This window comes from Trueperaceae bacterium, assembly GCA_036381595.1.
In the GTDB taxonomy this organism is placed as follows: domain Bacteria; phylum Deinococcota; class Deinococci; order Deinococcales; family Trueperaceae; genus DASVCN01.
This window is the reverse complement of sequence record DASVCN010000032.1, coordinates 1-57671: the sequence shown is the minus strand read 5'-3', so window position 1 is coordinate 57671 and position 57671 is coordinate 1. Positions and strand designations below refer to the sequence as shown.

49 protein-coding genes and 1 tRNA gene (1 of these 50 running past the window's edge) are annotated in these 57671 nt (G+C 66.4%); 12 read left to right on the top strand and 38 right to left on the bottom strand.

What is annotated here, in order from left to right; all coding sequences use genetic code 11:
- A protein-coding gene (gene mfd / locus VF168_11760) for a transcription-repair coupling factor (GenBank protein HEX7004849.1) crosses the window boundary here: on the top strand, positions 1–1680 show its 3' portion. The gene continues 1356 nt to the left of window position 1, outside the view; 1680 of the gene's 3036 nt are visible here — the last part of the coding sequence; its start codon lies beyond the left edge, outside the window; the stop codon is at positions 1678–1680.
- Between the two features lie 72 nt (positions 1681–1752).
- Here mfd and VF168_11755 read toward each other — a convergent pair whose 3' ends face one another.
- From VF168_11755 to VF168_11735, 5 genes are all read right to left on the bottom strand, one after another.
- On the bottom strand, positions 1753–2265 hold the full coding sequence (locus VF168_11755; GenBank protein ID HEX7004848.1) for a hypothetical protein: 513 nt from the start codon (positions 2263–2265) through the stop codon (positions 1753–1755).
- 168 nt (positions 2266–2433) lie between these two features.
- Entirely contained in the window at positions 2434–2784 is a 351-nt protein-coding gene (locus tag VF168_11750; GenBank protein ID HEX7004847.1) for a GIY-YIG nuclease family protein, read from the bottom strand.
- A gap of 16 nt (positions 2785–2800) precedes the next feature.
- The gene (gene era, locus VF168_11745; GenBank protein HEX7004846.1) at positions 2801–3748 is read right to left on the bottom strand and encodes a GTPase Era; all 948 of its coding nucleotides are present in this window, start codon (positions 3746–3748) and stop codon (positions 2801–2803) included.
- Between the two features lie 71 nt (positions 3749–3819).
- Positions 3820–3896 (bottom strand) — tRNA-Met (locus tag VF168_11740).
- A gap of 82 nt (positions 3897–3978) precedes the next feature.
- Positions 3979–5379, bottom strand: coding sequence for a helix-turn-helix domain-containing protein (locus VF168_11735; protein HEX7004845.1), 1401 nt, complete (start codon positions 5377–5379; stop codon positions 3979–3981).
- 528 nt (positions 5380–5907) lie between these two features.
- On the opposite strand from VF168_11735, the gene VF168_11730 reads away from it, so the two are divergent.
- The 3 genes from VF168_11730 (at position 5908) to VF168_11720 (ending at position 7826) form a co-directional block, all read left to right on the top strand.
- Positions 5908–6387: a hypothetical protein gene (locus VF168_11730; GenBank protein ID HEX7004844.1), complete on the top strand. Its 480-nt coding sequence runs from the start codon at positions 5908–5910 to the stop codon at positions 6385–6387.
- A 440-nt stretch (positions 6388–6827) separates the two neighbouring features.
- Positions 6828–7001, top strand: coding sequence for a hypothetical protein (locus VF168_11725; GenBank protein HEX7004843.1), 174 nt, complete (start codon positions 6828–6830; stop codon positions 6999–7001).
- A 21-nt stretch (positions 7002–7022) separates the two neighbouring features.
- Positions 7023–7826 (top strand): EAL domain-containing protein, encoded by an 804-nt coding sequence (locus VF168_11720; protein HEX7004842.1) that lies wholly within the window; start codon positions 7023–7025, stop codon positions 7824–7826.
- Between the two features lie 30 nt (positions 7827–7856).
- Here VF168_11720 and VF168_11715 read toward each other — a convergent pair whose 3' ends face one another.
- From VF168_11715 to VF168_11700, 4 genes are read right to left on the bottom strand one after another with little or no spacing between them, the layout of a single operon-like run.
- Positions 7857–9140: a thymidine phosphorylase gene (locus VF168_11715; protein ID HEX7004841.1), complete on the bottom strand. Its 1284-nt coding sequence runs from the start codon at positions 9138–9140 to the stop codon at positions 7857–7859.
- A 35-nt stretch (positions 9141–9175) separates the two neighbouring features.
- Complete coding sequence (locus tag VF168_11710; protein ID HEX7004840.1) at positions 9176–10645, bottom strand: UDP-N-acetylmuramoyl-L-alanyl-D-glutamate--2,6-diaminopimelate ligase; 1470 nt, start codon at positions 10643–10645, stop codon at positions 9176–9178.
- Positions 10646–10652: 7 nt separating this feature from the next.
- Positions 10653–11303 (bottom strand): deoxynucleoside kinase, encoded by a 651-nt coding sequence (locus VF168_11705; protein ID HEX7004839.1) that lies wholly within the window; start codon positions 11301–11303, stop codon positions 10653–10655.
- Position 11304: 1 nt separating this feature from the next.
- Complete coding sequence (locus VF168_11700; protein ID HEX7004838.1) at positions 11305–11907, bottom strand: deoxynucleoside kinase; 603 nt, start codon at positions 11905–11907, stop codon at positions 11305–11307.
- Between the two features lie 103 nt (positions 11908–12010).
- Between VF168_11700 and VF168_11695 the strand changes: the two genes are divergently transcribed.
- Positions 12011–13450, top strand: a complete 1440-nt coding sequence (locus VF168_11695) for a hemolysin family protein (protein ID HEX7004837.1) — start codon at positions 12011–12013, stop codon at positions 13448–13450.
- A 117-nt stretch (positions 13451–13567) separates the two neighbouring features.
- Here VF168_11695 and alr read toward each other — a convergent pair whose 3' ends face one another.
- The 4 genes from alr to VF168_11675 form a co-directional block, all read right to left on the bottom strand.
- Positions 13568–14653 (bottom strand): alanine racemase, encoded by a 1086-nt coding sequence (alr, locus tag VF168_11690; protein ID HEX7004836.1) that lies wholly within the window; start codon positions 14651–14653, stop codon positions 13568–13570.
- A 227-nt stretch (positions 14654–14880) separates the two neighbouring features.
- Positions 14881–16041, bottom strand: coding sequence for an amino acid ABC transporter permease (locus VF168_11685; GenBank protein HEX7004835.1), 1161 nt, complete (start codon positions 16039–16041; stop codon positions 14881–14883).
- A 171-nt stretch (positions 16042–16212) separates the two neighbouring features.
- Positions 16213–16965, bottom strand: coding sequence for a basic amino acid ABC transporter substrate-binding protein (locus tag VF168_11680; GenBank protein ID HEX7004834.1), 753 nt, complete (start codon positions 16963–16965; stop codon positions 16213–16215).
- A 70-nt stretch (positions 16966–17035) separates the two neighbouring features.
- Positions 17036–18604, bottom strand: coding sequence for an MFS transporter (locus VF168_11675; GenBank protein ID HEX7004833.1), 1569 nt, complete (start codon positions 18602–18604; stop codon positions 17036–17038).
- Positions 18605–18729: 125 nt separating this feature from the next.
- On the opposite strand from VF168_11675, the gene recG reads away from it, so the two are divergent.
- From recG to VF168_11655, 4 genes are all read left to right on the top strand, one after another.
- The gene (gene recG / locus VF168_11670; protein ID HEX7004832.1) at positions 18730–21192 is read left to right on the top strand and encodes an ATP-dependent DNA helicase RecG; all 2463 of its coding nucleotides are present in this window, start codon (positions 18730–18732) and stop codon (positions 21190–21192) included.
- A 148-nt stretch (positions 21193–21340) separates the two neighbouring features.
- Positions 21341–22270, top strand: coding sequence for an LEA type 2 family protein (locus VF168_11665; protein HEX7004831.1), 930 nt, complete (start codon positions 21341–21343; stop codon positions 22268–22270).
- Positions 22271–22348: 78 nt separating this feature from the next.
- Positions 22349–23920 carry a phosphoglycerate dehydrogenase gene (gene serA, locus VF168_11660; GenBank protein ID HEX7004830.1) on the top strand — a complete coding sequence of 524 codons (1572 nt, stop codon included), beginning with the start codon at positions 22349–22351 and terminating at the stop codon, positions 23918–23920.
- The gene (locus tag VF168_11655) at positions 23920–25059 is read left to right on the top strand and encodes an alanine--glyoxylate aminotransferase family protein (GenBank protein ID HEX7004829.1); all 1140 of its coding nucleotides are present in this window, start codon (positions 23920–23922) and stop codon (positions 25057–25059) included. Before serA ends, VF168_11655 begins: the two co-directional genes overlap by 1 nt.
- Before the next feature lie 66 nt (positions 25060–25125).
- Here VF168_11655 and VF168_11650 read toward each other — a convergent pair whose 3' ends face one another.
- The 18 genes from VF168_11650 to VF168_11565 form a co-directional block, all read right to left on the bottom strand.
- Positions 25126–25860, bottom strand: a complete 735-nt coding sequence (locus VF168_11650) for a class I SAM-dependent methyltransferase (GenBank protein HEX7004828.1) — start codon at positions 25858–25860, stop codon at positions 25126–25128.
- Positions 25857–27527 carry an ABC transporter ATP-binding protein gene (locus tag VF168_11645; GenBank protein ID HEX7004827.1) on the bottom strand — a complete coding sequence of 557 codons (1671 nt, stop codon included), beginning with the start codon at positions 27525–27527 and terminating at the stop codon, positions 25857–25859. The genes VF168_11650 and VF168_11645 overlap by 4 nt, the downstream gene beginning before the upstream one ends.
- On the bottom strand, positions 27524–28774 hold the full coding sequence (locus VF168_11640; protein ID HEX7004826.1) for a hypothetical protein: 1251 nt from the start codon (positions 28772–28774) through the stop codon (positions 27524–27526). Before VF168_11640 ends, VF168_11645 begins: the two co-directional genes overlap by 4 nt.
- Positions 28775–28776: 2 nt before the next feature.
- Positions 28777–29556: an acyl-ACP--UDP-N-acetylglucosamine O-acyltransferase gene (gene lpxA, locus VF168_11635; protein ID HEX7004825.1), complete on the bottom strand. Its 780-nt coding sequence runs from the start codon at positions 29554–29556 to the stop codon at positions 28777–28779.
- Positions 29553–29972, bottom strand: coding sequence for a 3-hydroxyacyl-ACP dehydratase FabZ (gene fabZ, locus VF168_11630; protein HEX7004824.1), 420 nt, complete (start codon positions 29970–29972; stop codon positions 29553–29555). The genes lpxA and fabZ overlap by 4 nt, the downstream gene beginning before the upstream one ends.
- An 18-nt stretch (positions 29973–29990) precedes the next feature.
- Positions 29991–30947, bottom strand: coding sequence for a Gfo/Idh/MocA family oxidoreductase (locus tag VF168_11625; protein HEX7004823.1), 957 nt, complete (start codon positions 30945–30947; stop codon positions 29991–29993).
- On the bottom strand, positions 30944–31714 hold the full coding sequence (locus VF168_11620) for a UDP-3-O-acyl-N-acetylglucosamine deacetylase (GenBank protein HEX7004822.1): 771 nt from the start codon (positions 31712–31714) through the stop codon (positions 30944–30946). Before VF168_11620 ends, VF168_11625 begins: the two co-directional genes overlap by 4 nt.
- Positions 31711–32736 carry a UDP-3-O-(3-hydroxymyristoyl)glucosamine N-acyltransferase gene (gene lpxD, locus VF168_11615; GenBank protein ID HEX7004821.1) on the bottom strand — a complete coding sequence of 342 codons (1026 nt, stop codon included), beginning with the start codon at positions 32734–32736 and terminating at the stop codon, positions 31711–31713. Before lpxD ends, VF168_11620 begins: the two co-directional genes overlap by 4 nt.
- Positions 32737–32740: 4 nt before the next feature.
- Positions 32741–33775 carry a rod shape-determining protein gene (locus VF168_11610; protein HEX7004820.1) on the bottom strand — a complete coding sequence of 345 codons (1035 nt, stop codon included), beginning with the start codon at positions 33773–33775 and terminating at the stop codon, positions 32741–32743.
- A 163-nt stretch (positions 33776–33938) separates the two neighbouring features.
- The gene (gene tsaB / locus VF168_11605; GenBank protein HEX7004819.1) at positions 33939–34496 is read right to left on the bottom strand and encodes a tRNA (adenosine(37)-N6)-threonylcarbamoyltransferase complex dimerization subunit type 1 TsaB; all 558 of its coding nucleotides are present in this window, start codon (positions 34494–34496) and stop codon (positions 33939–33941) included.
- Between the two features lie 71 nt (positions 34497–34567).
- Positions 34568–34984 (bottom strand): tRNA (adenosine(37)-N6)-threonylcarbamoyltransferase complex ATPase subunit type 1 TsaE, encoded by a 417-nt coding sequence (gene tsaE, locus VF168_11600; GenBank protein ID HEX7004818.1) that lies wholly within the window; start codon positions 34982–34984, stop codon positions 34568–34570.
- Positions 34962–37727, bottom strand: coding sequence for a hypothetical protein (locus tag VF168_11595; GenBank protein HEX7004817.1), 2766 nt, complete (start codon positions 37725–37727; stop codon positions 34962–34964). The genes tsaE and VF168_11595 overlap by 23 nt, the downstream gene beginning before the upstream one ends.
- A gap of 187 nt (positions 37728–37914) precedes the next feature.
- Positions 37915–39882, bottom strand: a complete 1968-nt coding sequence (locus tag VF168_11590) for a hypothetical protein (GenBank protein ID HEX7004816.1) — start codon at positions 39880–39882, stop codon at positions 37915–37917.
- Complete coding sequence (locus VF168_11585) at positions 39879–40778, bottom strand: hypothetical protein (GenBank protein ID HEX7004815.1); 900 nt, start codon at positions 40776–40778, stop codon at positions 39879–39881. Before VF168_11585 ends, VF168_11590 begins: the two co-directional genes overlap by 4 nt.
- Positions 40779–40944: 166 nt before the next feature.
- Complete coding sequence (locus VF168_11580; GenBank protein ID HEX7004814.1) at positions 40945–41901, bottom strand: hypothetical protein; 957 nt, start codon at positions 41899–41901, stop codon at positions 40945–40947.
- 138 nt (positions 41902–42039) lie between these two features.
- Positions 42040–42522: an EVE domain-containing protein gene (locus tag VF168_11575; GenBank protein HEX7004813.1), complete on the bottom strand. Its 483-nt coding sequence runs from the start codon at positions 42520–42522 to the stop codon at positions 42040–42042.
- A gap of 19 nt (positions 42523–42541) precedes the next feature.
- Positions 42542–44071 (bottom strand): glutamine-hydrolyzing GMP synthase, encoded by a 1530-nt coding sequence (gene guaA, locus VF168_11570; GenBank protein ID HEX7004812.1) that lies wholly within the window; start codon positions 44069–44071, stop codon positions 42542–42544.
- Between the two features lie 22 nt (positions 44072–44093).
- Complete coding sequence (locus VF168_11565) at positions 44094–45359, bottom strand: hypothetical protein (protein HEX7004811.1); 1266 nt, start codon at positions 45357–45359, stop codon at positions 44094–44096.
- A 227-nt stretch (positions 45360–45586) separates the two neighbouring features.
- On the opposite strand from VF168_11565, the gene VF168_11560 reads away from it, so the two are divergent.
- The 3 genes from VF168_11560 to VF168_11550 all read left to right on the top strand — a co-directional run bounded on the left by VF168_11560 (position 45587) and on the right by VF168_11550 (position 51181).
- Positions 45587–46642, top strand: a complete 1056-nt coding sequence (locus tag VF168_11560; GenBank protein ID HEX7004810.1) for an Mrp/NBP35 family ATP-binding protein — start codon at positions 45587–45589, stop codon at positions 46640–46642.
- A 687-nt stretch (positions 46643–47329) separates the two neighbouring features.
- Positions 47330–49960, top strand: coding sequence for a valine--tRNA ligase (locus VF168_11555; protein ID HEX7004809.1), 2631 nt, complete (start codon positions 47330–47332; stop codon positions 49958–49960).
- Positions 49961–50056: 96 nt separating this feature from the next.
- Positions 50057–51181, top strand: a complete 1125-nt coding sequence (locus VF168_11550; GenBank protein ID HEX7004808.1) for a substrate-binding domain-containing protein — start codon at positions 50057–50059, stop codon at positions 51179–51181.
- Here VF168_11550 and pth read toward each other — a convergent pair.
- From pth to VF168_11515, 7 genes are all read right to left on the bottom strand, one after another.
- Entirely contained in the window at positions 51065–51631 is a 567-nt protein-coding gene (gene pth / locus VF168_11545) for an aminoacyl-tRNA hydrolase (GenBank protein HEX7004807.1), read from the bottom strand. The two genes, VF168_11550 and pth, sit on opposite strands and share 117 nt — an antisense overlap.
- Before the next feature lie 94 nt (positions 51632–51725).
- Positions 51726–52358, bottom strand: a complete 633-nt coding sequence (locus VF168_11540) for a 50S ribosomal protein L25 (protein HEX7004806.1) — start codon at positions 52356–52358, stop codon at positions 51726–51728.
- Between the two features lie 156 nt (positions 52359–52514).
- Positions 52515–53456 carry a ribose-phosphate pyrophosphokinase gene (locus tag VF168_11535; GenBank protein HEX7004805.1) on the bottom strand — a complete coding sequence of 314 codons (942 nt, stop codon included), beginning with the start codon at positions 53454–53456 and terminating at the stop codon, positions 52515–52517.
- Positions 53457–53584: 128 nt separating this feature from the next.
- Positions 53585–54436, bottom strand: coding sequence for an ABC transporter permease (locus VF168_11530; GenBank protein HEX7004804.1), 852 nt, complete (start codon positions 54434–54436; stop codon positions 53585–53587).
- On the bottom strand, positions 54420–55406 hold the full coding sequence (locus tag VF168_11525; GenBank protein ID HEX7004803.1) for an ATP-binding cassette domain-containing protein: 987 nt from the start codon (positions 55404–55406) through the stop codon (positions 54420–54422). Before VF168_11525 ends, VF168_11530 begins: the two co-directional genes overlap by 17 nt.
- 140 nt (positions 55407–55546) lie before the next feature.
- On the bottom strand, positions 55547–57217 hold the full coding sequence (gene rny / locus VF168_11520) for a ribonuclease Y (GenBank protein HEX7004802.1): 1671 nt from the start codon (positions 57215–57217) through the stop codon (positions 55547–55549).
- The coding region (locus tag VF168_11515; GenBank protein HEX7004801.1) for a DNA recombination/repair protein RecA at positions 57214–57671 on the bottom strand (458 nt) is incomplete at its 5' end. The genes rny and VF168_11515, both read right to left, overlap by 4 nt.

The window sequence follows — 57671 nt, the reverse complement described above, 5'->3', positions numbered from 1 at the left end:
GTGACTCCCGGAGTGGCGTTGCCCGAACTGCCCGACTGGGACCGGCTCATCGCCGAGAACTTCCCGTTCACCCTCACCGGCGACCAGGCCCAGGCGATCGAGGCGACGCTGGCAGACATGGCCCGGCCCGTACCGATGGATCGGCTGATCTCGGGCGACGTGGGCTTCGGCAAGACCGAGGTGGCTATCAGGGCGGCTCACAGGGCTGTGGGTCACAGCCGCCAGGCCGTGATGCTGGTACCCACCACCGTGCTTGCCAAGCAGCACTACGAAACCATCGCGGAGCGCTTCCGCGAACTGCCGGTCGAGGTGCGGATGCTCTCCCGGTTCACGAGCGACCGGGAGGCGGCCGAAACACTTAGAGGGCTAGCCGACGGCTCCGTCGACATCGTCGTGGGTACTCACCGACTCCTCTCGGAGTCGGTGGTGTTCAAGCAGCTGGGTCTGCTGGTCATCGACGAGGAGCATCGCTTCGGGGTTGGACAGAAGGAGCGGCTCAAGTCGCTCAGGGCGAACCTCGACGTGCTCTCGCTGTCGGCCACCCCGATCCCTCGGACCCTCTACATGAGCCTCGTCGGCCTCCGCGACGTGTCCCAGATAATGACTCCACCCGAGGGCCGCAAGCCCATCCAGACGGTGCTGCAACCGTACGATCCGGTTGCGGTGCGGGAAGCGATCCTGTTCGAACTGGAGCGAGGCGGCAAGACCTACTACATCCACGACCGAGTCGGTTCCATGGGCATGCGCGCGAGGACGCTCCAGCAGCTGGTGCCCGAAGCGCGCATCGGAGTGGCACACGGGCAGATGGATGGCGACGACCTCGAGGAGGTGATGCTCGCGTTCGAAGATGGCGCCTATGACGTGCTACTGGCCACCACCATCGTCGAATCGGGCCTCGACATCAGCGGTGCCAACACGCTCATCATCGAGCGGGCCGACCGCCTTGGCCTGGCCCAGCTCTACCAACTTAGAGGACGGGTGGGCAGGCGCGAGACCGAAGCCTGGGCCCACCTCTTCTACCCGGGACGGCTAACCGAGCAGGCCCAGCGCCGCCTCTACGCCATCGCCGAGCTGAACGACCTGGGGAGTGGTCACCTGCTCGCCGAGAAGGACATGGAGATCCGTGGCGTGGGCAATCTGCTGGGCCCAGAACAGCACGGCCAGATAAACGCGGTCTCCCTCGAGGTCTACACGGAGATGTTGGCCGAGGAGATCGCCAAACTGAAGGGCGAGAAGAAGTCCGAGGAGCGTCCAGCCGTTGCCGTGGACCTCAACCTCGACGCGCGCCTGAGCCCCAGCTATATCCAGGACGACGACCAACGGATCGCCTTCTACGGACGCTTCGCCGAGACCGACAGTCTGGCAGAGGTGGGCCGCATCGCCCGTGAGATGCGCGAGTCGTATGGACCGTTGCCGCCTGGGGTCAAGGCGTTCGTCGAACTGGTCAAGCTGAGGCTCCTGGCTGCCGAGCGCGGTGTCGTTTCGATCAAAGAACACATGACGGATATCGAGATCGCCTTCGGGGACGACTCGGTAGACTACGACTCGCGGGCGATAAGGGAGTTGCCGTTCAGCGTCGAACCTACTCGTTACCCGCCCGGCTTCTCTCTGAAGAAGCGAGGGCTGGCGGCCGAGGACACGCCCGCTGCCGTCAGCAGGGTCCTATACGCCTGCGCCTGAACAGGGGCCCCTGGCAATATGCAAAAGGAAGCGCCCGGACCGGAATCCGGGCGCTGCTGTCTACCGATTCGTTCAGAAGTGGTAGTTGAAGCCGATCTTGGCGTTCACGCCGAAAGGATCACCGGCGCCGAAGTTGAGGGCCGGACCTACCTCGGCGAAGACGCCGCCCTCGGGGAAGCCGGCGTCGAAGAGACGGTACTCGCCACCGAACATCAGGCCCACGCCGAATCCGGTGTCCATTCCGTCGACAGCGTCAAGCTCGCCGAACCGAACCGCTACCCCGCCTCCGGCGTAGACGTCGACCGGAGTAGCACCGGTGTCCACGGGCAGGTCGAAGAGTACGTCGGCACCGACGCCGAAGGCGCCGCCGAAGCCGGCCGTGATGTTACCCCGCAGGTCCATGCCCTCGGAGAAGAGGTCCTCGGCTCCGAAGTGGAAGTTCACGCCGAAGGGATAGCCGAAGGAGGCGCCTGCCCAGTACTGGTCGCCCAAGTCGACATCGGCGTCGGTCGTCACGATCTGTGCGAAAGCAGCGCCGAATCCCAGTACGGAGATGGCCAGCAGTGAAACGATGAACTTACGCATTTAGTCCCTCCAAGGTCTGGTGAGAAGAGAAGCCTGCTCCTCCCTCGTCTCGAAGGTTTATAGCACAATGTAACAACTGCCACAAGTAGGGTTGTTCACAAACTTTCCCGATATTCATCGGCTTTTCGGGGCACGCTACAATTTCTCTACCGGCTCCTCCGAGCGTTCTCACTCGTCGCTGCTCCGCTCCGCGTAGCGCCTCCGGGCATCCCTTTCGAGTGGCTTGGCACGGTTGCACCGGGGCAACTCCCCGTACGCTTCCTGGTGCTGCGACAGCAGCCGCGCCTCCTCTGCTCGTGGGATGCGGCTGTAGGAGTAACGCCAGTAACGACCCGCGTCCGAGACGCAGGGGCTGCGCGCCAGATGCTGACGCAATCGGTTAGGCACGTCCCGTGCCGATTGGCCGATGTAGATCGTCCGTTTCTCCCCGTCGGCGATCTCGTAGACGCCGGGCATGGCCTCCCGGCCCCGTGGTGCGGGAAGGTCGGAGAGCGAACGCCAGCGGGCGGCTATCGGCACGACCGCCGACTTTCCATCAGTTCTCCAGGCCCAGCTCCCGAAGGGCTTCGGGATCTTCGCGCCAGTTCCTGCGGACGACCACCTCGAGGTCTAGGTAGAGACGGCGGTTGACGAAGATCTCGAGTTGCTTCCGGGCGGTCCGGCCGATCTCCTTGATCATCGAACCCTGCTTGCCGATAACCATCCCTCGGTGGTTCTGCTTCTCCACCCATATCTCGGCAGTGATCACATCGGGTCCCTCGCCTTCCGCGTCCTCCCAGCTCGTCACGTTCACCGCGACGGCGTAGGGAAGCTCGTCCCGCAGGTGAGTCATGGCGCTCTCGCGGATGAGCTCCGCCGCCCACGCCTCACGTGACTGGTCGCTGCGGATGTTCTCGGGGAAGAAGAAGGGGGCCTCTGGAAGGAGTTCGAAGAGGTCGTGTCGCAGCTCGTATACCGCCTCTGGATCGTTGAGCGCCGAGAGCTTGTAGACCCTGTCTGTCCTGGTCAGATCGCTGTAGAGGTCGAGGGCTTCATCCGGGTACCGGGCCGCGTCCAGCTTGTTGCCCACCAGCCAGATGGGCGTTTCCGGATCGATGCCGTTCAGTAGCCGGGCGACGTCGCGGTCTTCATCCCCCGGCGGGCGCCGCAGGTCGACCACCCAGAGGACCACCTCTACGTCCACGAGGGCGCCGCGCACCTCTCTGCCCATGTACTCGTCGAGTGCCGTGGGGCCCTTCGTGCGGTGCAGGCCCGGGGTGTCGACGAAGACCAGCTGCCGATCCTCCTCGGTGTAGATCCCCCGCACGCCCCTCCGCGTCGTCTGGGGCTTCGGCGTTATGGGAGCGACCTTCACGCCGAGGATGGTGTTCAGCAGCGTCGACTTGCCCACGTTGGGCTTGCCGAGGATAGCCACGAAACCGGAGTGGGTGACGCGAGGGGTGTCGTTGGCCGGGGTGGGATCGGTGGGCAGGTGATCAGACATCTCGTCTCCATAGTCGTTCAGCAGTCGTTACAAAATCGAACGGGCCCCGAACTTCGGGGCCCGCTGCGCTTTGGTTGCGGGGGCTGGATTTGAACCAGCGACCTTCGGGTTATGAGCCCGACGAGCTACCAGACTGCTCCACCCCGCGGCGGCGCAGACACAAGGGTAACGCGGCCCCCGGGGAGCGTCAATAGCCGGTGAGGCAGTGTTGCCGACCGGCAGCAATCAGCTTAGACGGCACCGTACTCCCGCTGCAACGTCTGCACTCGCGCCTTGATCAGCGGGGCCCTGGGGTCGCGCTCGTGCAGGGCCGCCAGGCTCGCCTCCCACACCTCCAGGTCGTCGGGCCACAGGCCGGTCGCCGAATAGAGCACTTCCGAGTCATCGCTCGTGAGCACGCTCTCGCGCAGCGCCTGGTCGAGGTGCTCCCCCAGCTCCCTGATGCCGGGGAGGGTGCTGCGCGGCAGGACGATGCCGTTGGCAAGGGCCACGGCCTCCCGCACCCGCCCCTCTGCGATGTGCTCCTCTACCTGGCGGATGTCGATCGTGTAGGGAACCTCTATTCGGTAGGGGTTGTCACTGATGGGCACCCGTCCGCGGAGGTGACTTACGTGGGAGCGAAGGGTGCCAGGGCTCACCCGGTTGTCGTCGCGCAGCAGGAACGCGTGCAGGCTCTCGTAATCGAGACCCTCGGGATGAAGCGCCAACGCCACGAGGATCTCCCACTGCCGCTTGGTGAGCTCGATCTCGTTCCCTTCGAGCCGTGCGCTCGTACGACCCAGTACCTTCAACTCGAGGACCGATTGTCCCGTGGACCCCAACTGCTTCCATACCTTGTGGAACGCGTCCTGGGGTCCGCTGAAAACGCGAAGAGCGGTCTCGGTGAGTCCCTTGAGCTTCTCGAGGAGGTCGTCTGGGATGTCGTCTATCCCATCAGGTTTAGCGAGCAGGTAGTGGAGCGCGGCGATAGCGCGCTGTTCGAACTCGATCTGGGCTTGCATTAGTGGCCTTAGTGTTTTGCATGCAGACTCTGCATTGTCGAAAGCTTGTGACATGCCAAGTGCGAGTCGAGCTCGCATATCATGCTGCCTTACGATTCCAGCACTCAGAGCCACCGCCTCGGCCGCCACCGACTCCGCCTCTCGAATCTTTCCTAGTTCCAACAAACTGCGAACATGCTCGTAGGCGCGCAGCCCCTTCTGGCTCCGTGAGGCCGTGGCGAGGTTGGCATACGTGTATTCGGCCGCGAGTTCGGCGTTTCCTCTGAGCCTCTCCAGTTCGGCCAGTAGTGTTCGGTAGATGGCTGCTACGCCGGGCAGAAGATTTTCGATGGTCCCGTGCACGTCCTGGACCTGTTCAACGAGGTTCGCGGTGTCTCCAAGCAGGACGCGCGATGCAGCCAGCTCGCCGAACAGTGCAAGTCGCCGCATACCGTCCTTGAGGCCATTCTCGTCGAAGACCTGAAGTCCCCAGCTCGCCCAGGTTCGCATCGCGTGGTAATCGCCTAGATCGTGGAATCGGATAGCCAGGGCATTGGCCGCCCGAGCGCATCCGTAATGGTCACCTTCGAGTTCCGCTTGACTTACGCTTCGCGTAAGGTGATCGATCCCCTCGCCCGGATCGAGATGCATGCGGCCGTATTGCCAGAGAGTAAGTGGTGAGGGCAAAGTGTCGACCGCCCGACGTGCTTCTTCGAGCCCGTCTTGCACAGGGACGAAGGTGGCGTAGCGTGCACGGAGCTCTGGGGCCTCGTTCGTCTGAAGAAATCTTCGGACCGCCGGTAATACGTCAGAAGCAGCGCCGACTTGATGAGCAGCAAGCAACCGCCACTCAAGCGTACGCCCACGCTCGAGTAAATCGTCGGGCAACAAGGACAGCAGTACGTGAAGGCGAGGCAACAGCCCTTTCTGCTGAAACTGAGGACCTGCGAAGTGTAGCAGCTCTTCCACCCGCTCGGGAACGTGTTCAGCGGCGACCTCGAGAGCATCGGTCCAACGTCCGAGGCGCGCGAGGGCCTCCACCACGTCCTCCGGTGCCTCGAAGCGAGATTCGGATTCGGGATAGACCCACTCTCCGGCAAGCGGGATGAGGATCTCGGGCAAGCCTGCGCAGCGATGAACCTCGGCCAGAAAGCTGGTGTACGCTCCGCGCGAGGATGAGTGCAGTCTGGCTACCACCTCGTCGCCGAGTCCATGAGGAGCCAGGGCTCTGGCTTCTCCCAGGCTCAATCGCAGTTCCTCAGTGCCGATCCTCACTGCACCTGGGAGCTCGAATCTGCCGCCTACCAAAAGCCAAACGCCCAGTCCTGGTCGACATGCTTCGCCAACCGCTCTGGCGAAATCCTGGGCCAGGTCCGCATTGGAGGCCACGAGGACGAACGGCGGCAACTGCTCACGCCGCAACGCCAGTGTCCGCAGATGAACCTGATAAGGAAGGGCGTGCTGAAGGAGGTTGCCGGCCAGTGCCTCGTTTACCGCCTCGGCCAGTTGGTTCCCGAGTGCGATGGGGTCCGATGCTTCCGCTGGTCCTACCGCCAGCCAGGCTACAGGGCTGTCCCGCTTCAGTCGCTCTACGAGGAACGGTGCCCCGAAATCCTCGCCCCCGAACAGGATCAGCGCCCGATCAGACGTCGGACATAGTTGGAAGCGATTCTCGAGCCACACGCACCCCTAGTCTATTTCAACGCCTACTCCTTAACGGGATCGGGGTAACTCGAACGTGTTCGTTATCCGAACAGTGGGCGCGACAGCAGCCACCGAGTCAGTTGCTAACGGCGGTTCCCCGGGTGGGTCCGAATGCCGGTCGCCGTTCGGCCCTCACAGCGGCGATCATGGCGGCTACTTCCGCGTCACGTACGATGATGCGGCCTCTGCTGACTTGGAATCGGCGGCTGCCGGCGATGATGCTGCTTGCCTGTTCTCGGGTCATTATTCCCCTTCCATTCCTCTCGATTCGAGTGATCCGAGTTTGGCTCAGGGGTCGTCAAAAAGCCGTTGAAAGGTAGGGGTCCATAAGTTCAACGGGAATTCAACGGGGGTGGTCGTAAGCTCCGATGGACGCAAGCCCCCGGAGGAATACCATGAAGACCATCAGCAGAATGACCCTCGCCAGCATCCGCAACAACGGCCTCAAGCTCGTGCTCGCGCTCATGCTCGCCGGCGGCCCACTGGTCACGCTCGGTCTCGCCCTGACCGACACCGCCACCGTGAACCTGGCTGCTGGCGGACACTCTGACGACGTCGACCCTGGTTGAGCTCGAAGGCCGCCCCCGACCGTGCCTGTCGACAACCCGCATGACGACGATCCCTTCATAGGCCTGACTTTCCAGTACCAGCCGATCCTGGGCGCCGATGGCGCGCGACTACTCGCCTACGAAACGTTGGTGAGACGCTCGCGGAGAGACGGCACTATCGACGGCCCCGATGTGCTCCTTCCGGTCCTGACCGGGCCCGATTGGATCTCGGCGTTCACGCGCTTATCGCTCGAGTTCGCGCTCGCTCGCCTCGACGCCGAGCCCTACCTGCCGGCGCTGTCGGTCAACCTGAGCCCCCGCCAGATGGAACTGGACGTAGTAGGAGAGGTGATCTCCAGGGCGCCGGTATCGATACGGCGAAGGTTGATGATCGAACTCACCGAGGATCCGATAGTCGACCATCCCGGTGTAGCAAACATGTTGCACGGGCTCGCCGTCCTGGGCGTGCGGGTGTTCCTCGACGACGTCACGCTCTGCTCCGCGATGCGCCTGAGCACCCTGCGGCGTGCCGTCCACGGCCTCAAGCTGGACCGCAGTCTCGTTGGCGAGTTCAGCGCGACCAAGCTGTCGGACGAAGCCCGTGCGCTGATCGATATGGCCGACGACAGCGGCCTCCTGCTGGTAGCCGAAGGCATCGAGGACGCGAAACTGCTCCCCCGCCTCGCAGCCAGAGGGATCCCGTTCTTCCAGGGGTTCGCGCTCGGCGAGCCTTGGACCGAACCCAAGGTCGCACGCCGGCGCATCGTCTCACCCGGAAACGTCGCCCTGCTACCCGAACCGGAACTGCTCAGGTCTCTCAGCAGACCCATCAGCAAACTCAACTGAAGCCGACCGAAACTCGGGCGGCCAGGCTGCTCAACCCGGCCCAACTACCTCGATTATCAGAGGTTGCGGTTCGACAGCGTCCCCGACCTCGTAGGCGTTCTTGACGAGTTCGCGTGCTTCGTCCAGCCCGCGTCCGCCCCGGTGGTGCAGTGTCGCCACACGCTCACCCGCTTCTACGCGGTCTCCTACCTTGACGTGCAGCGACACGCCCACACCGGGATCGATCGCTTCGCCTTTGCGGCTTCTGCCACCTCCGAGCAGACCGGCTGCACGGCCGATAGCCAACGCGTCCAGACGGCTCACTATGCCGCCCACCGGCGACTCGACCTCTGCTTCCCCCGGTGCCAGTTCCAGAGCGTCCAGAGAATTTTCATCTCCGCCCTGCGCTTCTATCCAGGAGACGAACCGGTCGTAGGCCCGGCCGTCCTCCAACAAGCCGGCCAACTCCTGCCTGGAGCGTTGCAGTCCCGCCGCCGTCACAACCTGCTCGGCGAGGGTGAGACAGAGTTCGGTGAGATCGGCCGGCCCCTGCCCCCGCAGGCAGCCGATCGCTTCGCGAACCTCTAGCGAGTTCCCGACGGCGTACCCCAGCGGTTGCTCCATCCCCGTCAATACCGCTCGCACGTTCCGGCCGGCATGCTCGCCTATCGAGATCATCATCCGTGCCAACTTCCGGGCGTCCTCGAGAGTGCGGAGGAACGCGCCCTTGCCGACCTTCACGTCGAGAACGATGGCGCCCGCGCCGCCGGCCAGCTTCTTGCTCATGATCGACGACGCGATCAGCGGGAGCGATTCGACAGTACCGGTCGCGTCCCGCAGCGAGTAGAGGAGACCGTCCAGGGGGGCCATCTCCTTCGACTGTCCACTGACGACGACTCCGATGGCGGCTGCCTGGGAGAGGAACTCCTCGTCGCTGAGTTCACTCCGGAAACCGGGGATGCTCTCCAATTTGTCGACCGTGCCGCCAGTGTGCCCCAGACCGCGCCCGCTCATCTTCGCGACGGTCGCGCCGGCCTCGGCCAACAGGGGTGCGAGCACGAGGCTCGTCTTGTCGCCGACCCCGCCGGTCGAGTGCTTGTCGACGGTGTAGGGCAGGGAAGAGAGATCGAGGACGTCGCCGGATTTCGCCATGATCTCGGTGAGGTCCGCGGTTTCCCGCGCGCTCATCCCCTGGAAGCAGACGGCCATGAGCCACGCTGCAACCTGGTAGTCCGCGACGGAGCCGTTCAGGTAACCGTTCAGGAACTCGCTCAGTACGTCTCTGGGGTGACTCTGGCCGCTCCGCTTGGCAAGGATGACGTCTGCAGGGCGCATGCGCGCATCTTAGCCGATGCACCTTCGTCCTCGATTCAGCCCGCCCCGCTCAGATGCCGGCTCGCCTCGGCTGCTTCGTCCCAGGGAAGGACCTCGTTCGCTCGTTCGAGCGAGCTCTCGTGCCCCTTGCCGGCGAGCAGCACCAGGTCCCCCTCCCGGGCTGCGGCTATCGCCGCGGCTATAGCCTCACGCCGGTCGGGCACCCTCTCGAACGAGTGCGGAGTTGCCCCCGCCTCGAGTGCTCCCGCCTCGAGCTCGTCGAGTATCGCCTCGAGGCTCTCGCTCCGATGATCCTCCTCAGTGAAGAAGGTGAAGTCGGAGCCGCGGGCGGCCGCCCTGCCCAACGGACGGCGTTTGCCCGGATCACGCTCACCCGCCGCGCCCACAACCAGGAGGATCCGTCCAGCTACGGCAGGCCGCAGGGCCGCCAGTGCCTTCTCGAGAGCGGGTCCGGTGTGAGCGAAGTCGACGACGACCGCGAACGGCTCCCGTTGGATGATCTGCATGCGCCCGGGCACTCCTCCGAAGTCGGCGAGCCGACGGACGATCGAGTCGAGCGGAACGCCCAAGTGCGAGGCAGCAGCCGCAGCGGCGAGCGCATTATGGACATTGAAACCACCCACCATGGGGAGCAGGGCATGGCAGCGTCCGGCCGGCGAGACGATGGTGAAAGAGAGGCCCATGGACACCTCCTCTATCTCCTCTGCCCGCCAGTCCGCGAGAGGATCGACGCCGTAGGAGATGATCAGCTTCGCCGCCTCGGCGAAAGCTTCGAACTGCTCGTCATCGCGGTTCAGAACGGCGACCGGGGACCGCCGGATCAGGGTCAGCTTGGCCTCGCGGTACGCCTCGAGAGAACCGTGGTAATCGAGGTGTTCCGGACTCAGGTTGGTCCACACCGCCAGGTCGTACTCGACGCCATCGAGACGGTGCATCGCCAGAGCGTGGGAGCTCGACTCGACGACCGCGTGGGTGCAGCCCCGGTCGCGGAAGGCAGCGAGGATGGCCTGAACCTCGCTCGCTTCAGGAGTGGTGAAGTGCCCCTCGAGCGGGAGCAGTTCGGAGCCGGCTCGGATTCCGGCCGTGCTCATCAGGCCACTTCGGAACTCTCCTGCCAGCAGATGATGGAGCAGCGTAGAAACGGTCGTCTTGCCATCGGTACCGGTTACCCCGACGACCTGCAGCGAACGTGATGGGAACCGCTGGAAGGTAGCGGCCAGGCGCGCCAGCGCGACCCGGTCGTCGTCGACCTGCAGGTAGGGGGTGGAGTTCCAGGGGAGGACGGGGCCTGCCTCCTTCATCCCGACGACGGCGATCGCCCCCTGTTCGATCGCCAGCCGGACGTAGCGATGTCCGTCGAACTTCGCGCCTACCCGGGCGACGAAGACGTGGCCAGGCTGTACCTTCCGGTGATCCTGCGACACTCCGGTCACTTTCGTACGCCCTGGAGCCGAGGGTCCCAGCTCGATCCCGAGACCTTCGCGGGCGAGTTCGGCGAGTGTCATCGGCCCATCATCCTCTGCCCACTTGCCCCCTGATCGCCGACACCAGAGGACGGCTGAGCCCGCGTCGCTCCACCAGCTCTATCACGGCCTCGCGATCCGCGTCGCTCCTCACGAAGTCGAGATCGTCGGCGGGCAGCACGAGTAGCTCGGAGAGCTCATAGCCGTCAATCCAACCGCGGTACAGCTCGTTCAGACGCTCCAGGTAGTCGTCTTCGATCCCCGCCTCGTACGCGCGCCCTCGCTGGGCGATGTGGCGTCTGAGGGTCGGAAGCGATGCCTCGAGGTAGATGAGCAGGTCGGGCGGGCGGAGCGCCCTGCTGATGGCCTCGTACATCTGGCGGTAGGAGCGGTAGTCCCGTTCGGAGAGAACCCCATCGGCGTAGAGGTTGTAGGCGAAGATCGCCGCGTCCTCGTAGATCGTGCGGTCCTGGATCACCCGCTGTCCCGGGTTCACCTGGGAGAGGTGTTGCTCCAGCCTCTTCCCCAGGAAGAACATCTGCGAGTGGAACGCGTATCGCTCCATGTCCCGGTAGAAGTCCTCGAGGTAAGGGTTCTCCTCGACCGCCTCGTAGACCGGCGCCAGATCGAAGGTGGACGAAAGCAGCCGGGTGAGCGTCGACTTGCCGGCACCGATGTTGCCGGCTACGGCAACGTACACCTCAGGCAGCCTTCGCGTTCTGCAGGATCGTGTCGAGGAGCAACCGTCGATCGCGTTCACTCGTCACGAAGTCGACCGACTCGGCCTCGACCACCGTGTACGGCCCCATGTATTGGGAGAAGAACTGGTCGTACGCTTCGCCCAGTCGGCGCAGGTAGCTCGCCTCGATCTCCCTCTCGAAGGGACGGCCCCGCAGGGCGATGCGCTCGAGCAGCAGTTCGGGGTCGGCCCGCAGGTAAACGACCAGGTCGGGCGTGGTGAGTCTGGGCCGTAGGTGGGAGTAGAGCTCCCGATAGAGCTCCCATTCGGCGCCCTGGAGGTTGAGAGACGCGAAAATGAAGTCCTTGTCGAAAAGATAGTCGGCGACAGTGTGTCGCTCGAAGAGCGGCTGCTGATCGAGTTGCTGCAACTGACGGAAGCGGGAGAGCAGGAAGAAGGTCTGCGCCTGGAAGGCGTAGCGCTCTGGGGATTCGTAGAAACTCGCGAGGAAGGGGTTCTCTTCTACCACCTCGAGCACCAGCCTGGCGCCCAGGGTCTCGGCCAGAAGCTTGCTGAGGCTGGTCTTGCCGACGCCGATGACCCCCTCGATGACGATGTACGACATTCGGACCTCCACAACCTCGCAAGAGTATAAACCCGCCCGGGGGAACCTCCTCCGGCTCCCGGTCCGAAGCCGAAGAGGCCTTGTGCTACAATCCCTGCAACCGATGGATGACAGCCGAACCGGCCGACAGCGACGCCACTTCTCTGCCTATTACAGGCTGCTTCCGATCCTCTTCCTGATCCCCCTCTTCAGCTTGGTCGTAGCCCAGGACGCCACTGTTCGCAGTTTCGGCATGGGTCAGGTCCTCCTGCTAGTCGTGCTGCTCCTGCTCTCTGCCTTCATGTCAGGGTCGGAGACGGCGCTGACCGCGCTTGGTGAGTGGAAGATCCGGCAGATCCGCGAGGAGGGCAGAGATCCGACGGGGGTCTTCGGACTGCTGGAGCGCGATCCGACCCGCTTCATCACCACCCTGCTCATCGGCAACAACATAGTGAACATCGCCGCTACCGCCCTGGTGACGCAGATAAGCATCGGCCTGTCGCGCTCGCTCGGTTTCTCCGAATCGCTGGCCGTCGGCTACGCAACCGGCGTGATGACTCTGCTGGTGCTGATCTTCGGTGAGATCACGCCGAAGTCGATCGCCGTGCACCACGCCGTGCCGGTCTCCCGGGCGGTGATCCGGCCGGTCTACCTCCTGTCGATCGTGCTCTACCCGATCGGGCTCTTCTTCACCTTCGTCGTCAACGGTATCCTGCGTCTGCTGAGGCTCGAGCCCACCTCGGCGGCATTGATCACCGAGAATGAGCTTCGCCTGATGCTCCGCAGCGCCGAGGAGTCGGGCGTCATCGAGGCCCAGGAGCAGGAGATGATCCGCGGCATCATCGACCTGGAGGAGACGGTCGTTCGCGAGGTGATGACGCCGCGAGTCGACGTGATCGCCATCCCCGAAGGCGCGACCCTGCGGGAACTGCTACAGCTGACGACCGAGCATCGGGTGAGCCGCCTGCCCGTCTACGCCGATACCGTCGACAACATCCGCGGGATCGTCTACGCCCGCGACCTGCTGCCCTACCTGGGTCGTCCCGAAGAGCTCGAGTCGACGACCGTGAGCGACCTGATGACGTCGCCTCACTACGTACCGGAGACGCTCTCGATACTCTCGCTGCTGCGCGACATGCGTATCCGCAAGAACCACATCTCGGTGGTGGTGGATGAGTTCGGTGGCACCGCCGGCGTGGTGACGCTCGAGGACATCATCGAGGAGATCACGGGCGAGATCTACGACGAGACCGACATCGAGGAGGATGAAGACATCGTCGATATGGGCGCGGGACACTACCGGATCCTGGGTTCGGCGCATCTCGAAGAGGTGGCCGGCGAGCTGAAGATAGTGTTCGACGACGACGGCGAGTACGACACTCTGGCCGGCTTCCTCATCTCGGAGTTCGGTTACATCCCGCGGGTCGGCGAATCGCTCGATTACGGCGGAGTCCACTTCACCGTGGACGAGGCCGACGAGCGGCGGGTGCAGCGGGTGCTCGCCCAGGTAGAACCCCCTCAGTCGGACGGGGACGTTCAGGGGCCGGAGGATGGCCCGGAGTAAGAGCGGTTCGCCACGCGCCGCAGTCCCAGCAGAGGGGCGAACGGGTCGCGGACAGCCGGTGGTCCGACCGCTCCGAGGGGCTCCTCGTACGAACAGAGCCGCGGCGTGCAGCTTCCGTCAGCGGTTGTACTCCCGCTTCACCCTCGGGCCTACCGAGGTGAGGATCTCGTACGATACGGTACCGGCCAGGCTTCCCAGCTCAGCTGCAGTGGGCCCCTCTGGCCCGAACAGGGTCACCCGCTCTCCCGGCTGCAGGTCCAGGTCGCCCACGTCGATCATCAGTTGATCCATGCATACCCTGCCGGCCACCTTCACCAGCTCGCCCCTGATCGAGGCCGACGCCCGGTTCCCGACCACTCGCGGGTACCCGTCCGCGTAGCCGATCCGGACCGTCGCGATCGTGGTTTCCCGCTCCGCGGTCCAGCTGCCCCCGTAGGAGAGGCTGGTACCGGCCGGCACGCGCTTGACGAACGTCACCGGTGCCGTCACCGTCATCACCGGCTTCAGGGTCGGTGCGAGGTCGGTCATGACCTCATCGGGAGGGTAACCGTAGAGGGAGATACCGGGCCGACCCATCTCGAAGTGAGCTTCAGGGTAGGCGAGCAAGCCGGCCGAGTTGCAGGCGTGGGCGAGTTCCGGTCGCAAGCCCTCGCGCTGGAGTTCGTCGAGGAACGATGCGAACAGTTCGATCTGCGTGCCGGTGAACGTCCGGTCGAGCTCATCGGCCCGGGCGAAGTGAGTCCACACCCCCTCGAGGATCACGCCCGGCTCACGATCCAGCTGCCGGGCGAGTTCCAGCGCCTCTGCCGGCGGGTGACCGAGCCGGCCCATCCCGGTGTCCACCTTGAGGTGCAGCCTCGCGCCGGATACGCCACTCGCCCGCACCGCCTCGAGCGCCTCGAAGCCGGGAACGGTGAGTGCGACGTCGGCCGCCACCAGTTCCGGGATGCGGTTGAAAACGGGACCGAACAGCAGGATCCGGCCCTCGACCCCGCCCTGGCGCAGCTCGAGCGCCTCTTCGGTCGTCGCCACACCGAACCAGTCGCAGCCGGCTGCCTCCAGCTCCCTGGCGACGGCCACCGCTCCATGCCCGTAGCCGTCGGCCTTGACCGCGGCGAGAACCCGGCATGCCGGCGAGAGGCGACCCCGTAAGAGGTCGAAATTGCTGCGTAGGGCATCGAGGTCGACGTGCGCGACGGGCATGAGCGAGGGTAACGCGCCGGCGGGCCTCAGGTAATCAGTGCGCGCGACCCCCTCCGGAATGTCGCTACAGTTCGATCGCTCCTTCGAGCTCCCACATCGGTCCTTTCGCGATGCGTCGCCCGAACTCGTGGGTCAGTAGACATCGGGCTCCTCTCGCCCGGGGCCAGGCGCTGCAGGTCGTTGGACAGGCGTCTGAGGGAGTGACGTAGATGAGAGCTCAACTCGAGTCAGCGAGCCGCCGACCGGTCGGCACGGCGTTCGATCGTCTTGAGCAGGCTCGATGCCGCGAGGGTGAGGCCGATGTAGAGGAGTGCGACCGAGTTGAAGGCCGGGAAGTACTCGAACGTCTCGGCGGCGAACTCGCGGGTGCGCTGCGTGATCTCGCGCAGCGAGAGGAGCGAGAGCAGTGAAGTGTCCTTGAGCATCGCGATGAACTCGTTACCGAGTGGCGGGATGACTATCCGCAGCGCCTGGGGCAGGACGACGAACCGGGCCGTCTGCCAACCGCTCAGGCCCAACGAGCGCGCCGCCTCGACCTGGCCGCGTGGAACCGCCTGGATGCCCGCTCGGAAGATCTCGGCCATGTAGGCCGCGTAGCCGAGTCCGATGGCGATGATGCCTCGGGTGAGCCGCGATGGCTCGAGAACGCCGTTGCTGATGTCCCTGACCGCACCCTGCACCGGGAATCCTATATAGAGGATGATCACCAGCATCGGGATACCCCGGATCATGTCCACGTACAGTTCGGCGAAGATCGCGAGCGGATGCTTCCCGCTCTGCCAACCCGCGAAGGTGAGCATGACGATTATCGCTGTGAGCACGCTCAGGGCGACGCCGGGGCCCTTGGCCGAAGGTGGAAGGAAACCGGTCTCCCAGAGCACAGGCGCTCCAGCCGGAACCTCCTCCGCCGGCAGGAATGCAGCCCCCACGGTGCCCGATTCGAGCCGGTCGAGAGCCGACTCGGCGTCCAGCACGGCTCTGATGTTGCGCCGCGGGGCTCCCTCTGCATAATCGCCGCGCTGGATGATCTCGCTCTGCTCCTGGGGCGTCCCCTGGATGATCGCGACCAGCCCCTCGTCCTGGCCGACCAGCACGTACTCCACTTGAGGGCGCGTGAGGTAGTAGCTGGCCAGGCCCGCGAGGATGAGGGCGATGAGCAGGTACGTGGGCAGGGTCCAGCGGCCGGACCGGAGGAGCAGCAGGCCAGCGAGACCGAGCCCCAGGACCGCCGCCAGGATGTAGGCGATGACGGTGACCTCTACCGTCGTCCAGATGCCCGGCGCCAGGAACGCGAACGCGGCGCTGTAGTCGTCGACCGTTGCGAAGAGATAGACCGTGAGGGGAAGGGCGATGAGCAGGATCAGGTAGCTGGGGCGGACTTGCCGCAACACACGCCAGCCGTTTTTCCCGGGTGAAGGGGGGTGTGACAACGGTGATCGGCTCCTTCGTTCTGGCGAGTCTAACGCACCACTGCCCCTCCGGTCCCCGACGGCCCAAATGAAGAGGCCCGGGGATCGCCGGGCCTCACTCGTCCAGTAGACTCTCGTCCGGTCAGTCGGTCAGTTGCCGCTCTGGAACCACTCGGCGATCAGTTCATCCAGCGTCCCGTTCGCCTTTATCTCCTCTATCCCGGCGTTGAGGGCATCCACCAGCGGATCCCCCTCCTGCACCGCGAAGCCCAGCTTGTCGCCAGACTCGACCTCACGGATGTTGACCACCAGTTCACCGGCGTACTGCTGCACGAACGCGTCCGCGGTGACATCGTCGATCATCACACCGTCGACGTCGCCGTTGAGGAGCCCCTGGATGGCGGAGTTGAAGTCGTCGTAGAGGCGCACGCGGTCGCGGCCGATGAGGTCCTCGGCGGTAGCGGCGTTGGTGGTACCTGTCTGGGCTCCCAGGAGCAGGTCGCTTCCGTCGGCGGTGAACTCCTCGAGTGTGAGGTCGGCGTCACCAACTCGCACGGTGATCGCCTGGTCCACTTCGAAGTAGGGGATGGTGAAGTCGACTACCCGATCGCGTTCCTCGGTGATGGTCACGCCGGACGCGACCATGTCGAACTCGCCTGCCGCCAGGGCCGGGAAGATCCCGTCCCAGGCGGTGGTCTGGAACTCGGCGACGCAGTTGACGACCTCGCACACGGCGTTCACGACATCGACGTCGAACCCGACGATCTCACCCTGTTCGTTGACCGTTTCGAACGGGGGATAAGTGGTGTCCGAGCCGACGCTCAGTACGCGGCCCTCGAGGTCTGGCGTCTGAGCTACGGCCAGGCCGGCCAGCAGCAGCAGGGCTAGGGTGACTCTCTTCATAGCGGCCTCCAGAGTGAAATGAATTACGGCAAGCTTAGCCGATACCGTGCCAGACGACAAGGTGAACGCCTTAATCGACGGCTCGATGGTCGCTCCCGGGTTCTCCCTCGTCGGTCTCCGAGCCGGCCGGGCGAAGGTCCGCCGATCGCGCGTGATCCGGGCCAGACGCACTGGTGGGCTCCACTCCCGCCTGGTTCCGGCGCCGCCACAGATCCCAGAGGCAGAGGAGGAGCGCTACCGCGATCCCCACCTGGATGACGAGGAGCATGTCGTGGAGGCCTGCGACCTGCAGTTCGGGCGGGGCCGACGTGGCAGCGACGTCATCCGCCGCCAGCGGCATGCCGCCGCCGCGTTCTTGGGGAGCTGCCCGAGCCGCCACCCTACCCGCCCAGATGCTGCCGAGCAGCGCGATGCCGGCAGTCTGCCCTAGTGCCCGGGTGAGCGCCAGCAATCCTCCGGCGACCCCCGACTGCCCCTTGGGCGCTGAACCCATGATCGCGCTGTTGTTGGGCGTCTGGAACGTGCCCATGCCCAGGCCGAGGGGAAGGAACCGCAGCACGAAGCCCAGGGCGGTGCTCTCCTGCGTGAGGGTTCCCACCAGGAGGTAGCCCACCAGGATGAAGGCGAGGCCGATGACGGTGATGGGCCGCTCGCCGAATCGGTCTGCCAGCCAGCCGGCCACCGGGGCCGTGATGACGAGCAGGATCGGTGTCACCGACATCAACAGACCCACTCGAGCGGGCGCGTAACCGAGGACGTTCTCCAGGTAGAAGGGCATGAGGAATATCGTCCCGGCGATCGAGACGAAGGTGATGAAGCCCGAGGTGAGTCCGACCGTGAGGGTGGCGTTGGCGAAGAGTTCGAGGGTGAGAAGTGGTTGCCTGACGTGCCGCTCGAGCCACAGGAAGGCGACGAGAGTGGCCGTGCAGAGGCCGAAGAGGCCGAGGACGAGGGGGTCCGCGAAGCCCAGGGACTGGCCCAGGGTCAGCCCCAGGGAGAGTGCCAGGAGGCAGACGAACAGGAGGGCGGCTCCACCCAGATCGAAGCGCTGCCTTTCACCACGCGGGTAGGAAGGCACGTAGTGCGCCGCCAACGCGACCCCGACCAGTCCGACGGGAACGCCGGCGAAGAACACCCATGGCCAGCCGAAGGCGTCCACGAGGAATCCGCCTAGGGTAGGGCCGATTACGATACCGCTGGACAGAACCGCGCCGGTTACGCCGATCGCCCGGCCCCGTTCGCTCGCCGGGAAGATATCGGTGACGATAGCCAGACCTATCGAGGTGAGGATCGCCGAGCCCACCCCCTGCAGCGCCCGCAGGAGGATCAGCATCCCGATCGAGCCAGCGAGTCCGCAGAGCAGGGAGCCCAAGAGGTAGACGAAGAAGCCGACGATGAAGATCGCCTTCTTGCCGAGCATGTCGGCGAGCCGACCGATGATGGGCAAGAGGGCGCTGGTAGAGAGCAGGTAGGCGAGTACCACCCACTGCACCACCGGGAAGGTGGTGTCGAAGGTGACTACCAGGGTGGGCAAGGCGACGTTCACTCCGGTCGCCATCACCGTTGAGGCGAAGGCCCCGAGCGCCGCCGCGACGAGCACGAACCAGCGCCGGGCGTCCGTCTCCAGGCCCAGGCTCACGACCTTCTCTTCCGAAGCGGAACGGCTGGGAAGCGCGGCGCCACCCGTCCATGAGACCACAACTGGTCGCGTCGCAGGTTCGAGCGCCGACCGCCGCGCCGCTGCCGCAGGCGGTAGACTCACCTGTGGCCAGCGTCGGCGAACTGCGCGAGCGGCTGCGCAGGCCGCTCCTCGTGGAACTGCGCAACGGCTGCGAAGACTCCACCGTCGTGGGTGGGCTCGAGAAGTTGGTGGCCACGGTAGGCAAGCCGTTCGCCGACATCAACGAGGTGATCCGCGGCTACTCCGAGCTAGAACCGGCGGAACGGCAGCAACGAGTGACACGCGCTCTCGAGCTCCTCGAGGAGAGGGGGAGACAGTCTGCGGCGAACGGCTCCGGGCCTCAACGGTCGCGCTCGGGCGGCGCAGGTTCATCTCGGCCGCGACAACCCCGGGTAGCGGATCGTTCACCAGGCGGCGCGGGCGCTCGCGCCACCGGCCTTGAACCAGCGCTCGCAGCCGCGCCAAAGGCTCAGGCTCCGGCAAGCGGGTTCCCCGCCGACCGACTCGACAGCGAGCTCGATCGCTCCGTACTCGATCTGGGGGCGCAGGCGGCCAAGAAACTTGGCGCCCTGGGCATCACTACCTACCGGAACCTGCTCTTCCACCTCCCCAGACGCTACGAGGACCGCCGCTCCCTCCCCGGCTTCTCAGCCCTGACGGACGAGTCGCAGGCCACCGTCACAGGTACCGTACTGAGCCGGAAGGGGAGCCGCAGCCGCCGAGGCATGGCGCTGCTGCGCGCCTCGCTCGAGGACGCGACCGGCGAGAAGTTGACTGCCGTCTGGTTCAACCAGCCGTGGCTCGAGAAGCAGATCTTCCCGGGCCAGCGCCTCATCGTTACCGGCAAGGTCAAGGTGCGGGGCCGCCAACGAGAACTCGCAGTTCAACACATGGAGATCGACGACGACAGCGAGTCGCTTTCGAGCGGGCGAATCGTGGCGATCTACCCCTCCACCCAGGGGTTGTCACAGGCTTACATCCGGCGAGCCGAGTACCGCCTGCTCTCGGCCCTCGCTACCGTTCCCGACCACTTGCCGCGCAGCATCCTCGAGCGCTTCGACCTGGTGCCTTTCGACACTGCCCTGCGCGAGATCCACTTCCCCTCCTCCGAAGCGGAGCTCGGACGGGCAACCCGGAGACTGAAGTTCGATGAGTTCCTCTTCCTCGAACTACGGGTACTGCTCAACCGGGATGCCGATGTCGAGGGGAAACGGATAGGCGCCGGCGAAGCGGTCGAGGCGTTCGAGAAGGCGCTGCCGTTCGACTTCACGACGGCACAGAGGAGCGCTCTCGACGAGATCCTGGCCGACATGGGCAGCGGCAGGCAGATGGCCCGCTTGCTTCAGGGTGACGTAGGGTCGGGGAAGACAGCGGTGGCGGCAGCTGCGATAGCAGCGACCGCGGCCGCCGGCTACCAGGCCGCGCTGATGGCCCCCACCGAGATCCTCGCGCGGCAACACTTCATCAACCTGCGCCAATACCTCTTCCCCCTGGGGATAAGCTGCGAGCTCCTGCTGGGAACGATGACGGCTTCGCAGAGGCGTGGCGCCAGAGAGCGGCTAGCCTCGGGCGCGGCCGTGCTGGCCGTTGGAACCCACGCGCTCATCCAGGAGGGGGTCGAGTTCCGGCGGCTGGGACTTGCCGTCATCGACGAGGAGCACCGGTTCGGGGTGGAACAGCGTCGAAAGCTGCTGAGGAGCGAACCGCACGTGCTCGTGATGAGCGCAACTCCCATTCCGCGATCGCTCGCGCTCACCTACTACGGCGATCTCGAGCTCTCGGTCATCGACCAGCTCCCGCCGGGAAGGAAGCCGGTAACCACGAGGCTGTTCGACGCGAAGCGGCGCCGCGAGGTCTACCACATGGTCACCGACGAGATCCGCAAGGGGCGCCAAGCGTTCCTGGTGACGCCACTCATCGAGGAGAGCGACGCGCTCGAGGAGATCGTCTCGACCACGCAGATGTTCGAGGAACTGCAGCAACTGCTACCGGAAGACGTCCGGCTCGAGATGCTCCACGGGCGAATGTCCGGCCAGGAGAAGGACGAGGTCATGGAGCGGTTCCGGCGGCACGAGTTCGATCTGCTCGTGTCCACCACCGTGATCGAAGTTGGTGTCGACATCCCGAACGCGACCCTCATGGTCATCGAGAACGCCGAACGGTTCGGCCTCTCACAGCTACACCAGTTGCGAGGTCGCGTGGGACGTGGTGAGCACGAGAGCCTGTGCATCCTGGTAGCGGGCGATCGCTCCCGTAAGACCCAGAAACGCCTCGAGGTGGTGGTCAGGAGCAGCGACGGTTTCGTGATCGCCGAGAAAGACCTCGAGCTGCGCGGACCCGGCGAGCTGCGCGGCACCCGCCAGTCCGGCCTTCCCGACCTGATGCTGGGCGACCTCGTCAACGACGTGGATCTCATCGAGAGCTCGCGCGACCTGGCTAAACGGATGCTCGAGGCCGATCCGCACCTAAACGCACCCTGGGCGAAGCGACTGAAGGAGGAGCTGCAGCGTCGCACCCGGGCGATCGGCTTCCGACAGGTCATCTGAGGCAGCCCCCGGGCGATCGGGGCAGGCCGTCCGACGCGGCGCCCCCGAGACAGGTTCCGGTAGATCAACGGACGCTTCGCACCCGGGTCCGCCCGGACGCGCCCGACCGAACGAATCTCCCGCACCGGCCTTCTGCTATGCTCGGAGCGTGCACAGCAGGACCGGAATCGCCGTCTGTCTCGCTCTGCTCTTGCTTCTCGCCGGTTGCGTGCCCAGGAGTGAAATCCGCAGCGCCGAGCGCATCGGTGAGATATCGATGCCGGAGTTCAGGCTGGTCCAGGGCCAGACGAGCATCGAGCGCTTCGACCCGCCGGGTGCCGGTGGCGTCGTGGCCCTGACCGTAGGAACCAGCGTCTTCAACCCCAACCCCTTCCCGGTGAAGGTCACTTACATCGATTACACGATCTCGCTCGAAGGGCGCCAGGTCACCCGCGGCTCCCTCGAACCCGAGATGTTCCTCTCTGCCGGTGGTACCGCGCCGCTCCGTTTCGACATCGAGTCGGCTCTGCAGAACAGGCCCGAGCTCCTGCGCGAAGTCGTCACCGCCTTCACCGGCGAACCGCTCGAGTTCGCTATCGAGGGGCGGTTGATCTTCAACTCTCTGGCCTACGAGTTCCGCACCAACAACAGGTTGCTCGTCGAAGGCGGTCTGCTTCCCAACGAGACTGTGGAGGCGCCCAGTCTCCGTCTCGACGAAGCCGAGAGCCAGGCCTACCTGCTCAGTCCCGACGTTCCCGTCGTACGCCTCGTTCTGAACGTGACCAACCCTGGCGACATCGGCTACTTCCTCTATGGGAAGGATCTTCAGCTTTCCCTGGGCGGTCACCCGGTCGCGACCGATGACCTCCCGCTGGTGCCGCTCCCTGGCGGCGGCTCCTCCCGGGTAGACGTCATCTTCTACCCCGAGCGGGACGAGCTATCGGCAGAGGCGAGAGCTGCCCTCGAAGCCGCTCTTGCCGGGATTCCCACCTCGGTCGAGGTCACGGGAAGACTCTCGATGGACGTATTGGGAGTCGATGCGTTCAACGTGCCGGATGGTTGGAGCGTCACCGGGTTCGTCCACTCGAACCAGGGCTGAGGCAACTCGGGCGAACGGACGCGCTGCGTTTCGCCGCGCCCCAGAAGCTGCGCCAGGGCCGTGATATCGTCCGCTGGTATGTTCAGGATCCTGGTCACCGATACCATCCAGCTGGGCGCTTACGAGTACCCCGACATCGAAGTCGACTACCGCGAGGGGATCGAACGCTCCGAGCTGCTGGAGATAGTGGCCACCTACGACGGCCTGATCACCCGCTCGAGAACTCAGGTCGATGCGGAGCTGCTCGATAGGGCGACGAAGCTCAGGGTGGTGGGCCGGGGCGGCGTAGGTGTCGACAACATCGACCTCGACGCCGCCAGCCGCAAGGGGATCCTCGTCCTCAACGCCCCCGAAGCCAACAACGTTTCGGCCGCCGAGCTCGCCATCGCCCTCATGCTGGCCGCCGCGCGCGGGGTGACGAGGTCCGACAGGCTCATCCGTTCGGGCACCTGGGACCGCAAGTTCCTGGGCCGCGAGGTGAAAGACGCCCGCCTTGGGATCGTTGGCCTGGGCCGCATCGGCTCGCTGGTGAGCAAACGGGCCCAGGGCCTTGGGATGCACGTGGCGGCCTACGATCCATACGTGTCGAGGCGGCGGGCCGAGGAGCTCAAGGTCGAGCTGTACGACGACCTGCCGAAGATGCTCGAGCGCTCCGACTTCCTGACCGTTCACACCCCGCTCACGGAGGAGACTGACGGGATGATCGGGGAGGCCGAACTCGGCCTGCTCCCCGACGGCGCGATCGTGGTGAACGCAGCCCGGGGCGGGATCATCCAGGAGGAGGCGCTGGTGGGTGCCCTCGCCAGTGGCAAACTGTTCGCTGCCGGCCTCGATGTCTACACCCTCGAGCCGCCGCGGACGGACCATCCTCTGCTGCAACACGAGAACGTCGTGCTGACCGCGCACTTAGGAGCCAACACCGCCGAGGCGCAGGCGCGAGTGGGCGTGGAGATCCTGGAGCGCACCGCGATGGCGCTGCGTGGCGACTACTCCCGCGGAGTCGTGAACGCGCCCGCGCTCGCTCCCGAGGTGATGGAAGCGCTGGGTAGCTACCTAGAGCTGGGGGAGGCGCTCGGGCGCATGGTCTCACAGCTCGCACACGGGAGAGTCAGGGGCCTCGAGATCGAGTTCTCGGGAACCTTCCCCCGCGATCCCGATCCGATCGCGGTGGCCGTGACCAAGGGCTTCCTCGAACCCATCCTCGACGAGCCGCCGAACTACGTGAACGCGCCGTCGATCGCGAAGGACCGAGACATCCGGGTGTCGCGGGTGACCGCGGCACGAGGTCGGGGCTACACCAGCCACGTGATGGTATCGGCGGTCACCGACGAGGGGCGGCCCTCGGTCGGAGGCACCATCCTCGGTGACAGGCCGAGGATCGTCAGCATCGAGAACTATCCGATCGAGATCAGGCCCGAAGGAACGATGCTCATCTGCACCAACTACGACCGGCCCGGCGCCGTCGGCCGCGTGGGCACGGTGCTGGGCGAGGCGGGCGTCAACATCTCGGGCATGCAGCTCTCCAGGGTGAACGGCAACGGCCTCGCCATGTTCGCTCTCACCCTCGACGACGCCCCGCCTGAGAACGTCCTCGACGTGCTGCGGAACATGACCGACGTGATCAGGAGCCTGCGGATGGTGCGCCTGTGATGAAGGAGCGGCTCCTCGCCCCGGGCCCCGTGGCGGTACCGCCGCCGGTTCTCGAAGCCATGGCGCAGCCGGTCTTCATGCACCGCGGCGAGCGCTTCCGCTCGCTGCTGCTCCGCGTCCGCGAGCGGCTGGCCGAGCTCGCCTGCGTGCCCGGAGAGGAGGTGCTGGTCATCACGGGTTCCGGCACCGCCGCGTTCGAAGCGGTGCTGCTGGCGACCGTGCCCGCCGGCTCGAAGATAGTGAGCGTGCAGGCAGGCAAGTTCGGCGAGCGCTGGGGCCAGATGGCCGAGCGTTTCGGCTACCTCGTGGTGCCCCTCCGCTTCCCCTGGGGCCGGGCCGCAGACCCGGAGGTGCTCGCCCGCGAACTCGAGCGCCACCCCGACGCGGCTGCCGTCACGACGACCCACTCCGAGACGTCGACCGGAGTGCTTCACGACGTCGAGGCGCTCGCGATTACGGTCAGGCGCGCTGCGCCCGATGCGCTCGTGCTGGTCGATGCGGTGACCTCGCTCGCGGCAAGTGAACTGCGACCGCTCGATTGGGGGCTCGACGCGATCGTTTCCGGTTCGCAGAAGGGGTTGATGACCCCGCCAGGACTCGGTGTCGCCTGGCTGTCCGAACGCGCCTGGCGCTCAGGCGAGCGTTCCCGCCCACCGAGCTACTACCTCGATCTCCACAAGGAGCGACGCAGCCAGGCCAGAGGGGAGACGGCCTACACCCCCGCGGTGAACCTGGTGGCCGGCCTCGACGCTGCCCTGGGGATGTTGCTCGACGAGGGCGTGGAGCAGGTATGGAGCCGGCGAACGAGACTGAACGAGGCGGTGCTCGCCGGCGGGGAGGCGATCGGCCTCATCCCCTACGCCCAGAGGGTGAGCCCGGCGGTCGCCGCGCTGGCCGTGCCGACCGGCATCGCCGCGCCCGACGTCGTCGCCGCGCTTCGCCACCGCGGGATAACGATCTCCGGCGGGCAGGACGAGGCGAAACCGGTCCTGCTGCGCCCTTCTGTGTTGGGCTGGGCCGACGAGTTCGACGCGATCACGATCGTCGCCGCTCTGGAGCAGGCGTTGCGCGAGCTCGGCCGCCAGGTACCACCGGGTGCAGGTGTCGGTGCGGCGATGAGGGTGCTCGAGGCAGCCTGACCAGCCGGCCCGGATTCGACCAGTTGCACGCACGACGGGGCCCACGGCAACCGAAGGTCACCGGGGTCAGATGCGTGCCACCCCTACCAGGTGCCTGGAGTCGGGCCGAAGTGGGGTACGGTCGAACCCCCCGAACAGCTCGAGGCGCGTGAAGCCCGCATGGCGCAGAGCGCGGGTGATCTCGAAGCGGGTGTAGTAACGCTGGCTAAGTGTGGCAGTTCGGCGCCGCAACAACCCGTCCTCGCCCACTGTGTCGAGCAGGTATCGGGATTGGATCGTCTGGGAGAGAGGGTCGTGCTCCTGCACCAGTAGCAGCTCCGCCTGCTCCCCGGCCACATCGGCCCATTCCGCTTCGCTCCTCAACACTCCGAGTTGCCCGAAGTCGGGGAGGAAGAGGTCGAAAGCGAAAGCGCCCCCGGGCTCCAGATGGCTCCTGAGCCGGCCCAGGGCCCGGTCCTGGTCGTCGAGGGTGTGAAGATGCATGAGCGTATTGAAAGCGGCTACGACCAGCGGGAAGCGCGCCTCGAGCTCGAAGTCGCGCATGTCGCCCTGCTCGAGGCGTAGTTCCACGCCCTCCCGGGCCGCGTTCTGCCGGCCTCGCTCGAGCATCTGCGGTGAGGAGTCGATGCCGACTACCTCGTGCCCCGCCCTGGCCAGCGCGATGCAGAGTCGACCGGTGCCCGCCCCCACCTCGAGGACCGGCCCGCCGTGATCGGCGGCCAGGCGAAGGTAGTGGGGGATGTCGTCCCGGTAACGCCGGTACTGTTCGTCGTAGAGGTCGGCCGCGTCGTAGATGCTCACCTCTCCGCCACCCTCTGCACGGCCACGCCCTCCTCGAGGCGACCGGCCGCGATCCGCCAGACCCGGTCCGCTGCCAGCGTGAGAGCGGGCCGGTGGGTCACCGCGACTACGAGACGCTCACGCGCCTGCAGCCGCAACAGCTCGACCAGCCCGGCTTCGCTTGCTTCGTCGAGGTTCGAGGTCGGTTCATCGAGCAGGATCACCGGCGGGTCCCCCAGGAGGGCCCGGGCGATAGCGAGCCGCTGGCGCTGTCCCCCCGAGAGGCCGCCACCATCCTCGCTCAGCCGGTAGTCGAGCCCCCCTGCCTGTCTGATCGTCTCTGCCAACCCTACCCCCTCGAGCGCCGTCCACGACTCCTCGTCGGGCGCGCTACGGCCCAGCGCCAGGTTGTCGCGGACCGTCCCGCGCAGCAGTTCGTGCCCTTGGGGAACGTAAGCGATAGCCTCGCGCAACTTCGGCTCCGGCCAGCGGGCGAGGGGGAGGCCCGCCAACAGCACCTCGCCGTGGCGGGGCCGCAGGAAGCCCAGCAGGGTGCGGAGGAGCGTCGTCTTGCCTGCCCCACTCTCACCCACGATCACCGCAAGCCCGACGCCATCGAGCGAGAGGTCGACGCCGTTAAGCACCGCCTCCTTGGCCGGACCCACCGTCACCCCCTTCAACTCGAGACGCACCATCCCGGGAGTTAGCTCCGGCGGTGACAGGGGAGACTCGGGTGCGGAACCGACCTCGTTCGGCTCGAGCAACGCTCCGAGCCGTTTCGCCGCCGCGGCCGCCTGCTGAGCCATGGCAACGCTCTTGGGCAGCAGTTGGGCCGGGGTGGCGAGGAGGGCCACCAGGGTGATGAACGAGACTATCTGCCCGACGGTCATCTCGCCGCGCGCCGCCGCTCTGGCGAGGATGGCCACCAGGACGCCCAGCGCGACGAAGGCAAGCACCTGGGTGGTCGGGATCTGGGCGGCAGCCAGGAAACTCCGGCGCGACATCGCAGCGGCGGTGCGCTCGTTGGCCTCGCGGAAGCGGCCGAGGATGAAATGGGTCGCTCCGAAGGCCCGCAAGGTTTCGTGATGGCGGAAGCCCTCCTGCAGGTGCCCGCCGATCTCCTCCGTGCCGGCCTGGGAGCGGGTCGCCGCTGCGCCCAGGCGCCTCCCGAGGGCGCGCAAGGCGAAGGCCAGCGGCAGGCAGAGGAGCAACAGCAGCCCGGTGGCGACGAGGTTGGTCGCCGCCAGTACGGCGACGATGGCGAGCACGGCGACGCTCTCGGCCACGAGGCTGCCCAAGCCGTACTGCTGGAAGACCTCGACCTCTCGGAGGTCGTGGAGGATCCTCGAAGCGAGCCCGCCGCTGGTACCCGGCAGTTCGCCGGGCCGCCTCCCAAGGAGGCGGCGATAGAGGCCCTCGCGCCAACGGCGGGCGAGCGAGGCGGCGGTGTGGCCGAGCAGGGCGTCCTGAGCCCAGAGCGCCAGGCTTCCGCCGACGACCAGGATCGCTGCCGTCATCAGGAGCGGTGCCAGCGCTTCGAGGCTCCCCTGGCCCACTACCCTGTCGATGAGCGGCGTCACGAAGAGGGGGATGACGGCGACTCGGAGGACGGCGTTGACGACGGCCGCGGCCAGTCCGGCTATCGAGCTGACTGTCCTGGGCAGCAGGAGGCCGGGAAGATCCCTCAAGCCGCGCCGCGCTCCCTCGTTGCGCCAGAAGTGGTGGCGGCGAGGTCCGCACCTGGGCCCGCTACCACCCGGTCTACGATCCGCGCGGCGGCGCCTGGTCGCGGCATCGTAGCGAGGAGGCGCTCACGGCGAGCTCGCAGGTCCGCCTCGTCGGCGAGTAGGTCGGCCACTCGCCGGGCGATACTCTGCGGATCTATCTGGCCTCGCACTTCGACCATCAGCTCCTCGCCGCTCAGCTGGTTGGGCAGGGAGACGGGGTATGAGAGTCGCTCGACGAAGAGCCGAACGGCACGCCGCTTGAGGGGGACGCCTACCAGCGGCAGGAGGGAGAGCCAGTGCCCCGGCCCCTCCAGAGGGATGACCTCGGGACGATTGAGCGGTAGGACGACCACCGCAGGCACTCCCGCGATACCAAGCTCGAGCGTGTTCGTGCCAGGGATGGTGACGGCGAGGTCGGCGCTCGCCATGTGCCGGTAGCGTTCCTCCTGGGCAACGAGTTCGATGACTGCTCCCCCCGGGCCAACGACCCTGTCCCCGTCACGCTCGCCACCCACGCCGTGCAGGGTAGCCCGTTCGGTCCCGGCGACACCGGCGGCGATGGTCTCTTCCTCGAGCATGCGCGACACCGGCCAGACGAAGCGGGCCGTTGGGAAGCTTGCCTTGAGCTCGTCCGCCAGGGCGATCATGAAGGGGATGAGGTGGACAGCGAAGCCGTCGCGACTCCCGGGAAGGAGCAGGATGTGCGGTTCGCCGCGCGACTCGAGCGGCTCGCTCTTCGAGACCGCGTCGGCGACGAGGTTGCCCACGACTTCGAGCTTGCCGGCCGGTGCGCCCAGCAGCCGCGCCTTGCGGTAGGCCCGCTCGTCGTGCACGAATAGGGTATCGAGTTTGCGGTGCCAGTACGGTACGAACGAGTAGCGGAAAGCCGGCGCCCCCAGCCTCTCTGCCAGCCGCACCGCCATGCCGACGCTGCCGCCCATGCTTATCACCGATTCAACTCGCCCCCCGAATTCCTCGGGAACCCGGCCGCCGGCGGCCAACCTGAGGTATTGGGCTGGGGTGGTGACGCCGTCGGGGCCGAAGCCTCGGGCCGCCTCGCTCTCTCCGCCTCCGGCGAACTGGCAGGGTATGAGGCTGATGACGACGCGTTTCTCCGGGTACCGGGAGCGCAGCTCGGTGAGCACCGGGCGAACCCAGGTGTGCAATTCCCCGGGCCCGTTGCTCACCAGGACGATCGTCCCGGCCACCCTCAGTCGCCCTTCTGGAAGCGCGCCACGCCCCGCCGGCTCTCTTCGATGAACTCCGCCATCAGGCGCACGTCGCTGCTCGTCGACGCCAGCTGCGCGAAAGTTTCGCGGTCGCGATGGCGTAGCGCTCGCACCGCCCGCTCGAGCAGCCTGTACCGTTCGCCCTCTATGCCGTTGCGTTGCAGCCCCACCTTGTTCAAACGGAAGTGCCTGGCAGGGTTGCCGCGGGCCATGACGAACGGAAGGAAATCCTGGTTGCCTGCGGAGCCTGCCCCGAACATAGCGAAGTCGCCGATCCGGCAGTACTGGTGGAGGATGGAGTTGGAGCCGATAGTTACTCGGTCGCCGATCCGGCAGTGCCCGCCGAGCTGTACCGAGGTGGTCAGCACACACTTCCTGCCCACCTGAACGTTGTGCGACACGTGTGTGTAGGTCATGACCAGGGTTCCGTCGCCGATCGTCGTCTGTTCCCCCTCGCCGGTCGCCCGGTGCACCGTGACGAACTCGCGAAGCACCACCCCGTCGCCCAGCACGGCCAACGAGGCTTCTCCCCTGAAGGCGCTGTCCATCGGCTCGCCACCCACGACGGCGTAGGGACCCACCAGGCAGTGCCCACCCAAGCGGGACCCGGAGTGCAGTACGCTGCCGGTTCGGATCCGCGAGCCGGGACCCACGACTACATCGGCCTCGATCACGACGAAGGGGCCCACCTCGACGTCGTCGGCGATTCGTGCTGCCGGGCTGACCACGGCGCTCGGGTCTACCGAGATCCTTACCGTCATCTGGCGAAGACGAAGGAGAGGGTAGCCTCTGCCGCTACCTCATCCTCCACGAGCGCCTTGGCGCTCACCTTGCACAGTCCGCGCCGGAAGAGCAGGATCTCGCCCGTGAGCCGCAGCCTGTCCCCGGGAACCACCTTCCGCCGGAACTTCGCCCCGTCCACAGCGGCCAGGTAACCGATCTGACCGTCCTGCTGCCCCTCACGAACCGCCAGCCCAACGGCGGCCGCCTGCGCCAACGCCTCGATTATCATCACGCCCGGCATCACCGGCTCCTCGGGGAAGTGCCCCTGGAAGAACGGCTCGTTGTGGGAGACGCTCTTGACGCATTCGAACGAATCACCCTCCTGGGAGATGAAGGCGTCCACCATGAGGAACGGGTAGCGATGGGGGAGGATGGCGCGGATGTCGACCGACATGGCAGCAGTGTAAGGCGTCTAGACGAGCACCGGTCGGCGCAATTCCATGGAGGAGAGCAGCCTGGTCGCCAGTTCCAGCGAGCGGATGTCGTCCTCGAGCGTGCCGATCGGTTCAGCGGCGCGGTTGATGCGAGCCAGGAAGTGCTCGAGCTCCATACGCAGCGGGTTGTCTTCCTGAACGGTGTGACGGTCTATCCGGGCACCGTGGCCGTTCGCCGACTGCATGTTGTAGACGGTGACCTCGGTGTGTGGCTCCCGCGCGAAATCGAGCCTCATCGTCTGCTTCGGCTCGCTGACAACCAGACTGCGTTCCTGGTCCGGCGCCACGCGGCTGGCCAACAGCCTGGCGATGCAGCCCGAGTCGAAAACGATCTGTGCGGCTGCAACGTCTTCGAAGGGGCTTCCGTTGAGCATGTGCCCTGCTACCGAGACGCTCTGCACCGGCCCTTTGACGATCCTCAGGATGATGTCGATGTCGTGGATCATCAGATCGAGGATGACCCCCACGTCCTTGATACGGGCCGACGGAGTCAGCCGGCGAGCCTCGATGAGGTAGGGGTTCTTGACCTGGTCCGAGAGTTCGTGCACCGCCCGGTAGAAGCGGGTGATGTGACCGACCTGCAGTATCCTGCCCAGGCCATGGCTCAGCTCCATCAGGCTGAGCGCCTGTTGCACGTCGGTCGCTACCGGCTTCTCTACGAGTACGTGGACCCCGGCCTCGAGGAGTGCACGCGAGAGGTGGTAGTGCAGGGCAGTGGGAGCGGCCACGGAGGCGGCGTCGACCTGGACGCCGGCCAGCATCGCCGGGACGTCGGGGAAGCAGAGGCAGCCGAAGCTCGTTGCCACCTCGGCGCGACGGTCGGGATCGGGATCGACGAGAGCTACCAGTTCCGCCTGCGGAAGCGAGGCGTAGATCGCCGCATGATACTTGCCCATCACGCCTGCTCCCACCACCGCGACCTTCAGAGGTCTCACGTCGCAGCTTTCATGGTCGGGTGGCGGAGGAGGTGGCGCATAAGGTTCACGTGAGCTCGGTGCGAGCCGCGCTTCACGCGGATCGCGGCTTGTAGGGGCCGACCGAGCAAGGCCAGATCGCCGAGCAGATCGAGGGCCTTGTGCCGGACCGGCTCGTCCGGGTGACGGAGCGGCCCGATCGGCCCATCGTCATCAAAGACAATAGCATTTTCGGTGGCAGCGCCAAAAGCCAAGCCCATCGCGTTCAACTGCTCCAGTTCGGCCAGGAATCCGAAAGTTCGGGCGGCCAGCAACTCATGCCACTCGTTGCGACGCCCGCTCCACCGTTGGGCGCCTATGGCCGGATGGGCGTAGTCGACGATGACGTCGATCGACGACTCCCCGGGGGTTACCAGGACCTCCAGTTCGGGCAGGTCGACCGGCTCCTCCACTGAAAGCGGAGGCGGGGGAGGAGCCGGTTGCCCGAGGACAGCGAGTGCCTCGGACCAGGGGAGGGCCGAGCCGTCGAGGATCGGCAGCTCTTCACCCTCGACTTCGATCAGCACGTCGCGCCAGAAACCGGCGATGTGGAGCGCGGCCAGGAGGTGCTCGACCAGTGCCACTCTGGCCCCGTCCGCTGCGAGGGTCACGCACCTGTCGGTCGAAACGACGTGCTCGACCAGGGCGGGGATCTCGGTGCTACCCTGCCGGAAGCGGATCGGGCCGGGCTCCCGGTGCAACCGAACCCGGCTGGTGCGGCCGCTGTGGATGCCGACGCCGCTTATCACTCGGCCGCCCCGCTCTCGCGTTCTCTCACGAAGCGCCAGATTCGCTCCAGCTTGCCCACCAGATACGACTCACGTACGAACCTCCGGTACGGCTGCGCGGGGAACCCCATCCAGGTGTCTCCCGGCGGGACACTCTTGATGACACCGGCTCGCGGCCCCAGGGTCGCGTCGTCGCCGATCGTGAGGTGGTCACCGACACCCACCGCCCCAGCCATCGTGACCCTGTCTCCGACCCGCGTGGAGCCGGCTATCCCGGTCTGTCCCGCGATGAGGCAGTCGCTGCCGATGGTCACGTTGTGGGCGATCTGGCAGAGGTTGTCGATCTTGGTGCGGGCGCCGATCACCGTGTCACTCAGGGTGCCACGGTCGACGCAGCTGTTGGCACCGATCTCGACGTCGTCGCCGATGACCACCCCGCCCAGGTGGTGGAGCTTCACCGCGCCCTGAGTCGAGGGCTCGTAACCGAAGCCGTCGCTGCCGATGACCGCGCCGCTGTGCACGATCACTCGGTCACCGAGCCGTACGCCGTCCAGCAGGGTGCTACGTGGGTGAAGCCGGCACGCCTCGCCGAGGATCGCCCCGGGACCGACCACCGCCCCCTCGCCGATGACGCTGCCGCGACCGACCACCGCCCCGTCGCCCACGATGGCACCAGCCCCGACTCGAACGCCGTCACCCAGGCTGGCCGTTGGGGCGACGATCGCCTGCGGGTGGATGCCGGGTGCCGGCAGTGGTCTTTCGTCGAAGATTCCGGTGAGCTGGGCGAGGGCGAGCCGTGGCTGCTGAACTGTTATCAGCGAGTCGAGCGCAGGGGGGCGTTGGGCGCCCGATGGAGCGACCACGACCGCTGCCTGCCACCGAGCGAGCTGCTCGAGCCGCCGCGCCAGCGACTCATCGCTGGTGAGCACCACCACCGCCCCAGCGCATCCCGGGCCGGGAACCGCCAATCGCTGTACGGTCGAGTCGCTGCCTTCCAGCCTGCCCCCCAGTCTGGTCGCAAGCTCGGCGGCGGTCAGGCCCATCCGCTCAGCGTCGCAGGAAGTTGTCGGATATGAGTGCGTCCTGGAGCACGGGTATCATATCGAGCGCCTGACCGGTGCCCAGCGCCACCGCATCGATGGCGTTGTCGGCCACCGCCACCGGGATACCGGTAGATTGACGCAGCAGCTCGTCGAAGTTGCGCAGCAGCGAACCGCCACCGGTCATGATGATGCCGCGGTCGATGACGTCGCTCACGAGTTCCGGCGGGGCAAGCTCCAGCACACGGCGGACCCCGTCGGAGATCTTCTGCAGCGGTTCCTGGAGCGCTTCGACCGTGTCCTCGGTCGTCACCTTGATGGTCTTGGGCAGGCCGTTGATGAGGTCCCGGCCACGCACCTCCATCTCGCGTATGTCATCAGCACCGCGCACTACCGCGGCGCCCACCTTCATCTTCACGTCCTCGGCGGTGCGGTCGCCGATGAGCATGTTCTCCTTGTGGCGTATATAGCGGATGATCGCCTCGTCGAACTCGTTGCCGGCGATCCTCAGCGATTCCGATACGACGATGCCGCCCAGGCTGATGATGGCCACGTCGGTGGTACCGCCGCCGATGTCCACGATCATCGAGCCGGTCGGTTCGGCGATTCGAACGCCCGCGCCGATGGCTGCGGCCAGCGGCTCCTCGATGAGGAAGGCCTTGCGGGCTCCCACCTCGCGAGTGGCCTGGAGGACGGCCCGCCTCTCGACCTCGGTGACTCCGGACGGGACGCACACCATGATGTGGGGTTTGAAGAGACGACCGGGACCGGTGATGACCTTGCGGACGAACGCCTTGAGCATCTTCTCGGTGAGGTCGTAGTCGGCGATGACCCCGTCGCGCATGGGACGCACCGCGACGATGTTGCCGGGCGTGCGGCCCAGCATCCGGTAAGCCTCGTCACCCACCGCCTTCATGTCGCCGGTGTCGCGCACCATGGCGATCACCGACGGTTCGCGAAGGCGGATCCCTTTGCCTTTCTGATATATGAGGACGGTGGCCGTCCCGAGGTCCACGCCGATTTCCTGCCAGGGTCTCAACATCGTTACTCCATCACGCGCCGCGCTTTCGCGACCGGCATCAAGGGGGCGGGCCGGGGCGTCGAGCCTCCGGGTCCGAGGCAACAATCAGCGCAGTATAACGTCGTGGGGCGGCCTCGCACGATAGGAAGTTCGCTACTCGGCACGCCCCCGTCGAGCCCTTCCGCTACAGGTAGAGGGGCCGGTAGGGGACTCCCGAGTTCGCCTGCCTGGCCACGTAACCGGGGTCCGGCGGTACGTCCAGGAGGAAGCGGATGCCGCGGTGCCGCGATCTGGTCTCGAGCAGAGGCGCCTTGTGGGGCGCCTCGAGGGTGAATACCTCGTCCCCGTGCCTGCGGTAGCGGCCCAGATAGGCGTTGCCCCTCCGTGCATCGATCGCTACCACCCCCTCCTCACCTTCGTCGAGCCCCCTGAAGGCCATCGCCGCCAGAGTGTCTACGCCGGCCAGGGGCACGCCCAGGGCACTGGCGAGTCCTTTGGCCGCCGCCCCGCCGACGCGTAGACCGGTGTAGGACCCGGGTCCTCCACCCGCCGCTATCGCCGTGAGTTCGCGGCGGGAACGGCCGGCCCGCTCGAGGACCCCTTCCAGAGTGGCAACGAAGCGAACGGCGTGTCGCCGGTCGACTCGTTCGACAGACTCCGCCAGGAGTCCGCCCTCGGGGGACCAGAGCGCGAGGCAGAGGTAGCTCGTGCTGGTATCTATCCCTAGCCAGGTGTCACTCATGGGCGTGGCTCGTCCCGCCCGAGCGGCCATCCACAGGAGGAGAGGCTGACGGGCTCCATCGCCCGATGAGCTCACTCCCTCGTCTTCGGCGGCTGGAGTTCGACCCTGCGCGTTTCACCGTCGCGCTCGAGTCTAACCAACCACGCCTCGGGATAGTCGTGGGCGAGTGCTTCTCCCCACTCGACGACCACCAGGCGACTTCGGTCCAGGTAGTCGTCGAGCCCGAGAGCGTCGAGCGCCGCTGGGTGCCCCAAGCGGTAGGCGTCGATGTGAACGAGCGGCCCCTCGGGGGTCGGGTACTCGTGGACCAGCGTGTAGGTAGGGCTGGAGACAGCGGCTTCGCTTCCCAGCTCCCGGACGATGCACGCGGTGAGCGTGGTCTTGCCGGCCCCCAGGGGACCCGAGAGGAGCAGGAGAGAGCCCGGCGAGGTTGCCGCCACGAGCTGCCGGGCCAACTCTCGGGTGTCATCCAGCGAATCGAGAACCATCGCTCGTCTTGCCCGGGCCCGTGGCGACTTCGCGTCGCAGTTTGTGGAGCACGCGGCTCATCGCCGAGGACGACTCGAGGAGCACCACGAGCCTGTGACCGTCGAGAAGGCGACTGGTGATGAGCGCCAGGCTGCCCATCTCTACGGTGGCGAGGTGAGGGCTGCCCCGTCCGAGCTCGGCCCCGAGTCGCGCTAGCTGTGTCATGAGTTCGTGGCTGGCTGCCCTGGTCGCGCCAGGTTCGGCGTCGAGCCTGCCCGCCACCAGCCGACCATCTTGGGCCAGCAGCGCGACCGCTCGTACTCCCTCCTCACCCAAGTAGCTACCGACCCAGGCGTCCAGTTTGGGGTTCCCGCTGCGCGCCTCGTACGGCTCCCTGGGCTCCTCGACGATGGGTGGGCCGGCAGTGGCGCTCTCGACGTCGGGGCGAGCGGCGTCCTCGCCCAGGAGGCCCAGCATGTCGTCTATGAAGTTGCCGCTCACCAGTTGGTCGGCGATCGCGCGAGTAGCTTCGTACTCCTGACTCAGTTTCGCCAGCAGCCCCTCGGCGTGCTGCAGCGAGTCCTCGAGCTCCAGCCTGAGGCCCAGGGACACCCGACCCAGCGAGCCCCGCTGGCTGTCGAGGTGCTGCAGGATGCGGCGTACCTCCTCGACGTCTTCGCTGTTGAGCTTCTCCACCCGGGTCAGCTCGGCCAGGGCGCCGTCAAGCCTTCCTTCCATGCTCTCGAGCCGTTGTTCGACGGTAGAGCGAAGCGCCTCGAGCTGCAGCCAGGCGCGACTCAGGATCCCACCCGACCGGGGCTCGAGCGCAGCTTGCTGGAGGAGAGAAGATAGCTCATCGAAGCCCTCGATGCCCAACCCGGCGAAGCGCGTCGCCTCCAGTTCGAGAGTCCGGAGCTCGATCAGCTCCTCCTGCCGACGGCGGTCGTCCGCGCCCCTGAGCGCCCCCTCGATCTCGTGCAGGTTCGGGAAGGCGTTCTGCTCCAGCTGCTCCCTCGCCTGAGCGATCCTCTCGACTGTCGTGACCTCACCGAGCCGCACCGCTTCACGCTCCGCTGCGTCCAGCCTCTCGCCGTACGCCTCTTTGAGCTCGAGGCGAAGAGCCTTCAGGAGCACCTCGACATCGGCGAGCTGGTCGGAGGTTCGGCCGTGCGGCTCCTTCGAGTCGCCGATCGTGGCGAGCTTCTCCGAGATCGAACTCGCCCGTTCACGCATCTCAGGGAGGAGCGGGAGGGCCTCGAATTCAGCCAGTAGCGAGCGCGCGCGACTCCTGGCGGTCTGCTGGCCGCCGCTGGCTTCACCGGCGGCGGCCGCCAGCAGCCGCTCTTCCGAGCGACGCACGGCAGCCAGAAGTTCGGGGACCGGCTCCTGCTGAGCGTGCGCCGCCTGTAACGCCGACAGCCCGTCCTGGAGCGCTTCCACCTGGGCGACAAGGGCCGCATCGTTGCGGTGGAGTTCCAGGGTGGCGTTCATCCGCTCTATCGCCGCCCCCTGTTCGCGAAGTCTGGCCCGGCGCTCGCCTTCGGCGGCTTCCTCCTCGGCCTCGGCCTCGCCTGCCCTGCGGCTGGCGTGGTCGTGGAGGTCCCTTATCCGGCCGATGTCGTGCAGGGCCGGCAGGGTGGACTCGAGGACGCCCCTGGCTACCAGGACCGCCTGGCTCAACTCGGAGGTGTCTACGTGGTGGCGGAAGCGCAGGGCGTCGTCTCCGATCCGCTCCAGTTCTGCCTCGAGTTCTTCGCGAAGCCGGCCGGTGGCGTCCTCGAACTCCTCACGGAGCGCGCTAAGTCGTTCGCCCAACGGCTCGCCGACCTCGAGCGATCCGCGCAGCTCGGCCACCCGGTCGGCGAGCTCGGGCCGATGGTCGAGGAGGTTGCGGTGGGCCGCCTCCAGAGCAGCCAGCTCGTGCTCTTCGCTTTCCAGGTCGATCTGCAGCAGTCGTGCGTGAACTTCCTGTTCGAGGTCGTCCTGGACGACGGTGATCGGTTCCTCGTCGCTCTCGTTGTCGATCTCGATGATCGCACCGTCGTCGGGGGGCGTCTCCTGCCTGGTGGTCAGGACGCTCGACTCGAGGAGTTTGCGCAGGTCGGCGCCGATCCGGCGCGCGCGCTCCACCTCGCCGGAGGCGAGTTGACGCTGCTGCTGCGCTTCGCGCACCTGGCCGAGAAGGTTCTCGAGGCGTCGTAGTTTGGGCCCGCCGAGGGCACGCACGCCGTCGACCATCACCTCCAGCTCGCCGATCTCACGGGCCTGGATCACCAGCTGATCCTCGAGCTTCTGGGTTACGACGCGGAGTTGCTCGCGGGCCTGACGCAGGAGATTGCCTGCTTCGCGCCCTTCGTTCTGCTCCTTCTCGAGCAGTTGGAGTTGGGCTCGGAGCTTCTGCACCTCGGGCCATTCGAAGTAGAGGTTGAAGGGGCGGAGCGCCTCCTTCAGCTCGGCCACCGCCTGCTGCTGGCCCTCGAGCGGAGCGGGTGTCGGAGCGCGGCTCACGCTGCCGTTCCCCTGCTGCTTGAGCCGCTCCAGCAGCTCCGTGATCGTCTGCTTCGCCTGCTCGATCGGCATGGTCACCTGCAACTGCCGGTAGACCTGTCCCTTCAGGATGCGCTCGAGCCCTTGCAGGTCGAGCTCCTCAGGGGTGGCGCCGATATGGGCGAGTCCCTCCTTTAGAGAACGGGACACGACCCGTGGCGACAGTACCGCCTCGAGTTCGGCAACGGCGGCCTGATAGAGCGGCCTCGACGTCATGGCCCGACGCCTTCCGTTTCGCTGCCTGAGCGGGTGCCCCCACCGTTAGTAGAGAGTATGGACAACGTCCCCTTCTCCTCGCATTCACTACTTGCCGGACGGTAGACGGAAGGGCGGTGAAGCCGGGACCGGATCACCGCCGCAGTCCGTCAACCGATCACGGACGGCGCTGCCGAGCCATCCTCGATCAGAACTCCTCGTCCCAGTCCACGACCGTGTCGGCATCGGGCACGACGGCAGTAGAGCGGAGTGTCTGAGAGTCGCTGACCGTGCCCCGTCGACCGCCCAGGAGCCCGAACTGAACGCATATACCGTATAGGCCCGCCACCGCGAAGCCTATGGCTGCTGCGGTGATTGCTACCCAGACAACTTGGGCAATCGGGTTGTGGAACATGGAGAAACCGAGCAGGATGCCCAGTTCGTCGATGCCGCTGTAGTGGGCGGCCACGGCGCCCACCGAGGCGAGACCTTCGTAGATGACCGGCAGGAGCAGGAGGAAGAGCGCGACGCCGATGAGTTGCCAGTTGCGGTTGCCGCCACCGAAGGCCAGGTTGAGCAGGTAGAGCGGTACGACCGCCAGCAGGGCGAGGACGATGAGGGCGGCTACCCGAATCCAGCCGGCCCACATCTTCGTCGCCTCGGTATTGATGATCTGCACGTTGGAGGAGGGTTCGCCTGCGAGCAGATCGGCGATGGCGTCGACCTGGCCGAGGAGCACGAGGGTGTCCTGAGCGCGCAGGACGGGAACGGAAGCGAGCGACTCCACGAGGCCGGCGACCCGGTCGTCGACAGCGGGCGAGATCAGTTCGAGGGCCGGCTGCAGCCGGGTCTCGTAGGCCGTGGAGAAGGTCTCGAGCGCGCTCCTGGCGGTGCTCGCTTCACCGGCCTGCACGGCCGCTACGACCCGGCCCGCCTGCGCGTAGAGGCCGTCGAGCGCCGCGGAGAGGGAGGTGACGCCGCGCCCGTCGAGTCGGGCCGCAACCTCGGCCGCCATCGAAGGAGGCACCCCGGTGGCGATCAGTTCTACCCGCAGCGGCTGGAGGCCGGCTTCAGGCTCTTCGGGCGTGGTCGCTTCTTCTTGGGCCGGAGTCTGCTGCGAAGCGCCTTCGCCAGCCTCGCCTTGCGGTTGCTCCGTCGCCGGTGCTGCCTGGTTCGCCTGCACCTGGCCCAGGGAGACGGCGGGCATCTCTGCCACTTCGGTCGACTTCGGTTCCGCGGTGGCGCTCTCGGCCTGGGCAGCCGGGACCTGCTGTCCCTCGGTGCCTGGCTGGGCGGCGGCGCTCTGCTGGTTCGTGCCGACCTCTGCCGCTGCGCCGCTCTGAGCCGCCGGTCCCTCGGTTTCCTGCTGGCCTGCCTGGGCAACCGGCTGGCCGCCGCTGGGCGCTCCTTCCACAGGCTGTGCGCTGGCTGCCTGGGCGAGCTGCTGGAAGCCTTCGACGAGCGAGGTCAACGAGGTGGCGAGTTCCTCGCTCCGGTTCTCGACGAGGCTGGTCGCCGCGGCGGCGAACTGCTCGTTGAACTGCATCGGGGCGCGGGGTGAATCCTGGATGAGCAGGAAGTCGCCGTAGGCACCAGCCAGGGTGCGGTAGGCAGCGTCCTGGCTCTCCTGGTACTGAGCCTGGGCGGTTTCGAGCTTCCGGCCCACACTGCTGGCCAGCGCCGCCTCGAACAGCCTGCGCACCTCACCGGCGCTCGTCGACTCGGCGATGCCGGCGCTCGTCTCCTCGGTGAAGCCGAGGTCGGCCGCGAGCCGCTGCAGGCGGGCCCGGGCGACGGCCGGTTCACTGCCCAGCCGTGCCAGTGCCGAGTCGAACACGGCCCGTTGGAACCCCCCGCGGATGAGGGCGTTCTGAACGGCGAGGTCGGTGGCGGAGCGGTTCGCTATGGCCGTGCGGGCACGTTCGAACACCCTTTCTAGCGCGGGGATCAGGCTGGGATTGCCGGCTTCCGTCGCGAGGAAGCGGAGGGCTCCGGCGGCGCTGTCGAGTTCGTCTCGGCTGGCGGCGACGTCGCTGTCGAGCAGTCTGACGCTCTCACTGAGGTTGACGAGCGACAGGCCGTAGCGCTCGAGGACCTCATCGCCTTGCGCCTGCGCGCCGATTCCGGCGACGAGCAGCAGCGCGCAAACTAGCAGATGGCGTAGGGCGGGCTTCATAGTTCCTCCTCCAGCGCGAGCGCTGTGAAAGCGGTCATCACTGAGCCGAGATTCAGTTCCGAACCGCCGTAGACGATCAGCAGGTCGGGACCTATGGGAAACAGGAGTAGTTGGCCGAGGGAGTGTCCCAGGTGGATGGAGCGGAGCTCCCCGCCCTTGGCCAGGAGTGCGAGCGAGAGTCGACTGAGTCGTGAGAGCAGTTCCAGATCCAGTCCTTCGCCACGGGAGGCGGGTACCGAGCCGTCGGCTCTGACTGCGGCCACGAGCCGGACGTTGTCTATGAGCGCGAACCGGGTAAGCGCACCGTCGAGCTCGTCATCAGCCAACCTGCGGAGCAGGCGAGGGGTGATCCTCTCTCTCTGCGCAGCGCTCGCCTTCGTTGCGGCTGGCGGCCCGGCATAGGCCTCGAAGGGGCCCTCCGGCACTCTCGCCGTCAGCGGTTCCTCGTTCGCCTGCGGTTCGGCCGCGTAAGCTTCCGAGCCGCCTGCCTGCGGTTCCGCCGCCTGAGCTTCAGGTCCGGCCGCCTGCGGTTCCGCCGCGTGAGCTTCAGGTCCGGCCGGCCGCCCGGCGAGGTCCTCCGTGTGCGCCGAAGGCACTGCATCCAGGCTGAGGTCGGCGGGGATGGAGCCGGTGAGCAGTGCTCTGGCGGTCTCCACCTCGTCCTTCAGGCTCTTCGCGAGCCGCTCGAGGTTGCGCTTGAGGCCGTCTCGCGGCAGAACGGTTTCCAACTCGTGCAACACCGGGCCCAGTAGCGCGCTGCGCATCTGCGACTGGTTGACGTCGTCGGGGTTGTGGCCGCTGCCCTTCAACGCACCTTCGAGTATCCGGTCGGCCGCACGGGACGAGACCATGGTGCTGAGGCCGGCGCGGGTGCGCAGGAAGACCTCATTCGGCACGGGTTCCCCCGGCGCCGCTCCACACTTTCGTCCACATCTCCATGAAGCGTCCCATCTCCGCCACGCAGCCTCCGAGAGGCGGCGGCATGGGCTTCAGGATAGGTTTCGAGCCATCTCCGGCGTGTGAAAAATCCTCGGAGAAGAGCGCCGCAGACGGGAAGAAAGCTCAGTTGTGAGAGAAACTACCCGGGCCGGCCGAAAGCGTCTCGGCGATGCCTCTGGCAATCCTCAGCGCCTCGCGGTAACGCATCCGCGCCGGGCCCACGACCGTAAGCCCGGCATGACCCCTGCCCATACCGAGCCGTGCGCGGATCTGAGCGGTAGCCTCCTCGTGATCGAGTTCCAGGCCGCCCCCGAGCCACTCCTGGGCCGGCGACTCGACCCTTTCCACGACGAGTCGCAAGAACTCGGGGTCGCGCGATTCCGGCTCCGCGAGGAGATTGCGCAGTCCGCCCGAGAAGAGCCGCGGAGGATTCATCTCGGGCCACGCTTCGGCCAATGCCTTCAGCGTGCGGGCCTGCTCTTCGACCTCCCGCTTGGCCAGAGCGGCGAGGGCCGCGGGCATCTCGCCGACGGGGACGGTAAGGCGTCTCAGATTGCTCTCGGCATCGCTGATCACGTGGTCATCGGGCGTCGGATCGAGGTCGACGACGAGCTGGCGCACCAGGCCGTTCTCCAGTACCACCACGGCCAGGAGCCTCGTCGACGAGAGGGCCGAGAGATGGATCTCGATGGCGTGGAGGGAATCGTCGGCGGGGAGGCTCACGACGACGGCGTAACCGGAGAGATCGGCAGCGAGGAGAGCGATCGCTTCGAAGAGAGCGTCGCCATGTTTGCCGCTCAGACGCTCCTCGATGAGCCGCAGCTGTGCCGGAGCGGGGCTCTCCGGTGGCAGCAGGGCCCGGGTGTAGGCGCGGAAACCCAGGGAGGTGGGGATCCTGCCGGCCGAGGTGTGCGGCTGCTGCAGGTACCCCTCCTGTTCGAGGGCCGTGAACTCGTTGCGGATGGTCGCGCTGCTCAGGTTCAGCCGCTCCGCGACCTGAGAGGAGGGCACCGGGTGCGCCGAGTTGATATACGTCTCGGCGACCAGGTCCAGTATCCGGGATCGCCGTTCGTTCAACATGCCTCAATCTACCACCGATGACCGGCAGGAACGTGAAAGATGACGCGGTGCACGTACTTCCCGCTACTTATGCCGGGTCGGAACGGGCTCGACTCAGGGTCCTCGCGGTCGCGGGCCGGCTTGGGCCAGCGTTCTCAGTCAGCCTGCCGCCGGCGCCTCTTTCCGGGCCATCGCCAAGATCTTCCGGTACTCCGGTCCGCTCACCGGCATGACGCTCAGCCGGCTGCCCCTCTGCACCAGTTTGAGGCCGGCGAGCGACGACTCCTCCTTCATCTCGGCCAGGGTCACCGTTCGTGGCAGCGGTTCCACACCGCGAACGTCGACGGTGAACCAGCGGGGCTGCTCCGGCGTCGACTTAGGATCGAAGTAGCGGCTCTTCGGATCGAACTGGCTAGGGTCCGCATAGGGCTCCGAAGCGACCTCCGCTATGCCTACTACGCCCGGCTGGGCGGTGCTGGAGTGGTAGTAGAGGACCTTGTCCCCCACCTTCATGCCGTCCCGGATGAAGTTCCGCGCCTGGTAGTTGCGAACTCCGTCCCAGACCGTCGTACGATCCTTCGCCTTCAGCAGATCGTCGAAGGAGAAGGCTCCCGGTTCACTCTTGATCAGCCATTGACCCATCGCCGGATGATAACAACTGCTACTCCCACTCGATCGTGCCGGGTGGCTTCGAGGTGATGTCGTACACCACCCGGTTGACCTCGGGCACGCTGTTGACGATCCGATTCGAAACGGTGGCCAGGAAGTCGTCGGGGAAGCGGGTCCAGTCGGCGGTCATGCCGTCCGCGCTCGAAACCGCCCGGAGGGCGACCGTGTTGGCGTAGGTGCGCCCGTCGCCCATCACGCCTACCGAGCGCAACGGAGTGAGCACCGCCAGGGCCTGCCATGTCGAGTCGTAGAGCCCGAACTCGCGAAGCGCTCCGATGAAGATGTCGTCCACACGCCTGAGAACCTCGATCCGTTCGCGACTCACCGGGCCCAGGCAGCGGATGGCCAAGCCGGGGCCGGGGAACGGGTGGCGGTCCCTCAGTGCCGGCGGCAGTCCCAGCATGGCGGCGACCTCTCGGACCTCGTCCTTGAAGAGGGTGTTGAACGGCTCGAGCAGCTCGAACTCGAGGTCGGGCGGCAGGCCACCCACGTTGTGATGCGACTTGATGTTGGCGGCGCCATGCCCCCCGGCCGACTCTATGACGTCGGGATAGAGGGTGCCCTGCGCCAGGAAGCGGATCTCGCCCTGCTCCTCCTGTAGCCTGCGGGCCTCGCGGGTGAAGACCTCGATGAACTCGCGGCCGATGATCTTGCGCTTCTCTTCCGGGTCGGCGACGCCTTCGAGCGCGCCCAGGAATCGATCCGAAGCGTCGACCACTGTCAGGTTGACGCCCAGCGCTCGCAGCGCCCGCTCCACCTCATCTGCCTCACCCATCCTGAGTAGGCCGTGGTCGACGAAAACCGCGAAGAGCCTCTCGCCCAGGGCGCGGTTGAGCAGCAGACCGAGCGTGCTGGAGTCGACGCCACCGGAGATGGCGAGGAGCACCTTGTCGTCGCCGACCCGGTCACGGACCTCCTCGGTGAGGCCGTTCACGACGTTCTCAGGTGTCCAGCTGCGGTCCACCCCGGCCAGGTCGAGGAAGCGTTCTAGGAGCTCCTGGCCCTTCGGCGTGTGCATCACCTCGGGGTGGAACTGCAATCCGAAGTAGCGGCCATCCTCGCTCTCCATGGCGGCCACCTCGGTGTCGCGGCTGGAAGCCGTCACCCTGAACCCGGGCGGAGGCACGCTCACGGAGTCGCCGTGACTCATCCATGCTACGAACTCGCCTTCCACGCCTTCGAAGAGGCGGCCGTCGCACCCCGAAAGCTCCGCCTTGCCGTACTCCCGCACGCTGCTCGCCTCGACCTGACCGCCGAGGCTGCTGGCCAACAGCTGCATCCCGTAGCAGATGCCGAGCACCGCGAAGTCACCCTCGAGCAGGTTCTGCGGCAGGCGGTTGAGTTCCGAGCTGTAGACGCTGCCGGGGCCGCCCGAGAGGACTACCGCGGCGGGGGCGTCAGCGAGCGCGCCCTCCAGTTCTTCGGGGGTGACGATGAGGCTGAATGAACCGAGGGCCCGTAGTCGGCGGGTGATGAGCCGGGTGTACTGCGAGCCGTAGTCGACGACGATTACGTGTTTCATACTCTCCGATTCTCTGCTGCCCTCAGCCCCCAGGCGCCTGCGGCATGACCAGGGTGACGTTCCGTTCCTCGGGAACCTCGATCTCGACGATCTCGGACACTCGACCGTCGAGGCTACCCTGGAACGCCCAGGTACCGGGCCGATCGAGTGCAAGGTGACGCGGAGCAGTGCCGATCACGTCGCTCCTCGCGTACGCGGAGCCCTCCGGCGCCTGGATGACGTGGATAGCTACCGGGGGGAGGTCGGTGGGCTCGACCTCGACCTCGACTACGTAGACGATGTCCTCCATGGGCTGGGGTGCGGCCGGTGCCGATCCGCGGGGACCGTAGAGCGCCAGCATGGCGAGGAGGATAACGGCCGCCATCAGTGCTCCGAGCAGTGTGAGGCTCACCCGCTTGTCGCGGGTCTCCTCCTGTTCGGATGGGAGCGGCAGCGGTGCCCGTGCGGTCTCCGGTCCCGTCGACACCGCCGGTGGCCTCGGCCGATCAGTGGGAAGCTCCCCAGCGTTCTCGGCTGTGCCGCTGTTCCTCGGCTCTTTCGGGGCTGCGGTCGGGGCGGCGTCGCCCGCCACGCCGGGCGTCGAACTCGCCGCCGCTGTGCGGTGGCTGGTCGCTCCGGCCCGTCCGGGCGCCCCGCGTCTCTGGGCGCCGCCGGTTGCCGGCACGGGGAGGAGTGCGGTCAGCGCCAGGTAGAGCTCCTCGGCGCTCGGCCGGACGGTAGAGTCGCTGGCCATGCACTGCTCGAGCAGTGCGTTCACGGTCTCGTCGGCGGGTGCGAAGCCCAGCGTTCCTACCGTCCGGGCAAGCGAGTAGACGTCCCCTTCAGGGGTACCTGCGTCGGTGACCTCGGGAGCCCGGTAGGGGCCGTTTCGCGGACGCCACGGCACTCCGAAGCCCTCGATCTGCAAACGGCCATCGACGAGCAGCAGCCGGTCCGGTGCCAGCTGGCCGTGCACGACCCCGGCGGAAGCGGCGTCGCGAAGCGCTCGGGCCGCGTCGAGCAGGCGGTCTATGGTGAGAGGTCCGGCGGAATCGGAGAGTCGCTGCCATCCGGGCGAGAGTGCGGCGACGATCCGCCCGCGTTCGCCGTCGGTACCGCTCCAGAGTATCTTCGGGATGTTGGGCGAGTCGATCACACCGGGAGCCGCGAGAGGCTCGCCGTCGAAGTCGTAGATGAGGACCGGTAGACCGGTGACCGGATCCACCCCTTCCAGGCATCCGAGCTGACCGCCATCGGCCGCATCGGTCGCTCTTCCGGCCAGCGTCCTGTAACGGTCGGGACCGTTCACTCCTGCCCTCCCCGGCGGCCACGGCGATCGAGCCCAACTCGCCGGTACGGTCGCGATCTCACGCGCCCGAGTATATCCCGGCCTCGCGCAGGCGCCGACACCGGTTCCTCGCGCAGCTGATCCCCGTTCGAGGACACCGTCGCGGCGGTGATGCCGTTCGCCGGTAGTTTCGGTCCCGCCTCACCGCCAGTTGCCGCCATAATCCATACCTTGCTACTCTGGAATCGATGAGTACCCCCTTGGAAGATCGAGTTCTCGAGGCGCTCAAGAGCGTCCACGATCCGGAGCTCCACCAGGATCTGGTCAGCCTGGGGATGGTCGAGAAAGTTTCGGCACAGGACGGCCGCGTCTCGCTGAAGATAAACCTGACCACTCCTGCGTGTCCCATGAAGGGCAAGATCGAGGCCGATGTGCGTCGCGCTGTCGAACCGCTCGAGGGTGTCGCGGCGGTGGAGCTCACCTTCGGCTCGCAGGTGCGGGGTAGCGAGCAGGAGGCGTTGCCTGGCGTGCGCAACATCGTCGCGGTCGGTTCCGGCAAAGGCGGCGTGGGCAAGTCGACCGTCGCCGCCAACCTGGCCGCCTCGCTGGTGCTCGAGGGTGCGTCCGTGGGCCTGCTCGACGCAGACATCTACGGCCCCAGCCAGGCGCGGATGTTCGGCGTCGAAGGCAAGCGACTGATGGCCGACGACGAGAAGAACATCATCCCGCTACGCAACCACGGGGTGAAGCTGATCTCCATCGCCAACCTCGTCGAGGATGGCCAGGCGCTCACCTGGCGCGGACCTATCCTCCACGGCACCCTCACCCAGATGCTCAAGCAGACGGTCTGGGGGGACCTCGACTACCTGGTCGTCGACCTGCCGCCCGGCACCGGCGACGTGCAGCTCTCGCTGGCGCAACTGGTGACGGTTAGCGGCGCCGTTCTCGTGACTACGCCGCAGGATGTGGCTTTGATGGACGTCCGCCGCGCCTACACGATGCTGCGCAAGACCCACGTGCCGGTTCTCGGCGTGGTCGAGAACATGAGCTACTACCAGCTTCCCGACGGAACCCGCGACCCGATCTTCGGCGAGGGCGGGGCCGCGGCCTTCGCGGAGAAGGAGAAGCTCGCGCTTCTGGGCCAGATACCGATCACCAGAGCGCTCCGCGAGTCGGGCGACGGCGGCATGCCGCTGGTGATGAGCCAGCCCGACAACCCCAGCGCGCTCGAGCTGCGACGCGCCGCCAGGGCGATGGCCGGACGGCTGAGCGTGCAATCGATGATGAGTCTGCCTGTGGTCTAGCAGGTCCTTCACGACCTGTCGCCTCGGTCAGTGGCTTGACTCGCCGGTCGCTGGCCACGCGAGCCAGGAGCACGAGTGGCAGGCGAATCTCGAAGGCTCCGCGCCGCAACTGGCAGGGGCCTCCGGCTGCTCCCTTCGCCGTCGTCTACGCCGCCGCCTGGAAGCACGGGCTGGAGCCTATGCGGCTGCCCCTGGTGGGTCTCGCGGTTTCTGCCCTCCTCTCGGCGGTCATCGACGCGCTGGTGGTTGCCGCTGGCCTGCGCGTCAACCGGGCGCTCGAGCCCGCTCTGCACTGGCCCTTACACCCGGGTTCTTGGCCATCCGCACCGTCTTGCTCTGCCCTCTGGCCCCTGCTAGACTCTGCCTATTCGCCGGCCAGCTGGTCTGCGAAGCGGGAAGAGTAGCCGACTCCTTTCTCCGAAGAGAGCCCTGGTGGCGCGCTGAGAGCCGAGGCGGAGAAAAGCCGGTGAACGTCGCCCGGCGCGCGGAGCCCCGCGCGCAACGAGGAAGAAAGGAGCCCCGCTGCAAGCGGAGCTTCGAGTAGAACCTCCGGCAGTCGCCCCGAGAGCGCGACCTAACGAGTGCCCCTCGCATGTACGAGAGGGGAACTGCGGTGGTACCGCGGGGCAACTGGCCTCGTCCGCAGATTGGGAGCCTCGAACGGCTTCCGGCGGAGGAGGTTTTCTCATGGCTGGGAACGCCGACACGGCGATGAAGCGAGAGTTGGCTAGTCGTTACGACCCGACCGCGGTCGAGGACAAGTGGGTCAGGTACTGGGCCCAGGAGCCCTTCACCGCTGATCCCCATAGCGACCGGGAACCGTTCACCATCGTCATCCCGCCTCCCAACGTGACAGGCAACCTCCACCTGGGCCACGCCTTCGACAACGCCATCATCGACACCCTCATCCGCTTCAAGCGGATGCAGGGCTACGAGGCGCTCTTCCAGCCGGGCACCGACCATGCCGGGATCAGCACCCAGGTGCAGGTGGAGAAGGCGTTGCGCGCCGAGGGAACGAGTCGGCAGGAGCTGGGCCGCGACGAGTTCGTCGAGCGTGTCTGGCGGTGGAAGCAAACCTATGGCGACATCATCATCCGGCAGCTGCAGCGCCTGGGCATCTCTGCCGACTGGACCCGTACCCGCTTCACGATGGACGAAGGTCTCTCGAAAGCGGTGCGCAAGCAGTTCGTCGAGCTCTATCACCAGGGGCTCGTCTACCGGGGAGAGCGGATCGTCAACTGGGACCCGGTGAGCCAGACTACCCTGAGCGATCTGGAGGTGGACCGGGAGGACCGCCCGGGCAAGCTCTACACCCTGGCCTACCAGTTCGAAGGCGAGGGGCAGATACTCATCGCCACGGTGCGGCCCGAGACCATCTTCGCCGACCAGGCGGTCGCGGTACATCCGGACGACGACCGCTACCGCCCGCTCGTGGGCATGAAGGTCAGGATTCCGCTCACCGACCGGTGGGTCCCGATCATCGCCGATGAGGCGGTCGAGATGGAGTTCGGCACCGGGGCCCTGAAGATCACGCCCGCTCACGACCCGACCGACTTCGAGATAGGGGAGAGGCATGGCCTCGCCCGGCCCAGTGTGATCGACCTCGACGCCAGACTGAGCGGCGACCTGGTTCCCGAGCAGTTCCGGGGCCTCGACCGCTTCGAAGCGCGGGAAGCGGTGGTAGATGCGCTGAGGCTCGAGCAGACCCTCGTCGAGGAGCGTGATTACACCATCCCCATCGGCCTCTCAGAACGGACCAAGGAGCCGGTCGAGCCGATCCTCAGCACCCAGTGGTTCTTCCGGATGGGCGAGGTCGCGCCCGAGGTGCTCGAGGGGCTCGACCGGGGCGAGATGCGGCTCCATCCCGAGCGCTACGAGAAGGTCAACCGGGATTGGCTGGGGAACTTGCGCGACTGGAACATCTCGCGGCAACTCTGGTGGGGGCACCAGATCCCGGCCTGGTACGACGAGGAGGAGAACGTCTACGTCCCCAGCCGCGACGACCCCTACACCGACCCGCCCGACCTGCCCGAGAACGCGGGCAAGTCGCTCACCCAGGATCCCGACGTCTTCGACACCTGGTTCTCCTCGAACCTCTGGCCCTTCTCCACGCTCGGCTGGCCCGACGTGGAAGACCCCTTCTACCGCAAGTTCTACCCGACCTCGGTACTGGTGACCGGCTACGACATCCTCTTCTTCTGGGTCACCAAGATGCAGCTGGCCGGTTACCACTTCACCGGCGAGGCACCTTTCCGCCACATCATGCTGCACGGTCTGGTGCTGGACGCCGAGGGGCAGAAGATGTCGAAGTCGAAGGGGAACGGCATCGATCCACTCGATGTGATCGAGCAGTACGGCGCCGATGCTCTTCGCTTCGCCACCACCCGCGCCTCCACCGGCGGCCAGGACATCAGGTGGGACGAGCGCCGTGTGGAGATGGGCCGCAACTTCAACAACAAGCTGTGGAACGCTACCCGATTCGCCCTCATGAACCTGGCGGGGGCAGAGGACCCCGGTCCCCCGCAGCGGCTGGCCGATCGCTGGATCCTGAGCCGGCTGCAGAGGGCGACCGAGGAGATGACCAGGCACCTGGAGGCATTCGACCTCGGTCTGGCGAACCGCGCCGCCTACGAGTTCGTTTGGTCCGAGTTCTGCGACTGGTATCTCGAGGCGAGCAAGCCGGCACTGAAGGAAGGCGACGCTCGCAGCCGCTGGACGCTGCGCCACGCGCTGGAAGCACTGCTGCGGCTCCTGCACCCGCTCGTCCCGTTCATCACCAGCGAATTGTGGGAGACTCTGGGCCACGACGAACAGATAGCCCTGGCGAGCTGGCCGCAGGCGAACGAAGAGTTACGGGACGAGGACGCCGAACGCGACTTCGGGCTGCTCCAGGAGGCGGTCGGAGCGGTTCGCAACCTACGCAGCGAGGCCAATCTGCAGCCGGCTCAGGTGGTGCCGATCCACGCCACGGGCGAGGGCGCGTCGGTGCTCGCGGCGAACCGCGAAGTATTCGAGAGCGTCGCTCGAGCAGAGCTCCTGACCGAGCCGGCGTCCGGCGCCGCTCTCGTGCAGCCCCTGGCGAGCTTGGAGATCCAGATGCCGCTGGCGGGTCTCGTCGACGTGGAGGAGTGGCGGGCGCGTCAGGAGAAACGCCTCGCTGACCTCGAGGGCCAGGTATCGAAGAGCCAGCGGAAGCTGGGCAACCCGGGCTTCGTCGAGAAGGCACCCGCCGACGTCGTCGAGGAGGAGCGGCGCAGACTGGCCGAAGCGCAGAACGTGATCGATGGTCTGCGCCGCAGTCTCGAGCGCCTGGGCTAGTTCTGTAGCGAAACCGGCCCTCTTCTGCCTGCCGGCCGGCCCGACTCCGGTGACGCTCGCCCCGGATAGGCCCTCACGCCTCGCTACCCTTGCCTCATGGGGGCGGTTGGCAGGATCGGAGCTGCGCTACTGGCGTTCTACTCGCTCGCCTACGTTAGCGCTCAGGATCTGCGGGTAGGCGGTTCTTCCACCCTCTATCCAGCTTCTGCCGAGTTCGCGGCTCAGCTGAGCGAGGCGTTGCCCGCCGGCCACATCGAAGCGAGCTTCGCGGGCACCGGAGGCGGATTCGAGCTCTTCTGCAAGGGCGCGATCGAGATCGTCGGGGCCAGCAGGCTGGCCACGGACGATGAGGAGCGGGCCTGCCGCGAGAACGGGGTCGAGTACCTGGTGTTCCCGGTGGCGCTCGACGCCGTCGTCCTGGTCGTGCCTGAAGACAACGAGTGGGTGGAGTGCCTGACCGTAGCCGAGGTGCGGCGGCTCTGGAGCGGCGGACCCGAACAGGTGGAAACGTGGTCCGACCTCAGAAGCGAATGGCCCGATCAGGAGATAGCTTTCTACGCACCCGGGGTGGCGAGCGGGACCTACGACTACTGGAAGCGAAAGGTGCTCGGCTCGGACACGACCATGAGAACCGACTACTTCCCCAGTGAGGATGACCGCAGGCTGGCGCAGCTTACCGCTTCGCACCCCGCTGCTGTTTCGTTCTTCGGCCGACCTCAGCTGGAACTGGCGGGATCGGGACTTAGGGCGGTGCCCATCGACAACGGCGACGGTTGCGTCGACCCCGACTCGACAGGGTCGGTGTTGACTCGCTGGCCTTTCCTCAGGCCGCTCTTCCTCTACGTGGCTGCAGGAGCCGCGGGAGCGGATTCGGAGGTCCTGCGGCCGCTCGTCTCGTTCGTCGACACCTTCCTTTCGGAAGCGGGTCAGGAGCGGTTGCTGGACATGGGCTACCTGCAACTGGGAGACCGGCTGCGCGGCGACTCGGCGCGGCGTTTCGCCACCAGGGTGACGGGTCCGCTGGACGCGGACTACGACGGTCAGGCGATACTCAGGCAGTTGCCCGGCGGCTGGTCGAGCCGGCAGGTCGACCTCGACACCCGACTACTGGCTCTCCAGCGCGAGATCGAGTCCGTTGGTGTCGTTCATGGCAGACTCGATACCCTGTTCGAGGGCCTGGTCGAGGGCGGTGGCAGCGGCGATTACGACCCGGCTCAGTAGCTCGGCCTCCTCGGGGCGGAAGCGGCTCAGCACCCAGTTCTCGGTCTTCCAACCCGTAGGGGGCCGCGAGATACCCAGTTTCAGTCGCCAGAACTCCGGTCCGACCAGGGCTATTACGTCCTGGACGCCCCTCTGACCGCCGGCGCCCCCTCCGCGTTTGAACCTGAGCCTGCCCAACGGCATGTCGAGATCGTCGTGGACCACCAACAGCTCGCCCGGTTGCGCTCCAACCGAGGTCAGGGCGCTCTGAACCGCCGTGCCGGAAGAGTTCATGTAGGTCGACGGTTTGAAGAGGGTGACCTGACCGAGTCGGCACGAGTCCCCCAGGCGTCCCTTGCGGAAGCGGAGGTCGTGACGTCGGGCGAGCTCGTCGACGACGAGGTAGCCCATGTTGTGACGGGTGTTCCCGTAGCGGATGCCCGGGTTGCCCAGTCCGGCTATCAGCTTCAAGGGCCTCCTCCTGCCTCATGAACGACGGCGGTGGATGGTTACCACCGCCGCGCGCTCTTCGCTTCTACTCTCGTTCCGGTATCGGCCCGAGCGGTTACTCCTCGGCTTCCTCTTCCTCGTCCTCGTCGCGGCCGATGACTTCGGGCTCCGCTTCGGCCTCTTCGGCAGCCACGGTCTCCTCCTCTTCCACCAGCTTGGGCGGGAGGACGGTGATCACGGTCAGTTCCGGATCGGTCAGCAGAGTCGCTTGCTTGGGGAGCAGGGCGACGACGTCGGCGACGTGGATCGAGTGGTTGATCTCGAGCCCGGTCACGTCCACCTCGACCTTCTCAGGGATGTGGCGCGGCAGGATCCGGATCTGCACCTCGCGGCGCTGAACGTCCAACTGGCCTCCCTCGCGGACGCCAACCGGCGTGCCCACGAAGTCCAGGTGGACGTAGACGTCGACTTCCTGGCCGGCCGTGACGGCGTAGAAGTCGACGTGCTGCGGCTCGCGGCGCCGCTTGTGCATCTGCACCGCCTTGACCAGCACCTCGTGGCTCTTCCCGTCGATGTCCAGGTCGATCACATGCGAGGTTCCCTGGCTGCGGAAGACCTTGTCGAACTCCCGCCGGTCCATGCTCACCGGCACGTTCACCTGCTTGTTGTACATGATGCCCGGCAGCTGGCCGGCGCGCCTCAGGCTGCGGGCGTCCTGGCCGTCGCGTTTCTGGGCTGAGAGTTTCATCGTTCCTCCTGTGTGGTCACCTGTACGGAGCGGCTTCCCCACCGTTGCGGCGACCCGACTCGTGCAGTCGACGTTACCAACGGGAAAGCATACTAGGTGGCGCCCCGTCGTGTCCAGCAGACCTCGGAAAGGCTGCCGGCCCTCTCCCGCGGTCGCTCAGTTCCTGAAGAGCGAACTCACCGACTCGTGTTCGTGCACGTTCCGTATCGCCTTGGCGAGCAACGGGGCGACCGAGAGGACCTCGATCCGGTCGAAGTCGCCGACGAAAGGGATGGTGTCGGTGACGCAGACCTTCTTTATCGGTTCGACCGAGAGCCGTTCGAGCGCCGGTGGCGTGAAGACCGCGTGAGTGGCGGCCACCGTGACCTCGGGTATCGCACCCAACCGTAGCAGCGCGTCTATGCCGCGGCTCATCGTGCCGGCCGTCGAGATCATGTCGTCGACTAGGATGGGACGCATCCCGGAAACCTCGCCGATGACGTGGGTCACCTCTGTCTCGGTGGGTGAAGTGCGTCGCTTGTACAGCATGGCCAGGGGCAGGTTCAGAGTATTGGCCAGGCGCCTCGCCTCGGTAGCGCGGCCGATGTCGGGAGAGACGACCACATGACCATCCAGGCCGATCGTTGCCAGGTGGTCGGCCAGGATATCGAGCGCCGTGAGGTGGTCGACGGGGACGTCGAAGAAACCCTGGATCTGGCCGGCGTGCAGGTCGACCGTTATCACCCTGTCGATGCCGGCCGTTTCCAGCATGTTGGCCACCAGCTTCGCCGTCACCGGTTCCCGGGCCTGGACCTTCTTGTCCTGACGGGCGTAGCCGAAATAGGGGATGACCGCGTTGATCCGCCAGGCAGAGGCGCGCCGGAGGGCATCGATGAGGACCAGCAACTCCATGATGTTGTGGTTGACCGGGTTGCAGGTCGACTGGATGATGTAGCAGTCGGAACCGCGTATCGACTCCTCGATCTGGATGCGCGTCTCACCGTCGGGGAACTGCGACACCACGCCGTGGCTCAACTCCTGACCGAGATGTTTGGCAACAGCTCTGGCCAGGTCGGGCGTGGCTGTACCGGTGAAGAGCTTGACGCGTTCGCCTATCACATCAGTAAGGGGAGGTGGGGGCGTGACGATATCGGCGGCTGCTGCATCAGTACCTCGCAAGACAACATCGGAACCGGGTGATCCGCGGCGGCGGACCACCGCAGAGTATACCCAAGGTCAGCGCCGCCTCAGCGCGACAACGTGCCGTGGCGGAAGAGGTAGCCGGCAACCGGTACAGCGACGATGGTTATGGTGACCGACCAGAGCGCGGACAGCCAGAGGTGGTCACCGACGGGAGCACCGATCATCAACGCCCGGATCGCCTCGATTACGTGAGTGACCGGCTGGTTCTCGGCGAACACCCGTAGCGCGTAAGGCATGGTGTCGGTTGGGACGAAGGCGGCGCTGGCGAAGGTGAGCGGGAAGATGATCAGGAACGTCATCCACTGCACCGACTCGACGCTCTTCGCCAGGAGCGCCAGGATCGCCGACAGCCACGATATCGCGAGCGTGAACAGAAGGAGGATACCCAGTATCACGAGCCAGTCGAGAAGCGAGGCGACGGGCCGAAAACCGACGAACAGAGCGACGACGATCATGATGACCGAGGAGAGGGTATTGCGCACCAGGTCCGCGACGACGTGGCCGGTCAACACCGCGGAGCTGGTCATCGGCAGCGATTTGAAGCGGTCGATGATCCCCTTGGTGAGGTCAGTTGCTACCGAGTAGGAGGTCGTCGTAGCGCCGAATGCCGCCATCTGCACGAGGATCCCGGCCACCAGGAAGTTCACGTACTCGACGCCGCCGGTCTCGATCGCCCCTCCGAAGACGTAGCGGAAGAGGAGCAGGAACATTATCGGCTGGATAGTGAGCCCAAGTAGCTGATCGATATGCCGGAAGATGTGCTCGAGACTCCGCAGGATGAGGACCCAGGTATCGGAGAACGCCCAGAAGAGTCGGGAGTGGTGCGCCGCGGTTACCTCGCTCCGGTCACCCGCCCCCATCGCGATCTCGGGGTTCACGTCACTCCGCTGCAGCATGAGTCCTGTCCTGTTGCGGGTTCTGACTGCTCGCCTGCCGGCCTGTCAGGTGGAGGAACACATCATCGAGAGTCGGTTTGTGGACCGACAGGCGATCGAGCTCGATGCCGGCATCGTAAAGGGGATCGAGGATCCGCTTCACCGCTCGGACGCTGCCGTCGGTAGCCACGCTCACGCGACGTTCCTCCGTCGAGGCCGAGACTTCGCCCCCCTGTGCGCAGATGATGCGGTGTGCCAGTTCGAAGTCGCTGTCGGCGGCGACGACCATCTCTACCCGCTCCGAACCGAACTGGGCCTTCAGCTGGTCGCCGGTGCCCTCGGCGATTATCTTCCCGCGGTCGAGGACCGCTATCCGATCGGCGAGCCTGTCCGCCTCCTCCAGGTATTGGGTCGTGAGGAGGATCGTGACGCCGAACTCCATCAGCCTTCCGATCACCTCCCACATGGCGAGCCGGCTCCGCGGGTCCAGACCGGTCGTGGGTTCGTCGAGGAACACGACGGGGGGCACGGCGACCAGGCTAGCCGCCAGGTCCAGTCGTCGTCTCATGCCACCGGAGTAGGTCTTGACGGGCCTTTCGGCAGCATCTGCGAGGTCGAACTGCGAGAGGAGCTCTTCAGCGCGGCGCCTGCTGTCCCGGATGCTCAGGTGGTAGAGCCGTCCCATCATCTCGAGGTTGCGTCGGCCGGAGAGGAGTTCGTCGACGGCGGCGTACTGACCGGTGAGACCGATGGTGCTCCGTACCTTCCCTGCGTCCTTGACGACGTCGAAGCCGTTGACGCTCGCCGTTCCGGAGTCGGGCTTCAGCAGGGTCGAGAGGATCCTCACGATCGTCGTCTTACCGGCGCCGTTCGGACCCAACAGGGCCAGCATCTTACCGCGTTCGACGGTCAGATCGATCCCTTCGAGCACCTCGACCTTGCGGAACGACTTCGTCAGCCCCTGAACTACGATCGCCGCGTCCGGACTCATGAGGTCGAAGTGTATATACACGCATTTTGCTTGTCAAGGTCGCGGATCCGGAACGACAGCGGAGGGCCCTCCACACCTCGATGAAGGGCCCTGCCTCGTTCTTCGCTTCCGCTGCCCCGGCCCGCGCCGGCGCCCTGCTGCTAGCGTGCGTACTCGACGGCGCGCGACTCGCGCACGACCGTCACCTGTACCTGTCCCGGGTACTCCATGTCCTGCTCTATGCGGTTGGCGATGTCCCGGGCCAGCAGCACCGCCGAAGCGTCATCGATCTTGTCGGGCTCGACAATGATGCGGATCTCTCGACCCGCCTGGATGGCATAGCTCTTCTCGACGCCGGGGAATGAGGTAGCGATGTTCTCCAGCCCCTCGAGGCGCTTGAGGTAGCTCTCCAGCGTCTCTCGCCTGGCCCCGGGCCTGGCCGCCGAGATGGCATCTGCCGACTGGACTATCACCGGGTAGAGGGTCTCGGCCTGGTCGAGGTCGTGGTGGTGGGCGATGGCGTCGATGACCTCGCGAGGCTCGCCGAAGCGGCGGCCCAGGTTGGCGCCGATCTCGGTGTGGGTACCCTCGATCTCGCGGTCTATCGATTTGCCGACATCGTGGAGCAGACCGGCGCGGCGGGCGAGCGCCTCGTCGAGGCCCAGTTCCGAGGCGATGATGCCGGAGAGGTGGGCCACCTGCACCGAGTGTTTGAGGACGTTCTGGCCGTACGAGGTGCGGAAGTGCATCCGCCCGAGTAGTTGGACGAGGCCGGCCTTTATACCGACCACGTTGGCCTCGAGCGCGGCCTCATCACCCTTCTCGCGGATGTAGCCCTGCATCTCCTGCTGCGCCTTCTGGACGACCTCTTCGATGCGGGCAGGGTGGATCCTGCCGTCGGCGACCAACTCGGTGAGGGCGATCATGGCGACCTCCCGCCGGATCGGGTTGAAGGAGGAGAGCAGCACGGCCTCCGGCGTGTCGTCGATGATCAGGTCGACGCCGGTCAGGCTCTCGAAGGCCCTGATGTTGCGGCCTTCGCGGCCGATGATGCGCCCCTTCATGTTGTCGCTGGGGATGGGCACTACCGACACCGCGATCGCGGCGGACACCTCGGACGCGCTGCGTTGGATCGCCTGGGCGATCACGTCGAAGCTCCTGCGCTTCGCCTCGGCGTCGGCTTTGTCCAGAGCGGCCCGTACCCGTACCGCCTTCTCCCGCTCCAGCTCCTTCTCGAGCCGGCCGAGGATCATCTCGGTGGCCTGCTCCTTGCTGAGCATCGCGACCTGGTGCAGTTCGGCCTCGACCTGGGCCTCCCTCTCACCGAGCGCATCTTCGCGAGCGCGCAGCTCGTCGCCGCGCGCGTTCAATTTCTCCTCGGTCTCGTCGAGCCGCAGCGCCCGGGCATCCTGCTGTTCACCCCGCCGGTTGAGCCTTTCCTCGAGCTGCTCGACCTTGTCGCGGTCTCGCTTGAGCTCCTCACGAGCTTCCCGCAGGTCCTCCCTGGCGCGCTCGAGCTCCTCGCGGCTGCGGGTGATCTCGGCCTGGGCGACCTGCTGCTGCCGTTCGGCGTCGGCCTTGAGCTGCTGGCGCAGCCGGTCTTCCTCCTGGGCGAGTCGCTTCCTCTCCGCGTTCACGACCTCGCGGGCTTCGTTCTCGGCCCGGTCGACGACCCGCTTCGCCTCGACCTCAGCCTGCTGGCGGATGCGCGCTGCCTCGGCTCGCGCCTGCTCCAGCACGCCCTGATCGGCCCGGCGCTTGAGCGCAGTTCCGAGCCCGAAACCGCCGGCGCCGGCCGCGACGACCAGCAGGAGCCAAAGGAGGGCGCTCATTCGTCCTCACCCGTGGCGCCGACCTTCGTACGCCGCGCTGTGCCCTCCGCGCCGGCCCTGATGGCTTCGATCACCTTCTGGCGTATCTCGGGTATCAGCTCCGGTCGTTCGGTCAGCGCCTCCGCCGCCTTCTCCTTACCCTGGCCCAGGCGCTCCTCACCGTACGAGTACCAACTACCGCTCTTCTGCACCACATCCAGGTCGGTAGCGATGTTGATCAGGTCACCCAACTTGTCGATACCCCGACCGAACATGATCTCCACCTCCGCCTCACGGAACGGAGGAGCAACCTTGTTCTTGGTCACCTTCACCCTGGTGCGGTTACCGACCTTCTCGGCCCCAACCTTCACATCACCCTTACGACGAACCTCCATCCGCACGCTCGCATAGAACTTGAGCGCCCGACCACCAGGAGTCGTCTCCGGATTCCCATACAGAACCCCGATCTTCTCCC

What these genes read in the sequence shown, in the direction of transcription:
- VF168_11755 (HEX7004848.1), bottom strand. Translation starts at nt 2,265, where the DNA reads ATGCGTAAGTTCATCGTTTCACTGCTGGCCATCTCCGTACTGGGATTC.
- era (HEX7004846.1), bottom strand. Translation starts at nt 3,748, where the DNA reads ATGTCTGATCACCTGCCCACCGATCCCACCCCGGCCAACGACACCCCT.
- VF168_11735 (HEX7004845.1), bottom strand. Translation starts at nt 5,379, where the DNA reads ATGCATCTCGATCCGGGCGAGGGGATCGATCACCTTACGCGAAGCGTA.
- VF168_11725 (HEX7004843.1), top strand. Translation starts at nt 6,828, where the DNA reads ATGAAGACCATCAGCAGAATGACCCTCGCCAGCATCCGCAACAACGGC.
- VF168_11715 (HEX7004841.1), bottom strand. Translation starts at nt 9,140, where the DNA reads ATGCGCCCTGCAGACGTCATCCTTGCCAAGCGGAGCGGCCAGAGTCAC.
- VF168_11710 (HEX7004840.1), bottom strand. Translation starts at nt 10,645, where the DNA reads ATGACACTCGCCGAACTCGCCCGCGAAGGTCTCGGGATCGAGCTGGGA.
- VF168_11700 (HEX7004838.1), bottom strand. Translation starts at nt 11,907, where the DNA reads ATGTCGTACATCGTCATCGAGGGGGTCATCGGCGTCGGCAAGACCAGC.
- VF168_11695 (HEX7004837.1), top strand. Translation starts at nt 12,011, where the DNA reads ATGGATGACAGCCGAACCGGCCGACAGCGACGCCACTTCTCTGCCTAT.
- alr (HEX7004836.1), bottom strand. Translation starts at nt 14,653, where the DNA reads ATGCCCGTCGCGCACGTCGACCTCGATGCCCTACGCAGCAATTTCGAC.
- VF168_11680 (HEX7004834.1), bottom strand. Translation starts at nt 16,965, where the DNA reads ATGAAGAGAGTCACCCTAGCCCTGCTGCTGCTGGCCGGCCTGGCCGTA.
- serA (HEX7004830.1), top strand. Translation starts at nt 22,349, where the DNA reads ATGTTCAGGATCCTGGTCACCGATACCATCCAGCTGGGCGCTTACGAG.
- VF168_11655 (HEX7004829.1), top strand. Translation starts at nt 23,920, where the DNA reads ATGAAGGAGCGGCTCCTCGCCCCGGGCCCCGTGGCGGTACCGCCGCCG.
- lpxA (HEX7004825.1), bottom strand. Translation starts at nt 29,556, where the DNA reads ATGACGGTAAGGATCTCGGTAGACCCGAGCGCCGTGGTCAGCCCGGCA.
- fabZ (HEX7004824.1), bottom strand. Translation starts at nt 29,972, where the DNA reads ATGTCGGTCGACATCCGCGCCATCCTCCCCCATCGCTACCCGTTCCTC.
- lpxD (HEX7004821.1), bottom strand. Translation starts at nt 32,736, where the DNA reads ATGGGCCTGACCGCCGCCGAGCTTGCGACCAGACTGGGGGGCAGGCTG.
- VF168_11610 (HEX7004820.1), bottom strand. Translation starts at nt 33,775, where the DNA reads ATGTTGAGACCCTGGCAGGAAATCGGCGTGGACCTCGGGACGGCCACC.
- tsaB (HEX7004819.1), bottom strand. Translation starts at nt 34,496, where the DNA reads ATGAGTGACACCTGGCTAGGGATAGATACCAGCACGAGCTACCTCTGC.
- tsaE (HEX7004818.1), bottom strand. Translation starts at nt 34,984, where the DNA reads ATGGTTCTCGATTCGCTGGATGACACCCGAGAGTTGGCCCGGCAGCTC.
- VF168_11595 (HEX7004817.1), bottom strand. Translation starts at nt 37,727, where the DNA reads ATGACGTCGAGGCCGCTCTATCAGGCCGCCGTTGCCGAACTCGAGGCG.
- VF168_11590 (HEX7004816.1), bottom strand. Translation starts at nt 39,882, where the DNA reads ATGAAGCCCGCCCTACGCCATCTGCTAGTTTGCGCGCTGCTGCTCGTC.
- VF168_11580 (HEX7004814.1), bottom strand. Translation starts at nt 41,901, where the DNA reads ATGTTGAACGAACGGCGATCCCGGATACTGGACCTGGTCGCCGAGACG.
- VF168_11575 (HEX7004813.1), bottom strand. Translation starts at nt 42,522, where the DNA reads ATGGGTCAATGGCTGATCAAGAGTGAACCGGGAGCCTTCTCCTTCGAC.
- guaA (HEX7004812.1), bottom strand. Translation starts at nt 44,071, where the DNA reads ATGAAACACGTAATCGTCGTCGACTACGGCTCGCAGTACACCCGGCTC.
- VF168_11560 (HEX7004810.1), top strand. Translation starts at nt 45,587, where the DNA reads ATGAGTACCCCCTTGGAAGATCGAGTTCTCGAGGCGCTCAAGAGCGTC.
- VF168_11555 (HEX7004809.1), top strand. Translation starts at nt 47,330, where the DNA reads ATGGCTGGGAACGCCGACACGGCGATGAAGCGAGAGTTGGCTAGTCGT.
- VF168_11550 (HEX7004808.1), top strand. Translation starts at nt 50,057, where the DNA reads ATGGGGGCGGTTGGCAGGATCGGAGCTGCGCTACTGGCGTTCTACTCG.
- VF168_11540 (HEX7004806.1), bottom strand. Translation starts at nt 52,358, where the DNA reads ATGAAACTCTCAGCCCAGAAACGCGACGGCCAGGACGCCCGCAGCCTG.
- VF168_11530 (HEX7004804.1), bottom strand. Translation starts at nt 54,436, where the DNA reads ATGCTGCAGCGGAGTGACGTGAACCCCGAGATCGCGATGGGGGCGGGT.
- VF168_11525 (HEX7004803.1), bottom strand. Translation starts at nt 55,406, where the DNA reads ATGAGTCCGGACGCGGCGATCGTAGTTCAGGGGCTGACGAAGTCGTTC.
- rny (HEX7004802.1), bottom strand. Translation starts at nt 57,217, where the DNA reads ATGAGCGCCCTCCTTTGGCTCCTGCTGGTCGTCGCGGCCGGCGCCGGC.